The following is a 55,503-nucleotide window of genomic DNA, read 5'->3' on the forward strand; positions in this document are numbered from 1 at the left end:
CTTCCGCCGCTGGCCGGGCGGCGTGCAGTCGAACCCGTTCTACGAAAAGGACGCCGGGCGGCACGCCCCCGACTGGGTGAAGACCGCGAGGATCGCCGGCGGCGGGCGCGGGCAGAGTTCGGACGTCAACGCGTATCCGCTGGTCAACGACGTCCCGACGCTGATATGGGCGGCCAACCTCGCCGCGCTGGAACTGCACGTGCCGCAGTGGACCGTCGGCCCGCGCGGGGCCCGCCGCAATCCCGACCTGCTGGTGTTCGACCTCGACCCGGGCGAGCCGGCGACGATCGTCGAGTGCTGCCGGGTCGCGGAGCGGCTGCGGGACCTCCTGGCGGCGGACGGGCTGCGGCTCTACCCGAAGACCAGCGGCTCCAAGGGCCTGCAGCTGTACGCGCCGGTGAAGACCGCGACACCGGAGGACACCTCGGCCTACGCGAAGGCCGCCGCGAAGAAGCTCGCCGCCGAGACCCCGGACGAGGTCACCGCGGCGATGACGAAGAGCCTGCGGCCGGGCAAGGTGTTCATCGACTGGAGCCAGAACAACCCGCACAAGACGACGGTCGCGCCGTACTCGCTGCGTGGCCGCGCGGAGCCGACCGTGTCCACCCCGGTCACCTGGGACGAGGTCGCGGCCTGCCGTCGCCCGGTCCAGCTGAAGTTCCTCAGCGACGACGTCCTCGACCGGGTCGAGGAGATGGGCGACCTGCTCGAAGACCTCCACGAGAACCCGGTGAAGCTGCCCCGCGCGCGTTGACCGCGACGAGCCGAGGGCTTCGCCGTGAACGGCGAACCGATCGTGCCGGACGAACAAGTAACGTGAACCGCATGAGCCCACGCTGGTACGAAGAAGGTGAGGAGCCCGACTACCGGTTCACCCTGGCCAACGAGCGCACCTTCCTGGCGTGGCTGCGGACCGCGCTGGCGCTCATCGCCGGTGCGGTGGCGCTCATGCAGTTCGTCCCCCAGTTCTCGGTCGCCGGGATGCGTGCCGGCCTGGCCGCGCTGCTCGCCGTCACCGGCACGCTGCTCGCGGCGTTCGCCTACCGCCGTTGGGCCCACGTCCAGCGCGCGATGCGCAACAAGCGTCCGCTGCCGATGACGTGGTTGCCGTTCGTCGCCGGCTGGGCCGCCGCACTCGCCGGGGCTGTCGTGCTTGTCGTGGCGTTGGTGACGGTCCGATGAGGGACGTGGGATTTCGGTGCGGGCGGACCGCTCCGGCCGCGGCTGTCGTGCTCGTTGTCGTCCTGGTCGTGGTCCGATGAGGGAGCCGGGGTTCCTGCCCGAACGGACCGCCTTGGCCGTGGCTGTCGGTCTCGTCGTCGTCCTGGTCGCCGTCCGATGAGGGACCCGGGGCTCCAGCCCGAGCGCACCGCACTGGCCTGGCAGCGCACCGCGCTCGCCGCCGCCGTCGCGGCCGTTCTGCTGCTGCGCAGCGGGCTGGTCCGCGACGCCCCGCTGGAGATCGCCGCCGCGGGGTGCGCCGCCGCGGTCGTGGTGCTGTGGTTCGTCGCCGTGCGGCGCCCGCCGACCACCGGCAGCACCCGCCGCGTCCTGGGCGCGGCGGCCATCGCCGTCGCCGCGGCCGGTGTCCTCACCGCGGTGCAGGTCGTCCTGCTGCCCTGATCGTTCCACTGTGGACGGTTCAGCGCCCGGCCGGTCGGCGCGCACCGGAATGGTCTTCCGGCCCTAGGCCGGGCACCGCGGGTGTTCCTAGCATCGAGCCTGGACGTTCAACGGCGAACGAGGAGGCGTCATGGCGGGCAACAAGGCAGTCACCTATCTGGGACCTGGCAAGGTCGAAGTCGCCACCATCGACTACCCGACCTTCTCGATGAAGGACGGTCCCGGGGTGCACCAGGCCAACGTGGGTCGCGAAACTCACCACGGTGTCATTCTCAAGAACGTGGCGACCAACATTTGCGGCAGCGACCAGCACATGGTGCGCGGCCGCACGACCGCGCCGGAAGGCCTGGTGCTGGGCCACGAGATCACCGGCGAGGTGGTCGAGGTCGGCCGGGACGTGGAGTTCATCAAGGAGGGTGACCTGGTCTCGGTGCCGTTCAACATCGCCTGCGGGCGGTGCCGCAACTGCAAGGAGGGCAAGACCGGGATCTGCCTGAACGTGAACCCGGACCGGCCCGGATCGGCTTACGGCTACGTCGACATGGGCGGCTGGGTCGGCGGGCAGGCCGAGTACGTGATGGTGCCGTACGCGGACTGGAACCTGCTGAAGTTCCCGGATCGCGACCAGGCGATGGAGAAGATCCTCGACCTGGCGATGTTGTCCGACATCTTCCCAACCGGCTTCCACGGCTGCGTCACCGCGGGCGTGGGTGTCGGGTCGACGGTGTACATCGCGGGCGCCGGACCGGTCGGGCTCGCCGCGGCGGCGTCGGCGCGGCTGCTCGGGGCGGCGGTGGTGATCGTCGGTGACCTGAACGCGGACCGGCTGGAGCAGGCGCGCAGTTTCGGCTGCGAGACGGTGGACGTGTCGAAGGGCGATCCGAAGGAGCAGATCGCGGAGATCCTCGGTGTGCCCGAGGTGGACTGCGGTGTCGATGCCGTCGGGTTCGAGGCGCGCGGGCACGGCAGGGAGGCGGCGGACGAGCACCCGGCGACGGTGCTGAACTCGCTGATGGACATCACGGCGGCCGGCGGCGCGCTGGGCATCCCGGGGCTGTACGTGACGGGCGACCCGGGCGCGGCCGACGAAGCCGCGCGGCACGGTTCGCTGTCCATCCGGATCGGCCTGGGCTGGGCCAAGTCGCACGCGTTCACCACCGGGCAGTGCCCCGTGATGCGCTACCACCGGCGCCTGATGATGGCGATCCTGCACGACCGGGTCCACATTGCGAAGGCGGTCAACGCAACACCGATCCCACTGGCCGAAGCCCCGAGGGGCTACCAGGAATTCGACCGCGGCGCGGCACGCAAGTACGTGCTCGACCCGCACGGCCTGCTGACCACGGCGTGAGGGCCGGCCGTGCCGGAGGCAGAAGGCGGCCTCCGGCACGGCCTGGTCGGGGGCCACTCGGAACAGCCACAGGCCGGGCAGCGCTGGACGCGGCCCGTTGACCGGGGCCGCTCGGAGTGCACCCGGGCGGCTGCGCAACTTCGGCGCGCCTGCCGGGAAAGCCGCCCCAGCGGGTGCGGCAACTTTCGGCGCGGCCTGGTTGTCGGGTTGACGGGAACTGCTCGCGGCTGGGCGGCTCCGGCCGCGGCCGGAGTGCTCGATTCGCCGCCGGCCGAGCCGCTGAGCGCGTTCGCCGAGGGCAGGCGGATCGCGGTGCACGGCCCGGAGTTCGACGCCCGGGCGGCCAGCCGGTTGCGTGCCGAAACCCTGCGGCTGACGGGAGTTGCGGCCGGGAAGGTGGTCGCGAAGGGCCTGGAGCCCTGATCCGGCCGGGGCATCACTCCGCGGCCAGCCGTGCAGCGAGGGCGACGAACGCGCCCGCGAAGATCCGCCGCATCCAGGCCTGCACCCGCGGCCGGGACAGCACGCGGTCGCGCATCGCGGCGGCGCCCGCGCCGTAGGCGAGGAACACGACCAGCGTCAGCGCCATGAACACCGCGCTCAGCTCGACCATCGTGAGCAGCGAGTTCGGGTCCCCGGCGTGCACGAACTGCGGCAGGAACGCGAAGAAGAAGATCGTCAGCTTCGGGTTCAGCACGTTCACCAGCACCGCGGACACGATCACCCGCGGGGCCGACCGCGGGGCCGGCGCGCCGGGCGTCTGGTCCTTCTCGCGCAACGCCGACCACGCCAGGTAGAGCAGGTAGGCCACCCCGGCGTACTTGATCACCTGGAACGCGACCGCGCTGGCGTGCAGCAACGCGGCGAGACCGGTGATCGCGGCGACCGCGTGCGGGACGATCCCCAGCGTGCAGCCCACCGCGGCGACGGCGCTCGCCCGCGTGCCGTGGGCCAGGCCCGCGCTCATGGTCAGGAGCGCGCCGGTGCCCGGCGTGGCCACGACGACCAGGGCGGTGAGCAGGAACTCGACGGACATGTCCCCACCCTGGCGCGATACTGGTCCGGTGAACAGGTCCAAAGCCGAGCCGGTCGAGAGGTCCACAACCGGATCGGACTTCCTCCAGCTCGACATCGGGGACGCGCCCCCGGGCGGCCGGTCGGCGTGGCTGTCGGCGCGCCTACGGGACGCGATCGCCGACGGCCGCCTGCCGGTCGGCAGCCGGCTGCCCGCGACGCGGACGCTGGCCGCCGAACTGGGCGTGTCGCGCGGTGTGGTCACCGAGGCGTACCAGCGGCTCGTGGAGGACGGGCACGTCGCCGGGCGCGGCCGGGGCGGAACTGTCGTGGTGGCGGTGCCCGTCACCGCGTCGCCCGCACCGCCGCCCGCGCCGAGTGCGGACGTCGTGTTCGAGCCGCGGCCGGACGTCTTCGACCGGTTGCGTGCCGCCCCGGCCCGCATCGACCTCACCCCCGGCGTGCCGGACCTGGCCGCGTTCCCGCGGGTGGCGTGGCTGCGTGCGGAACGGGTGGTGCTCGGCGACCTGCCGCCGGCCGATTTCGGGTACGGCGATCCGCGGGGCGCCCCGGTGTTCCGGCTGGCCGTGGCGAACTGGCTCGCCCGCAACCGCGGCATCCGGGTCGATGCGGCCGATGTGGTCGTGGTGGCCGGGGTCGCGCAGGCGCTCGGCCTGCTCGCGACGGTGTTCCACGCGCACGGCATCGACGAGGTCGCGGTGGAGGACCCCGGATCGCTGGGCGCGCGGCAGCACCTGCGCAACGCCGGCCTGGCGACCCCGCCGGTGCCAGTGGACGACGACGGCATCCGGGTGGCGGACCTGCGCTCGCCCGCGGTGCTGCTGACGCCCGCGCACCAGTTCCCGACGGGCGTGGTGCTCGGCGGCGAGCGGCGGCGCGAGCTCATGCGCTGGGGTGGCCTGATCGTCGAGGACGACTACGACGCCGAGCACCGCTACGACCGCCCGCCGGTGCCCGCGCTGCGCTCGATGCTGCCGGAGCGGGTCTGCTACGCCGGCAGCATCTCGAAGCTGCTCGCCCCGGCGCTGCGGATCGGGTGGATGCTGGTGCCCGCCCGGTACCAGCGGGATCTGGTGGACGCGAAGCGGTACGCCGACCTGGGCAACGCCGTCCTGCCGCAGCTGGTGCTGGCGCACCTGATGACGTCGGGCGAGCTGGAGCGGCACCTGCGTGTCGTGCGCCGGCGCCACCGGCACCGCCGTGACGCGATGATCGCCGCGGTGCGCCGCCACCTCCCCGGCGCCCGGGTGCACGGCGCCGCGGCGGGCCTGCACCTGATGATCACCTTCGCGGCGCGTGTGTCCGATGTGGACCTGGCGGCGGCGGCGCTGGCCCGCGGGGTGAAGGTGCAGCCGTTGTCGTGGCACCGCCAGCTCCCGGGAGAGCCGGGCCTGGTGCTGGGCTACGCCGCCAGATCAGCGAGCGAGATCGAAGAGGGGGTGCGGATCATCGCGGAGCTGGCGACCCGTCGTGGTTGACGGTGGTCATCACCAGCGTCAAGCTGAACGACGTGGCCCTCGAACAGTTCGCGACGCACCGGGCGATCCACACCGTGCCGGCCGAGGACCCGCGTGCGCTGGGCGCCGCCTGCGCCGGCGACATCCGGGCGGCGTTCGACGCCTACGCGCGGCTGTTCGCCGCGCACGGCATCGGGGCCGAGCAGGTGCGCGCCTGGGGCGCGGCGGCACTCGCGGCGACGCACGAGTGGGCGCCGTCGCTGGCCGCGGAGATCCGCGGCGTGGCCGAGGGCAGCGGCTTGGCGGAGTGGCAGCTGGGCGCGCTGAACGGGCGCACGGAAATCCTCGCCGCGGGCGCGGTGACCGGCGAGGGCGAGTGCTCCACGTCGGTGGTGCTCGCGGACGGATCGCCGCGGACCGTGCAGACGTGGGACTGGCACGACACCCTGCGCGCCGCCATGACCGTCGTGTCGTGGCCGGGCGTGTGCACGTTCACCGAGGCCGGGGTGGTCGGCAAGATCGGCGTGAACTCCGCCGGGCTCGGCGTGCACTTCAACGTGCTGCGGCACGCCTCGGACCACGCGGACATCGGGGTGCCCGTGCACGTGGTGGCCCGGCGGATCCTGGACGAGGCGTCGACCGTCGAGGAAGCCACCGACCTGGCCCGCTCGGCGCGGTTGTCCGTGTCGTCGGTGATCACGGTGGTGACGGCGGACCGGGCGCGGTGCCTGGAGCTGAGCCCGGCCGGGGTCGGGGTGATCGACCCGGCGGACGGGGTTCTGTGGCACGCCAACCACTTCCTCGACGCCGCGCTCGCCCCCGGGGAACGGACGACCGAGGACGTGTCGACGACCTTCGCCCGCGGCTCGTGGCTGCGCGCGCACACCGCGGAACTCGGGGCCGCGGATCTGTCGGCGCGGGCGCGGGCGTTGTGCGCGCACACCGAGGACGGTGCGGCGGTGTGCGCGCATCCCGACATGTCGTTGCCGCCGCACGAGCGGTGGGAGAGCCTGGCGACGATCTCGCTCGACGTCGTGGCGGGACGGCTGCACGTGCACCCCGGCGGCCCGTGCTCGGTGACGCCGGAGAGCTGGCAGACGTTCACGGTCCGGCCCGCCGCGCCCGCCCGATGACCGGGTGCGCCCGCCCACGAAACGGCGAAACCCGGCGCCGGGCGGAATATCTCGTCGCGTGTGGACCGTTGCCGCGAACATGAAGGCAATCGCACTGCAGGAGTACGGCTCGGCGGACGACCTCCGGCTGGTCGACCTCCCGGACCCCAAGGTCGGCCCGGCGGAAGTGCTGGTCAGGGTCAAGGCGGCCGGCGTCAACCCGGTCGACTGGAAGCTCGCGGGCGGCGGGCTGGACGCCCTGATGGAGGTCCGGTTCCCGCTCGTGCCCGGGTGGGACGTGGCGGGTGTGGTCGAGAAGGTCGGGCTGGACGCGGGGGAGTTCGCCGTCGGCGACGAGGTCTTCGGCTACATCCGCAAGGACTGGGTGCAGCAGGGCGCGTACGCGGAACTGGTGACGGCGCACGTCCGCATGCTCGCGAAGAAGCCCCGGTCGCTGGACTGGGCGCAGGCCGCGGGCGTGCCGCTGGCCGGCCAGACCGCGTACCGGTCGCTCAAGCGCGTTGGGCTCCAGGCCGGTGAGACGGTGCTGATCCACGCGGCCGCGGGCGGCGTCGGCTCGTTCGGCACGCAGATCGCGGTCGCCCTGGGCGCGCGGGTGATCGGCACGGCGAGCGAGCGCAACCACGACTACCTGCGCGCGCTGGGTGCCGAGCCGGTCACCTACGGCGAGGGCCTGGCCGAGCGGCTGCGCGAGCTCGGCCCGATCGACGCCGCGGTGGACTTCGTCGGCGGCGACGCGGTGGTGATCTCCCGCGAGTTCGTGAGCGCCGACCGGATCGCCTCGATCGCCGACCCGGAGGTCGGCCCCCACGGCTACGTGTGGGTCCGCCCGGACGGCGCGGAGCTGGCCGAGCTGGCCCGCCTGGCCGACGACGGCAAGCTCACGGTGCACGTCGATCAGGCCCTGCCACTCGCCGAGGCCGCCGAAGCGTGGCGGCTGAGCCAGTCCGGACGCACGCGCGGGAAGATCGTTCTGACCGTCTAGGCGACGAAGACGCAGAACGGGTGCCCGGCCGGATCGGCGTAGACGTAGAGCGGTTCGTCGGGATCGTCGCTGCGGTCGCGCAGCAGCCGGGCGCCCAGCCGCAGCACCCGCTCGTGCTGGGCCGCCAGGTCCGACTTCGTCGGCACCGTCAGGTCGAGGTGCAGCTGCTGCGGCACCGGGCCGTCCGGCCACGTCGCCTCCGGCAGGGCGTCGACCTGCTGGAAGGCCAGCTGCGGGATCCCGTCCGGGGTGCGCAGCACGAGCCAGTCGGCCGGGCCGTCCTCGTCGCCCGGCCGGTACACCAGCCCGAGCAGCTCGCGGTAGAACTCCGCGAGCCGCCGGGCGTCGGTGCAGTCGAGGACGACCTGGCGGAACATCGGCAGGGTCATGCCGATCATCCTGCCGCAGCCCGTCCCCGTCGGCTGGGCGACGCCGGACTACCCTGGTGTGGTGGCCGAACCCGCCCCGCTCCCGCAGCGCCACGGGCTCGACCCGGCCCGGCTGAAGCTGCCCGCCGAGGGGCCGTGGGCCACGATCCGCGACCACCTCGCCGAGCGCCTCACGCGCCTGCCCGAGGGGCGGCTCGACGAGATGCTCGCCGAAGGCCGGATCGTCGGCGCGGACGGGCCGGTCACCGCGGACACGCCGTTCCGGCCGGGCGCGTCCGTGTGGTTCCACCGCGACCTGCCCGACGAGGTGCCCGTGCCGTTCCCGATCGGCGTCGTGCACCGCGACGAGCACCTCGTCGTGGTCGACAAACCGCACTTCCTGGCCACCATCCCGCGCGGGCGGCACGTGCTGGAGACGGCGCTCGTCCGGCTGCGGCGCGACCTCGGACTGCCCGAGCTCAGCCCCGCGCACCGGCTGGACCGCGTCACCGCCGGGCTGCTGATGTTCGTCACGCGGCGCGAACACCGCGGCCGCTACCAGACGCTGTTCCGCGATCGCCGCGTCGCCAAGGAGTACGAGGCGATCGCCCGGCACGATCCCGCCCTCGACCTGCCCGTGGTCGTGCGCAGCCGGATCGTCAAGGACCGCGGGAGCATCACGGCCCGCGAAGAACCCGGCCCGGTCAACGCGGAAACCCGGATCGAACTGCTCGAGCACGCCCGCGGCCTCGGCCGCTACCGGCTGGTCCCGGCGACCGGCCGCACGCACCAGCTGCGGGTGCACATGGCCGGCCTGGGCATCCCGATCCTCGGCGACCGCTTCTACCCCACACTGACCGAAACCGGCCTCGACGACTTCACCCGCCCACTGCAACTGCTGGCGAAGACGCTGGCGTTCCGCGACCCCGTGACGGGGGAAGAACGCCACTTCACCAGCAGGCTCGCGCTGGGCGCCTGGATGTCCTATCCGGACTGGGCGGTCAGGGCGGAGCCGGCCGGCCACATCGGACCGTCGTCGAGCGACGCCTAGTCACTGAACCCGAGGGTGGCGTAGCTGGCCTTGAACTTCTCCGCGCTCTGGAAGAAGCACACGACCTTGCCGTCCAGCGCGTAGGCGGACATCCCGTACCACAGCTTCGGTTCCAGGACCGGCGCGGCGGCCCTGACCACGGGGTGGACGCCCTCGGCATCGTTCTGTCCGACGGCGCCATGTCCGCGATCTTCGCGAGCACGTCCTGCTCGGCCTGCGCCGCCTTGTCCGCCCGGGAGCCGCGACGGGCCGCGGCCTTCAGCTCCTTCGAGTGGTCCTGCATCGCGGTTCGTTCCTCCGCCGTGAAGCCCTCGTGCTTCACGCTCGCACTGCTGCCCATGATGATCTCCTCCGGAATTACCGGCACGCACGTGCAGGACCGACCAGCCTCGGCGCCCAGGGCGCCGCACGGACGGACGAGCTGCTGCAGGCGACGCTCGACCTGGCCACCGAGGCCGGGTACGCGGGCCTGAACATCGAGGCGGTCGCGCTCCGCGCCGGCGTCGGGAAGCACACGATCTACCGGCGCTGGCTGTCGATGGCCGCGATCCTGCTGGACGCGCTCAGCCGGGTGTGGACGACCGACCTGGACTACCACGACGCCGGCGACGTCCGGGCCGACCTGCGCGAGCGGGTCCTGCGGTCGGCGCCCGCGCTCTCCCAGCCGCCGATCGGCCGGTGTACCGCGCGGTGATCGCCGGGGCCCAGTCCGACGCCGAGTTGCGGGCGACCCTGCACGAGCGGTTCCTGGCGACCGTCGAACAGAGCACCTTCGATCGGATCGTCCGGGCCCAGCCTTCCGGGGAACTGGTCGCCGACGCTGATCTGCGCTTCCCGGCCGAGGTTCTCTGCGGCACCCTGTACTACCGCTAGTTGCTGTCCACCAAGCCGATCGACGAGGAGGCCGCGACCAACCTGGTGGACATGTCATGGCCGCCTGCGGAACCGGCTCGCGGTCCTGACGCGGGATCGCCGGCCGAGCAACAGGAACATCGCGCCGGTCAGCAGCAGAAACCCGGGCACCAGCAGCAGGGCGTCGGGGGTGGTGGGGGTAGCGGACCAGCCGGCGGACCGCGCCGCGCCGTCCAGCGTGGTACGCACGACCGTCAGGTAGGTCAGGTGCAGGGCGATGGACGTCCACAACGAACCGGTGGTGATCCGGGCGATCAGCAGCACCGCGCCGAAGATCGGATAGAGGACCGCGTACGAGACCGGATCCGAACCCACCGGGGCGAACGCGGGCGCCGGCACCTCGATGCCCAGCAGCGCACCCACCCACGCGTGAACCACCGATGACCCCGCGCCGGTGAACGTGAACAACACCACCGTGACGAGGAAAGCCACCCACCGGCGCAACGCCTGATCGAGCGTGTCGTAGACGTAGCCGCGGAAGACCAGCTCCTCCGGGAACGCCTCGAGCGCGACGGCGATCAGCGCGTTGACGACGACGAACTCGACGAGTCTCGCCGCGTCGAGCGGTCCCCACGCCAGCCACCCCGCCCACGTGCCGGCACCGAGCAGCGCGGCCGCCGAACCGCCCGTGACCAGCACCCCGAGCCCGAACGACCGCAGGCCCGCCGCGGGGCCGGTGAGGCCGAGCCCGGACATCGGCCGGTGGTCCACCCCGCGGCGGAGTAGCACGATCAGCGACACGGCGAGCACGAGGCAGATCACCGCGGCCAGTGCCTGCCGCGGGACGCCGTCCAGGCCGGTGCGGCTGTGCACCGCTTGCGCGATCGCGCCCGCGGTGCCGAGCGCCACGGCCATCACGCACGTTCCCGCCAGCGCCATCACCAACGCTCGTGCCACGACCCGGGCCCGAGTCGCTCGCTCTGGTGCCCCGTTCGCCCCCGTCCGCGTGCCCACCGTGTCCCCCTCCGCCATCGGTTTTATTTCGGTCGACTGTACAGAAACAAGCCTTCGGGTAGAAATGTCGGATGAGGAGGAGTCGTGCCGAAGATCGTTGACCACGAGCAGCGCCGCTGGGAGCTGGTGCGAGCGGTGTGGCGGGTCATCCGCGAGCGAGGCGTGCAGGGCGCGTCGATCCGCTCGATCGCCCGTGCGGCCGGGTGGTCCCCGAGCTCGGTCCAGTACTACTTCTCCACCCAGGCCGAGCTGTTGCTGTTCGCCCTGCGTGCGATCTCCGAGGAGACCGAACGCCGCCTGACCGAGCTGGAGTCGCCCCCCGACCCCCGCGACCGGGCGCTGACCCAGCTCGAACGACTGCTCCCGATGGACCCGGACTCCTACGTGGCGACCGAGATCTGGGTGGCGTTCCTGTCCCTGGTGCTGGTCGACACCGAAGCCAGAGCCTTGCACGAGGAAGCCCACCACCGGTTGGCCTGCCTGTGCCGCGAACTGCTCGACGGGATGTCCGCGACCGGGCAGCTCGCCCCGGACGTCGATCTCGACCTCGAAGCCGGCCTGCTCCACGCGCTGTTCGACGGCCTCGCCGTGCACGCGGTCACCGTTCCGGACCAGATGCCCGCCACCCGAATCCGGCACCTGCTCGAACGCCACCTCGACCGACTCCGCGGATAAGCACGCGGACGGCGGCAACGGGGTGATGGTTGATCGGAGCAGGCAATCGGCACGAGGTGACGGCTGTGCGCACATGAATCAGCCCCTACCGCGTTCCCGCTGGTAGGGGCTGGCTTCGAGGGGGTGCCCTCGGCAGGATTCGAACCTGCGACACCTGCCTCCGGAGGGCGGTGACCTCCTGGTTATACGGGGTCTACCTGCGGCTTTGTTGTCTCAACTGTCGCACCACGGGCCGTTAGTGCCGCTCGCGTCCTGGTTTCGCACCACGAGCTGCACCACGTGATCCGCTATGCGTCCGGTCGGTCTCAACGAAGGTGAAACCACGCCCCCTGTCTTCGCATCTGAGAGGGATGTGTAACGTCGTTCATCTCTGTCACGAGTAGGCACCCCCGAGGAGTGCGGTGGAGAGGGTTGTCCTGTGGGCCGCGGCACCGGTCGGCGCACATACCGTCGCTGTCGAGGGTGCCGCTCGGATCGCGAATAGAGCCCTCTTCTCCGTCCATGTTCGTACGCAGATCGAACTTGCATCCGTGCCTGATGAAGATCCGCCCGAGCCACCGCTCATACGTGGCGTGACGACGTCAACACACTACGTGGGCATCGTCGTCATGAATGCTCCGGTGGACCGGGCTGAGCCAGCATGTCAGGACCTGATGATGAGAATCCGAAGCATGCAGTGTAAGGGGCGCAACGCAAGCATTGCGATCTATGTGGACGCGAGCATAGCGTCCACGCGGCACCGCGAATTGGGAGTTGAGGTCCCGAAGGAAATGGGCTTGCTTCCGTGGGAGGTCGTCGAGTTCGAACATCCCCTCCATCTACAACAACTCGTCAGCACGGACCTGATCGTGCAATGTGCCGAACGATGGCGGGACAATGATGCGGAGCTTAGCTGATGAATGATTGGGTTCGTGCCCTTGTCGACCCGCAGACGATGGCTCGTCGCGTCCACGTCTCGGCAAACGAGGTCGCCCCGCCTCACCTGTTCGCTGTTCTGGTGATGGGCGACTTCGATGACTTCGTCAGAGTGGCGCCACGGTACGGCTTGCAACTTCCTGACTGGAGTCCCAATTTCCCATTCACTGAAAAGGTAGAGCGAACTCCATTACAAGTCAGCGCCGTCGAAAAAGACGTCTTGTTTGGAATGCTCGGGGTTCTTGTGGGTAGACCGCAGGTTCCTCAGGAGTTAGAAGAGTATGCCCCCTTGGAACCTGGGCTTCAGAACGGCGGAAGGCTTAGGGCGGTGGCGGCTATCGTCCGCGCGCTAAGCCTCGTCGATAACGGCCTCATCGATTCTGCTATTCAAGTGCTGGAATCCGCGGAGGCGGACGTTGATGAACCATATGAATTAGCACTGTTGCGTCTGCATCTGGCGGCAACGATCGAACTTTATTGTCCTGCTGGTGATGTTCGATTCGACCGCGCTGCGGAATTGTGGCCTCTAGTCTCCGGGCAAACCTTGGAAGACGACTCGCCCCCGGTGGGTGGAGTGCCGCTTCACCTAGTTATTCGAGCTCTAGCGCAGCAAGGCGAGCTGACTGCGCAGAGTAGGCAGGGTCGGTGGTTCCTCAGGACCGATGACGAAGACTACCTGTTCCGACGCCTACTGTCGAACTTCGGCAACTTACCCTACGCGGAACTTGGCGATGCGCTACTCAAAGACCAATTCGAAAATGCAACACGTAGATCGCGCAACACGATCACGATTTTTTCCAGCGGATCAGATAAGGCTGCCGATATATTAGGTAGAGGCCTTCTGCGTGCGCGTTGTTCCGCAAATGTTCGTGAAAGCTCCAGCTTAAGGCGCGCCATCGCGCGAAGTCAGATAGTCGATGTTTTTGGCACGAATGACACCGACTCCGCGTCCGCTGCACTCCAGGAGCTTTTTGATACGAGAGATTCTAAAGGGGTCAAACGTGCTGCATCGCTTCTTTGGGTCGATGGGCCTTATCTTGCACTTCAGCGAGTTACCGAGCGAGCGATTTCCCACATGTCCTCGCCTTCGCCTGCAGATAGCCCGGTTCTATCTCCAGTCCTGCTTGAACTCTTGCGATCAGGCCTAGATGTAGTCGACAGCGAATCGCTGCGACATGCTGCGAGATTTGTGGTTGATGCGCTGAGTCGTAGCGACGTTCGCGCAGTGGACCAGATTGAGATGACTGCGCTGGCGGGCATCATAGCCGAGTGTCAGGTTCGCGAAGTTCACGAACTTCTAAGTCGGGCTATTGGAGAAATAACCCGTTCGGCGACAGATGAAGAATCCCATGAAGATCACTATATAGCCGGCTTGATCTCGAAGATAAATTGGAAATGGGTGCCTGAGGAGCAGCGAGGTGAAGTGCTCGCATGGGCGCTCGGGAGCGATTCGTCCGGACGCATGCGAGCGACACGTATCGCTGTGTTGCAGGAACTCGCGGAGGTTGACCTCTCGCGGGTCATCGATCAATTGCGCGCCGATACACGCGATTCGCGCTCGCTTGATGTGGCTGCGGCGCTATGGAATGCTGGCTTTCGTCGTGGTCAGTTGACTTCCGAAGATCTCGAAATAATAGAAGATGTTGCACTTAGGGAACTTCGCGCAATCCAGTCATCGGCCCATCGTGGGTCGTACTCCCTTGGATTTGGTGCTGAACCGGCGGGGATTCTGGTTAGGCTGGCTACATACGGCAAAAGGGAATCAGCTTGGGACGCCTTGGTTGAGTTCTTGACTGATCCTGCTGTATCTCTCAGGGATAAGTCGACGTGCGTGAGCTATATTGCGGGTTCCGATGGAAATTTGCCAGATCATGTGTGTAGGCGTTTGCGTGAGCGCTTGAAGTATATTTCTTCGACGAACCCCTTTGAACAGGAGACTTCGTCTAAGCTTCGCAAAGGTTACCGCGTTGCAGGGGTTGAGGTATCTAGCCGTGAAGAGTTGTTTCTTGCCATCAGCTTGAATGCTCTAAGTGTAAGACAAGTGCTCGCTGTGACCACTGATTTAGCGGCTAGTCACTATAGTCAAGACCGTTTGACAGCTTCCCGGGCAATTCGCTTCAGTCGTTCAAAGTCTTCACGGCAAAGTCTCTTGCCTTTGGCGCTAACGTTGAGTCGTGATGCTGATGTAGATGTCCGAGGCTCGGCGCTCAGGACCCTGACCGTCCTTCGAAGTTCGACAGGATGGCGCGCCGCTGTTATCGATCAAGCGCTGTTCGACGCAACTGAAGAACCCGGTGTGTTGCTCCCACTTCACGCCGCTTATGCGATCCGGGATATCCCAGTGTCAGCACGATCGCCCCTGCTGGAGGAGGCTGTAGCTAAACTAAGGCGTCACTCGAGCTGTAGGATACAAGCGGTCGTCTCATCGCTGGTGGAAAGCGAAGAATCGACGGTTCACGAGTAATCGCTAAACCGAGATTGGAGATAGATGGGGGAAGGGCAGAGAGGCCCAGAGGCGGATGTCGTTGGCGCTGCCCAGGGGCTTGGGGATCGGGCTGCGGTTGATGCTCCCGGGAAGACTGATAGAACTCCCGGATGGCTGTCTTCGTTATTCAATTCGGTGCGGCGAATTGGTGCCGGAGGCGTGCTTCTTTGGGGCGTTCTTACTGTTGTTCCGAACCCCTGGCTCTCACCTCCGCAGTACTGCTCGACCGTCAAGCACGTGGGTGCTGGTGGAAGCTTTCCAAGTCCTATCGACGAGGTTACGACGAGCTGTACGCCCCCCGGAGTTGAGCGGATTACTCCCTTTGTTCTGGGCGCAGTATTATTGTTGCTTCCTGATGCTGCCGAGATTGCGGTGCCTGGCCTGATCAGCTTAAAGCGAAAAGTGCAGGAGCAGGACCAAAGACTTGAGCGGGCCGAGTATCAGCAAGCGCAGTTGCTGCACAGTGTGTCTATGATGGCTGCTCAGGTGAATACAAGTGTCAACGTGGGCGTTGTTCCTGAGGTTCTCTATGGTTTGGCTGCAAAGGCGGGCTCTACGGCTTTAGACGGTAGCGTCGATTCGGCATCAAAGGGTGAGCTCGACGACCGAGAGCCGCTAATTGATGAGCTTCGCGCTAGGGCACAGGAGCTGAGCGATGCCAAGCATCGAGCTAATCGAGTCGCAGTTTCGGCCGAAGCTGATTCTGATGCGGATAAAAAGTTGGTTTTGTGGGCAAAACAGTACCGACGCGAGATTGATGGCCTGACGCAGGAGTTGAACCGCATAACTTCCGCTCCTGATGTCTATGACTCCGAATATCTACGTGCTGTACTTGTTGCGGCTAGGCAAATATTATCTTTGGTGTCCACTGATGATTGAGCCGCCGCTGCTTCTTGACTGGAGAGGCCACATCATTTGCTGTCGTCGGCAGTGGGACTAAAATCGCTCAAGCCCAACGAAAACGCGAACAGTCCTTCATTGTTCCAAGTGTGAAGGAGGTCCGGCTGCGTCATGTACTTGACCTGCTGGCTTGAAAAGCTCCGTAAGCCGCGAACTTCCCAGTTCGCTTCGATGTCGCCGGCGGTGTGTGACCAGAAGTCATGGTGGTTGATCGTCAGCAGACAGGCGAACTCGTAGTTGCCGCTCACGAGATTGAAGCCGAAGCCTCTGCACTCCAGCCATAGACCGCCGTTCGTCAGGAGTGACCGCAAGGGTTTTGAGAGTCGCTCGGGGTGCATGGGGAGGGCGGCACGCTGGGCGCTCACGGTGTTGTCAAGGTCCGCGCGACCGAATAGCTCCTCTTCGAGTTCGCGGATCAGCGTGCTGCGGAGCGACGTGTCACCGTAGACGTCCGTCAGGGGCTGGTGGAAGCCCTTCGGGATCACGGCCAGCTGTCGGGCGGCGTTGACGACGAGCTGTGAACGCTCCTGGACCAGCAAGAGGTGATCAGCGTTACCGTGCGGGACTGCTGGTCGGGCGATTGCACACAGCGCGAGCACGCCGCCGGCGCAGAGCCGTGACGCAGGGTTGACCATCGACGCGAGCGACGGGAGGTACCTGTCTCGGAGGGGCAGTGATCCTGGCTCAATCGGCTTGCCAGCCGCGAGTGCGTCGAGGAGTTCGGTTTCGAGCAGGTCCAGTGTCAGGGCGTACTCAAGGAAGGGAGTCACGTCGACAGCGCCGCGGATCACCCCGTCGCGGATGTCCACGTCGAGCAACCGGTAGGTCTGCTCGTTGGTAAGGCGGATACCCGCGGCTTCTACCTCGGCGAGCCGATCGATGGCGGCTTCGGGGACGGGATCGGCGGTCGGCTTTGCAGCGGTCGGAGCGAGGGCAAGTCCGTCGGTGGTCTCGTTGAGTGGGATGTTGAGGTCGAGCCAGTCCGGTCGCGTGAGGATGCTGGTTTCGCGAGCCTGGCCGCCGAACTGGGCTGTGTAGAGGCTGTAGTCCGGATCGGTGCCGTAGTAGGCGCGGAGCGCGGCAACGACATCGGTCCGGCTCACGCGGGCGCGTCGAGCCTGGCGGATGGGTAGCTCACGGCGTGTCTTGGGCAGGCGGGCCGTCACGCGCCGGGCGCTCGTTCCTGGCTTCCAGTTGAGTCGTTCGTCGAGCCAGGTGCAGGCTGCCTCTACGTCTGGGCTGAGTGTGCCGGGAGTCGAACCGGGGTCGCCGTCTATCAGTGCGCGAAGTTGCTCTGGTGTCTGCCGGAGGAGTCGCGCTAGCTTCGGTCGCAGGTACGGGAGTGGGGCGTAGTCGCCGGCCTCCCAGCGGATGACCGTCGAGCGGTCGACGTTGAGAGCGGAAGCCAGGCTTTCCTGCGTGTACCCGGCTGCCTTGCGCGCCGTTGCCAGCTCCGCCCGTCTCATCACGACCCCTCCCCATGCCAGTCCGGCCACGATAGCAACGATCGGGCGTTTCCGCAGGTAAAGCGCAGGAGTGCAACATTCGTGCACCGAGACTCCGACGTTTCTGCTCTGTCCCGTGCCTTCTTCTCCGGCTTGAGTCGGACGTGTGATGACGCGGTGGGAATCGGCGGGACGAGGTGATGAGCAGGTGGCAGATCCGATTCTGCTCGTGCGGCCGGTCGCGGGTTCGGTTGGTGAGCGCAAGCGCCTGGTGCACGTGGTGGGGCGCTCCGGGAAAAGCGACCGGCCGGGGGTGCTGAGAGCTTTGTGCGGCGCAGAGTTCCACGCGGATGAGCTGGACTTGCTTGACCGCGTGACCGGGATGCCCTGCGAGGACTGCTTGCGACTCGTCCCGTTGCCCCAGCCTCTTGAGCGCAACAAGGTCGCCGGTGAGCCGGCCTTTCGGCCCGAGCCAACGGGCTACGTCTACGAGCAGTTGGCCGACCACCTCGCTCAGCTCATCGAGACCGGCAGGCTCAGGCCGGGTACGCCACTACCCGCAGAACGCAGGCTTGCACAGCAGTACGACGTGTCGCTCGGCACTGCCCGGCACGCTACCCAGCTTCTCCGAGCCAGGGGACTCGTCGTGACAGTGCCCGCGAAGGGCACGTTCGTCGCCGACGCCGTGCCTGAGGGAGGGCATCGGCGAGACCTCGGCGATCAGCCCGAAACGCCGTGATCGCGCAGGCCACGAGCGACCGCCGATCAGCTTCCCTGTAGGGCATCCGCCCTGGTCAGGCCGGGGAAGAGCGCAAGGGAGCGGGGTGGGGAGAACTCCCCACCCCGCTCTCATGTCCCCGCGCCTACCCGGAACCGCCCCGGCGGCTTAGCGCCTCCCCAACGTCTTCCGCACGAACCACCTGCACCCCGCTCGACTTGCGCGGCCCGAAGCCGTACTGGGCGAGCGTCGCCTTGAGGTCCGAGAACGTCCAGCCTTCGTACTCGCGCCGGTTGTGCTCGGCGAGGCGGGCGAGCACAACCCTCGTCGGCACCCGTCGCTCACCACGCATTACCGTCGCCACATCCGCCAGGTGATCGACTGGCACGGCCTCGATCACTGGACGAGCCGTGATCTCGCGGCCGTGCTCGCGCACGATCGCCAAGGCACGCTGAATCACCGGTGTCACCATGTCGACCTCGTCCTCCAAGGGCACGTAGAACGTGCGGATCAGCTCGAAGGCCGCATCGGTCACCCCAACAGCGACGCAGGTTCCGCGGTCGGTCTTCATCCGGAGATCGGTCGCGCGAATGCCCGATCGGTACTTGCCCGCGCCGAGCAGGCCGTCATTGGCGATTTGGTCGGCTACCGAGAACGCCACGCCACAGGAGACGTTCCGGGTGACCTCCCTGGGAATTGAGTCCTTTGTTGGCGATTGCGTCGCCAACAGAAGCACGATCCCGTACTTGCGGCCGCGCTTGATCACCCTGACCGCCAGCTCGGCCGCGCGCTTGCCGAACTTGGGGTGCTGGAACAGTTCGTGGCACTCGTCGATCGCGCACACCAGCGGGTGCAAGCCCAAGCCGGCCTTGTCTGCGAGCTTCCGTGACACCTTGGGCGGTCGACCGGGTTGCTCGCCGAGCACCTTGCCGCGCCGCTCCATCTCCGTCGACAGATCTTCGAGCGAGGCCACAGCGGCTTCGGCCACTGCGTCGTCTATCCCCATGCGGTAGCGGGTTGCTCGCGGCTCAAAGGGGTCGAAGTCCGGCGACTCGCCCATGACGAAGATCCACAGCTCGGCTGTCGGATCGAGCGCCGCACCCAGTAGCAGCGTGCGGAGCGCCGCGGACTTGCCCTGTCCCGGCCGTCCGCCGATCAGCCAGTTCGCCTCGATCAGCGGGGCGTTGACGACCACGCCGCGTTGGGTGAGGCCGAACGGTACGCCGTCGAACACGTCGAGCTGCCCGTCATGTTGGAGCGGCCATTCCCCGGCTCCGCCAGCGAGTGCACCCTTGTCGGCCACCCACAGGTCGAGCACGCCGGCCTCGTCCCCTTCGGTCGGCCAGGTCTCCAGCTTCGCCCGTCCGAGGTTAGCGGCGAGCTTGTCGCGCCGGTCGGCCACCATGTCGGCCGTCGTCCCCAGCGGTAGCCGAACCTGCACGAACGTGCCGTTGCCGTCCCGCCGGGCAGGGATGCTGTAGAGCAGTTCGCCTCCGTTCTTGAGGAAGGCGTTCAGCGGTGCGATGCCCAGGTGCCCGAGTGCCTTCGACACCATGCGTTCGTCGATCCACGAATCCGCGTCGTCGCGGTCGGGCCTGGTGAGCCAGCTCGCGCCCGGCTCCTTGTCGCGGCCTTCCCAAGCCGCCGCGACGATCCAGCCAACCGGACCAACGAGGAGCAGTGCTGAGGCGACGGTCTTCACCACCTTCCAGCTAGTACCTATCAGGTTCAGCAGTTGCGCTAGCCAGGGCCACATGTCCTCGCGCGCCATCCACGAGTCGACGCACCACAACACGAGGCCAACCGGCGCGACGATGGTTGCCAACACGGCGCAGCGGTGCAGGACGATCGCGAGGCGGCCCCAACGTGCCTTCGAGTCCGCGCGGATCAGTTCCTGAGCTTGCCGCCGTGCTTCCGAGTCGCTGGCAACCCTTGCTGCGCGGGCGTCGGCTCGCAGGTCGCCGTACGTCGCCCACGTCCACGCCTTCGCCATCCACCGTCCATGACCGCGCAGGACGAACCAGGCCAGACGCAAGAAGTCCCGAGGCAGCTTCCGGAACCGGTAGGCGGCTACCGCTCGCAGGTGGGCAGTCCCCGGCGCGCCCCACCACTTGGTGAGCGCCGATCGTGGCCCAGAGCCGGGCACTCCGTCGGTGACGATCTCCGCCTCGAACACCTTCGGTTCGAGCGCGCCCCGTTCATGGCGATCGTTCATGACAGGGCCGCCTGTCCTTGAACCTCGGCCCTGAGCGCGGCAGCCACACGAGGCGACAACCCGCGCGAACACCCCGTGGCTTGCCGCACCCACGCGGGCGTCACCTCGACCCCGGGCGACCACGCCTCGCGTGCATCGGACAGGTAATCCGCGAACAGCTTCCGACCCGCGCGCCGCTGAGGCGGGCGACTCTCGCCAACAGTGCGAGGCTTGTACTCGGCAGACACCGTGGCGGCTTCGATCAGCTTCTCGCGCAGGTCGGTCACGGCCTCGGCCGCCGTGAACACCAGCAGCGGCGGCACGGAGTGCAGCACGATCCCCGACCACGAACCTGCCGCGAACGACGACCAGGTGTTCATGACATACGTGGCAGCGAGCGTGAACCACTTCGCACGCCGCACCCACGAGCCCATACGGACCCCATGCTGGGCCGTGACCTGCTCGGCACGCAGGATCGCGATCAGCACGAGGGAGACCGTGGGATCGAGCAGCCAGGCGGCCAGCCACGTCAGTGACCACGCAGGCGCGCCCGCGGCGGCGAAGTGCTGGACGTTGGTCATCGTGAACGCCAACCCGAGGGTGATCCCGGTCCAGCACAACCGGTCCACCTGGACACGGACGCGCTCGATGTCGTGGCCGGCGGGTGGCCGCCCGGAGGCGGCCACCCTGTTCAGCTCGCGATTCATCGACGACCACCCCGAACGTCCACGGTGACGACGGTCAACGCTTTCGTCAGCCCGTGGGCCGCGAACAGCGCCGGGACTCCGAGCACGGCCAACAAGAGCCCGTGGTTGCCCGGTGCGGCAACGATGACGACCCACTGCACGCCCACGATCAGCGCGGCCGTGCACACCACCCTTCCCAAGAGCGACAGCAAGCGGCTTCTCGTTCGCGACGCTTCGAGCGTGCGCCGCCTCTTCCATGAACGGATGCGCCACAGGAGGAACCAGGAAGCCAGAATGCCCAAGGCCACGAGGACTTGCGTTGGCGTGAGGTTCATCGCTGCTCACCTCCGTTCGTCCTAGTGCGACGAGCGCGCCAGATCGGGTACAGGGCCCGGCGGTCGTCTTCGGACAGCGCTCCCCAGACCCCGAGCGTGCACGGGCCGGCGGTGCGCAACTCCAGTTCCAGGCAGGCCAACTGCGCCGTGCATCCGGCGCAGATCACCGCGGCCAGTTCGCGATCGGTCAGGTTGTCGCCCGTCCACGCCGGCGCGTCGCCGGTCGAGTAGAGCCACATGCACGAGCCGTCGCGGCGCACGATGCCCTCGAGCACGTCGTCCGGGACGTTGGCGTAGCGGTCAAGCTCGACTGCGAGAGCCGTGAGGTAGTCCGCGAAATCCTCGAAGTCGTCCGGGTTCACCACGACTCACCTCCGGTGAGCCGGGCAACCTCGCGGGCAGTCCGGCGCTCAGCGGCGATGCGGCTGGGATCGACGACGCCGCCCGTCGCGTCCACCTCCGCGATCAGTCGATCCAGCGCGACTGCCGGGATGACGTACCGAGAGCGAAGCCGGACCGCGGGGAAATCGCCGTCCCGGATGATCCGGTAGAGCGTCGACGGGCCGACGCGGAGAAGCCTGGCTGCCTCCCGGACCGTGTAGAAGGCCGGTCGCGAATCGCGGTTATAAGTGGTTTCTGGAACTGCATTCTGAGGGCGTTCCGTGTCGGTGTTTTCCATGACTTCGATTCAAGGAAAAATCACGGTCGCCAACCATGCACGACCAGTGCAATACAAATGCAGAACCAATGCAGGAGTGATGCAGGTTCCTGTTTTCCGTCGGGTTTGAGGCGGCTTGGAGCTCGTTCGACGACTCGGTCGGAATGAACTACCCAACGCTGACGGCGATGATTTCATCGAAATATCGATGAGGTCAGCGATGGCGCGAGCGTGGCTTGCCTGGCTGGTGCGATGTACCGCTGAAACCCTTGGAGATCCGCTAACGTCGGCGCTGCAGCAGGAGCGCGGAGGAGCACGTGTCGGAGGATTGGGCCGCAGTAGCGAAGGCCATCAACGAGCGGATGAAAGAACTCGGGTGGCAACAGCAGGAATTGGCGGCTCGGTCACACGTATCTTCGGCCATCGTCCGCGAGATCCAGCGGAACACCGTGAACCGGAAGCGGAGTCCGCGCACACTGGAATCCCTTTCGGTGGCCCTCGGCTGGCATCCGCGGCATTTGGAAGCTGTATTGCACGGCGAGCGTCCACCGGCGCGCAAAGAATTGACGGAGCAAGATCTCTCCGGCCGGCTCGATGCCTTGGAACACCGGCTGGACGGCATCACCGAGCAGCTAGCCACGGTCATCCGGCTTCTGAAGACATCGCGACCGTCGGAGGACCGGTAAGGCATGCGGACGGACCCGTGGACCGGCCGGACGGCGTGCGCGCTTCAGAAGGCGTTGCGGCTCAGCAATGAGCTGTTCGCCGAACATCTCGGGATCGGGGTCCGCACTGTCGCGTCATGGCACCAAAAGCCTGACCTGACACCGAAGTCGGAGATGCAACAACTCCTCGACACGGCGTACGAACGAGCATCGGCAACCGTCCGCGCGCGCTTCGCAGAACTTCTCGGTCAGAGCCCGGACGTGCCGGCGGCAGATGCGGAAACGGATGACGGCGCCAGGGAAGCTGCCGAGCTGCGGCTTGCTGGCGATCCATACATTGCACTGGCGCTGGAGTGGCTGGACGGTCACGCAGGCTGGGAGGCGGGCACCAGTCGCCGCAAGGTCGCTGCCGCGCTTGCCAACGTCGACGTGCGGGGTCTGCGCGATCGGGGCGCGCGCCGCGGAGGCGTGAGCCAGGTTGATGTCACGCGCGCGCTGCGCGACTACTACGGGGCCGCCAAGAACGGGTACGGCAGGTACAGCGCGAAGTTCGGGAACGACCAGACCGCCGCGACAACAATCCTGACCCGCGAAGGTTGGCTTGACCTCGGCGCTCCTCTGCTGACCCGTGGCGACGGCCTGAAGCTCGATCAAGCGCCGTCCGGAGCGACCGCGAGCCTGAACGAACAGGCACTCAACGCCGCCATCCAGAGGCTTGCCGAGACCCTGGAACTCGGGACCAAGCTCGTGAACATGCCGCTCTACCGGCTGAGGACTGCGAGTGCCGGGGAGGGTGGTATCGCCGGGACAGTCGGGGTCGCGCCGTTCGTGCACTACGCGCTGACGATGGACCTACTCGAAGGCGAGTTGCTGGATGCGCTCGCGACCGGTGCTGGTCCTGGCCGTCTCCCGCTGCGGGAGCACTACCTACCCGACCTGGACGCGGTAACCCGGCTTGAGGGCCGGCTATGTGCGGGCGGCGTGCTGGCCTTATGCGCCATCGCCCGCCCGGCCGGCCTGCACGGCGACGCGGACTTCCTGATCCTGATCCAGCAGCGATCCGGCAACGTGGTCAACGCGAACCGTCAGCTCGCCGTGATCCCCAAGGGTTTCCATCAGCCGGCCGCTGACCTCAGCGCAGACACGCGGCTCGGCGGGACTCTGCTCCGCGAAATGGAAGAGGAGCTGTTCGGCCGGAACGACGTCGACAACACGCTCGGAGACCAGCGCGTGGCCGACCCCATGCACCCCAGCCGCCAGTCCGAGCCGATGCAGTGGCTACTGGAACGCCCGCTCGGCGAGCGCCTGCGCATGGAGTGCACCGGCTTCGGCCTGAACCTGGTGAGTGGCAACTACGAGTTCCCCAGCCTGATCGTCATCGAGGACGAGGAGTTCTGGCTCCGCTTCGGCGGCCAGATCGAGGCCAACTGGGAAACGTCGAACCTTCGCCGCTACTCGACGCTCGACACCGATCTCCTGGCCGAGTTGCTGGCCGATGTAGCTTGGAGCAACGAAGGACTGTTCGCCGTGCTGCAAGGCTTCCGACGCCTCGCCGAGCTCGGCGGACACCGCGTGAAGCTACCGCCCGTGGAATGGGAGTTGACGTGACCGAACGCTGGCACACCGGCAACGCCGTCGAAGACGGAGCGGACACGCGGGGCTGGATCGTCGGTCACTTCATCGACCCGTCGAAGGGCGTGCGATCGACCAAGGACGTCGAGGTCAAGTGGGCGACGCATCCGAAGGGTGACAAACGGCCGGAGTGGACTGCTGATGACCAGCGCACCACTCTGGTGATGCTGATCAGCGGCCGCTTTCGGGTCGAGTCGACGGAAGGTTCGGTGACTTTTTCACGTCAAGGAGACTACGCGATGTGGGGGCCAGGTGTTGATCACTCGTGGGAGGCGGTCGAAGAGTCGATCGTGCTCACCGTGCGCTGGCCTTCGGCTTAGTATTCTGCCCCGTTTTCGACCGTGGTCGCTTCGTGCTATGCGCCATGTTGACTCGCATGATGTTTCGTTTCATGGCAATTCTTGCTCGATGTTTGCTGTAAGTTTCGACGGCGATGTGGTGAGCCTCTACCGAATGAGGAATTGTAACAATTCCGGCTAGGTTGAGTAGATACAGAAGTACAGTGTCGGCTGTCCTGAAAGCTGCGGGATCGTAGGCGGTCTGCAGCAGGATGTACAAGACATTCAGGGCTGCGATCCCGGAGACTTTCTTCATGAGAAGCGCGATCTGCGTCCGCTCGGCCAAGTGGCGTCTTGTCGATGCTGCGACAAGCCAGGCGCAGGCCGCCGTCCCGAGTGAAAGGGCCGGCACGGCGAGGCTTGTGCCGAAGAGCAGACTGGATTCGGTCCATCCGGCAATGAACGAGAGGGTCAACGTTGCGAGCCACATGAGCGTAAGTGTGGCTTTATGTATCGTGCTCACTTTGAACCGCATTAGGGGATGCGGTTTTCGTAGGCCGACCGACTTTGTCCGCCGCTTCTTGGCCGACGCGTTCACAAGAGATTCCCCCAGATCTTGTACTCTAATGCTTTGGCTTGTCAGCCTGATCTCTTGCTTCCGATATCGACGACGTTGTGAGTCTCCGATGAATCTGACGTCAGATGAACAACCGTGACTCGCCGTCCTCGGCTTGCTGTCACGAGGCCGGCCGTCTTCAGTTCGGCTATAGCGCGGTGTGCTGTCCCGACGCTGACATGATATCGACTTGCCAGATCAGCCACAGGAGGTAATTCCTCTCCCTCCCGGAGAATCCCCGCAGTGATCGCGCCGCGTAGATCTGCGGCAATCTTCTGGTAAGGGTTCGCGGCTTCCGGCTCCAGTGTTGAACGAGCGTTGCCCTGGACGTCGATAGTGATTGGTGCCTGCGGCATTCGCCCGGTCAGCTTTCCGGCTGCCTTCTGGTCCGCCTCGGCGACCCACGCCGAGTAGACCTTGAGCGTGGTCGTGCCGCCTCCGGAGTGGCCGAGGCGGCCGGCGACCGTGCGCACGTCGACGCCGGCCGCGATCAGTTCCGTTGCCGAGTAGTGGCGTAGCTGGTGCAGGTGGGTTTCCAAGCCCAGCGAGCGGGACATGCGGCGATACCGCTGTGTCACCGTACTGGGCTTGAGCCAGGTGGAGTGATCAACCTCGGGAGAGAACAGGCGGCCGTTCTTTGGCAGCGTGACACCCACTGATCGGGCTCCGGACTCGCAGTGCTGGCGGTACGCGCGCAGCAACCCCACAGTCTCGGGGTCGAGCGTGATGCGTCGTTGCTGATGCGTCTTGGTGTCCTTCTCCCATGTCTTGCCGCCGTCCTGGGCGATGCTGGTGTGAATCCGCAGCGTTGCGTTGTCCAGGTCCAGCCAGTCCCAGCGCAGCGCGCACAGCTCGCCCCGCCGAGCGCCGGTGGTCATGGCGAGCCAGACGAGCATTCCCCACGGCAGATCCTTGAACGCTTCGTTGACGATCGCGGTCGCCTCCTCTGGTGAGGGCGGCCGCGGATCAGGAGTTGGACGCTTCGGTGGGTGGGCCTGGTCAAGTGGGTTGACCGTGATCCACTGCCAGCGGATGGCCGTCTTGAGCGCTCCGCTCAGGCACGTGTGAATCTTCCGGATGGAGGCGGGGGAGAGCGGGTCGCACTTGTGGACCCGGCACTTGTCCGTGCACTCATGCTCGCCCTTGACGCGATGGTCGATGGATGGGCGGCCGCCGCAGTGATCCCGGCACGTGCGGAGCGTCTTGTAGAACGAGTCGAACGTCTCGCCGTTCAGCTTGGCGATCGGCAGGTTCCCGAGTAGCGGCTTGATGTGCTTCCGGATCGCGATCTCGTAGCGAGTGCGCGTCGTCACATCTATGTCGATGAACTCCATGTACCGGTCGAGGAGCTGGCTGACCGTCGCGCGCGTCCTGGGGTTGCGGCTCTCGTTGACCTGGTTCACGAACCTGACCAGGACCTTCTCGGCCTCCGCCTCGGCCTTCGGGCCAGCGGGGATCGTCTCGCGGAGGTAGTGCCGCTTGCCGCTGAGGGGGTCGACGCCTGCATAGACCTTGACCCGGAGTGCTCCGCTCGGCAGGGTCTCGATCTCGCCCCGCTGGCGGCGCTGAGTCCGCTTCTTGGCGTCGGTCATGGTGCGAGAGTAGCGGGGTCGCACCACGTACGGCACCACGCAAAGCATGGTCAGAGCGTCTAATAACGCTCTGACCTGGGTGCCCTCGGCAGGATTCGAACCTGCGACACCTGCCTCCGGAGGGCAGTGCTCTATCCCCTGAGCTACGAGGGCCCATCGCTGGGCGACGTGACACAGCCTAGCGCACCGGTGTTTTCGCCCCGTGAGTGGCTACCCCTTTGTGGGGAGCGGCAGGGGTGCCGCTCGGTTAGGCTGCTCGAAGAAGGGTAGCCTTACCTGCTATTGCACACATGCGCATATCACTATATATTCCGGCTGCGGGACAGAGGAGGACACCAGCGCATGGGACACGGCCACGGACACGGGCACCAACCGCCCGGTAGCGCGTCCGCTCGCTATCTGCCCCGGCTCGCCGCGGCGCTCGGGATCGGCATCGCCTTCCTGGTGCTCGAGGCGGTCGTCGGGGTGGTCACCGGGTCGCTGGCGTTGATCTCCGACGCCGGGCACATGCTCACCGACGTCCTCGGGCTCGCGATGGCCCTCACGGCGATCGTCCTGGCGCGGCGGTCCGGGCCGACCTACCGGCGGACCTTCGGGCTCTACCGGGCCGAGGTGCTCGCCGCGCTGGCCAACGCCGTCCTGCTCTTCGGGGTGGCCGGTTACGTGATCTACGAGGCGGTCGAGCGGCTCGCGAACCCGCCCGAGGTGCCCGGCCTGCCCGTGCTGCTCGTGGCGGTCGGTGGTCTCGCCGCGAACGTCGTGGCCTTCGCGCTGCTCCGCGACGGCTCCAAGGAGAGCCTCAACCTGCGTGGCGCGTACCTGGAAGTCCTCGCGGACATGATCGGCTCGATCGGCGTCCTCGTCAGCGGCGTGATCACCCTGACGACCGGCTGGCGCTACGCGGACGCCCTCATCGGTGTCGCGATCGGACTGTTCGTGCTGCCGCGCACGTTCACCCTCGCCCGGCGCGCGCTGCGCATCCTGTTCCAGCACGCCCCTGCCGACGTGGACGTCGAACGGATCTCCGCGGATCTGACGGCGCTGGCCGGCGTGTGCGACGTGCACGACCTGCACGTGTGGACGCTCACCTCGGGCATGGAGGTCGCCTCGGCGCACCTCACGCTGGAGCACGAAGCCGAACCGGCCGAGGTGCTCGCCGCCGCGCAGACGCTCCTCAAGGACGACTACTCGATCGAGCACGCCACCCTGCAGTGCGAACCGCGCGAGTCGGCGGCCCGCTGCCAGGAACTCAGCTGGTGATCACGCGAACGCGGAACTCGCGCACCTGACCGTGGGACTCGCGAACCCGAGCGTGGGACTCGCGAACCCGAGCGTGGGACTCGGTGCGCGGCAACGGCCTGGTGATCGTCGACGCGCTCAGCGAGTCCTGGGGCTACGAGACCGGCGCGGAGGGCAAGTGGGTGTGGGCCGAGTTCGCCCTCCCGCGGTGACCGCTCAGCGGTGCGCGGGCAGGTGCCGCGCGCCGCGCGGGGACCGCCCCTCCGGCCGCGCCGACCAGCGGCACAGCAGCAGGCACACGTCGTCGTCGTGCTCGTCCTCGCCCAGCATCTCGGACAGGATCCGGTCGCCCGCCTCGTCCGTGGGCAGCGCGGCGACGCCGGCGAACGCGCCGGTCAGCCGGTCCAGTCCGTCGTCGAGGACCTCGGCCCGCCGCTCCACCAGACCGTCGGTGTAGAGCAGCAGATCACCGCCCGAGCGTGGGGCTCGCGAACCTGAACGTGGAACTCGCGTACCCGAGCGTGGGACTCGCCCGCTGGAACGTGGGACTCGCGAACCTGAGCGGGGGACTCGCGGCTGGTTACGGGAACGGCAGCGGCTGCGCGCCCCGCGCGGTGAGCATGTCCCGCATCACCGTCATCTCCGCGCCCTGCGACGTCAGGATGCTCTGCGTCAGCGCCTTCACCGCCGGCACGGTCGTGTGATCGTGCGCGTACTGCGCCATCTCCGTACCACCCTGGTGGTGCCGCAGCATCAACTGCAGGAAATAGACGTCCAGCTCGGTCCCGGACCGCGACCGCAGCTTCGCCAGCTCGTCGTTGGTCGCCATGCCGGGCATCGGCGCCCCGGCCGCCGCGGCTGACGACGGCGGCGCCATCGCCATGTGGCCGTGCCCCGCGTCGGAGGTCATCCACGTCATGTACTCGCCGGTGGCCTGCTCCGGCTGACCCCACAGCATCAGCCAGCCCTTCATCCGGCCGACCTGCTCCCGCTGCGTGGACTCGATGTCGAAAGCCAGCTGCTCCAGCTGCGGATCGCTGGTGTGGCCCCGCTCCCAGCTCGCCATCGTCACGGCCTGCAGGTGGTGCACCGACATGTCCTGCGCGAACCCGACCTCGACCGAGCCCGCGCCGGGCGTGGCGGCGGACTCCGGCCGCAGCGCGGTCTGCGTCAGGAACATCCCGAGCACCACGCCGACCAGCAGCACCACGATCACCGACGCGCCGATGACGACCGGCCGGGATCCCGGCCGGTCCGCCACCGGAGCTTCGTCGTCCGCCATCAGGATCAGGACGTCGGGGCGGAGCTGGGCATCCCGGTGTCCTGCTGCGTGCCGGCCGAGCCCTGGTAGTCCATCGGCTTCGCGTCCGGGCCGGGCGGCGTCGGGTCGAACGGCGGCGGGTTGTCCGGGTCGAAGGCGCCCGCGCCCAGCGCGTCGCACGAGGCGCCGACCTCCGGGTAGGTGTTCTGGTTGGTCCGCAGCGCGGTGATGAACTGGTCGATCCGCTCGTCGGTGGCCGAGTCGAGCTTCAGCTGGTGACCCCACGACTGCAGCGAGATCGGCTTGTCCAGCCCGGGGTAGGGCGACATCATCGTGTACGGCTTGCCCTCGACCTTGGACTTGAGCGTGTTCAGCGCGTCACCGGTCACCTGGTCGGGGTTGTAGGCGATCCACACCGCACCGTGCTCGAGCGAGTGCACCATGTTCTCGGTGCGCACCGCGACCGGGTACACCACGCCGTTGCACGCCGCCCAGTAGCCGTCGTGCGGACCGCCGTAGGGCGGTGAGTGGTCGTAGGCCACCCGTTCGGTCGGCAGGACGTGCACGCTGGCCTGGTACTGGCCGGTGACGATGCCCGGGATGCTCAGCGACGGGTCCGGCTTGTCCGCCGTGGGCGCCCAGCTGGCCAGCGCGCGCTTGGGCGCCGACTGGACCAGGTAGTACCCGACCACCACGGCGGCGAGCGCGACCACCGCGACCACCGAGATGATCGTGCCCCAGGGCACACCCTTCTTGGACACCACCGAGCCGCGGGCCGCCTTCACGCTGCCCTTCTTCGGTGCGCCCTTCTTCTTCGTGCCGCTGGCCATGGCTCCCGCGTCTCCCGTCAAGTGGATATACCCGGGTAGAGTTTAGGGACCCCGTGTTCGGTCCCTGTCAACGGCCGAGGTCGTGGCCCTTACACTCGGCTGGTGACTCCCGAGGCCCTAGCTGACCTGGTCCGTACGTCCGCCGCGCAGGTGCTCACCGCCCGTGGCGCCGACCCCGCCGTGCTGCCCGCCACGGTGACCGTCGAGCGCCCGCGCAACCCGGAACACGGAGACTACGCCACCAACCTCGCGCTGCAGGTGGCGAAGAAGGCCGGCCTGGCCCCGCGCGACTTCGCCCAGGAGCTGGCCGACGCGCTCGCCGCCACCGACGGCATCGACTCCGCCGAGATCGCCGGCCCCGGGTTCGTGAACCTCCGGCTGGCCGCCGACGCCCAGGGCGAGCAGATCCGCCAGGTCCTCACCCTCGGCGACGCCTACGGCCGCGGCACCGCCCTGGCCGGCCGCAAGATCAACCTGGAGTTCGTCTCGGCCAACCCGACCGGCCCGGTCCACCTGGGCGGCACGCGCTGGGCCGCGGTGGGCGACGCGCTCGGCCGCGTCCTGCAGGCGCAGGGCGCCGAGGTCACGCGCGAGTACTACTTCAACGACGCCGGCGCGCAGATCGACCGGTTCGTCCGGTCGCTGATCGCCGCCGCGAAGGGCGAGCCCGCGCCGGAGGACGGCTACGCGGGCGCCTACATCAGCGACATCGCCGCCGAGGTGCTGCGCCAGGAGCCCAGCGCGCTGTCGCTGCCCGAGACCGAGCGCCACGAGACCTTCCGCCGCGTGGGCGTCGAGCTGATGTTCGGCGAGATCAAGAAGAGCCTGCACGAGTTCGGCACGGACTTCGACGTCTACTTCCACGAGGACTCGCTCCACCAGTCCGGCGCGGTGGAGAAGGCGGTCGAGGGCCTGAAGGAGAACGGCCGCCTCTACCACGCCGACGGCGCCTGGTGGCTGCGCTCCACCGAGTTCGGCGACGACAAGGACCGCGTGGTCATCAAGAGCGACGGCGCGCCCGCCTACATCGCCGGTGACATCGCCTACCTGCAGGACAAGATCGGCCGCGGCTTCGACCTGTGCATCTACATGCTCGGCGCGGACCACCACGGCTACATAGCCCGGCTCAAGGCCGCCGCGTCCGCGATGGGCCACGACCCGGCCGTCGTCGAGGTGCTGATCGGCCAGCTGGTGAACCTGGTCAGCGAGGGCAAGCCGGTCCGGATGAGCAAGCGCGCCGGCACGGTGATCACCATGGAGGACCTGGTCGAGGCCGTGGGCGTGGACGCCGCCCGCTACGAGCTGACCCGCTACTCGGTCGACTCCAGCATCGACGTCGACCTCGACCTGCTGCGCAAGAGCAGCGACGAGAACCCGGTGTACTACGTGCAGTACGCGCACGCCCGGCTCGCCTCGCTCCAGCGCCACGCCGCCGACCTCGGACTGAAGTTCGACAACGACGCAGACTTCGGGCTGCTCACCCTCGACCGCGAGGGTGACCTCATCCGCACGATCGGGGAGTTCCCGACGGTCGTGCAGCGCGCCGCCGAGCTGCGTGAACCGCACCGCGTGGCGCGCTACCTGGAAAGCCTCGCCGGCGCGTTCCACAAGTTCTACGCCGTCGCGCAGGTCCTGCCCAAGGGCGACGAGGAGGCCACCCCGCTCACCTACGCCCGGCTCGCTCTGTGCGAGGCGGCGCGCCAGGTGTTCGCCAACGGCCTCGCCCTGCTCGGTGTCTCAGCTCCGGAACGGATGTAACCCCTCATGGCTCACCCCGCCGGCCCGCGGCACGCGGAGGTCTACCCGCACGCCGACAACTCCGGTTTCCCCCCGTCCAGTTCCGCCGAGCTCGACCGGCTCTACCCGAAGGTCTGGCCGCGCAACGCCTACCGCGCCCCGGACGGCGTCGTGCGCATCGCCGGCGTCGACGTGCGCGAGCTGGCCGAGACCTACGGCACGCCGCTGTTCGTCGTCGACGAGGCCGATTTCAAGTCGCGCTGCGCCGAGTACGCCGAGGCGTTCGACGACCCGTCGCTGGTGCACTACGCGGCCAAGGCGTTCCTGTGCACCGAGGTGGCCCGCTGGGTCGCCGCGCAGGGCCTGAGCCTGGACGTGGCCAGCGGCGGCGAGCTGGCCGTCGCGCTGCGCGCCGGGTTCCCGGCCGAGCGGATCACCTTCCACGGCAACAACAAGTCGGTCGCCGAGCTGGAGACCGCGGTCGGCGCGGGCGTCGGCACGGTCGTGCTGGATTCCTACTACGAGATCGCGCGGCTGGCCGACGTCGCCGCGCGGCTCGACGTCGAGCAGAAGGTGCTGATCCGCGTCACGGTCGGTGTCGAGGCGCACACGCACGAGTTCATCGCGACCGCCCACGAGGACCAGAAGTTCGGCTTCTCGCTGGCCGCGGGCGACGCCGCGGAGGCGGTGCGCCGGGTGCTCAACGCGCCGTCGCTGCGCCTGGTCGGGCTGCACAGCCACATCGGGTCGCAGATCTTCGACGCGGACGGCTTCGAGGTCGCCGCGCGCCGCGTCATCGGGCTGATGGCCGAGCTGGTCAAGGAGCACGGCGAGCAGCTGCTGGAGCAGCTGTCGCTGGTGGACCTCGGCGGCGGTTTCGGCATCGCCTACACCGACAAGGACAACCCGCCGCCGCCGGCGCAGATGATCACGCAGATCCGCGAGATCGTCCGCAAGGAGTGCGAGTTCGCCGGGCTGCCGGTGCCGCGCATCGCGGGCGAGCCGGGCCGCGCCATCGCCGGTCCGGGCACCGTCACGCTGTACGAGGTGGGCACCATCAAGGACGTGTCGCTGGGGGACAACGAGTCCCGGCGCTACGTCAGCGTGGACGGCGGCATGAGCGACAACATCCGCACGCCGCTCTACGACGCGGTGTACGACGTCCGGCTGGTGTCGCGCGCGAGCGACGACGGGGCCACCGACCAGGTCGGCGCGGCGCTGAGCCGCGTCGTGGGCAAGCACTGCGAGTCCGGCGACATCGTCGTGCGGGACTGCTGGCTGCCCGACACCCTCGCCCCGGGCGACCTGCTCGCCGTCGCCGCGACGGGCGCCTACTGCTACTCCATGGCCAGCAACTACAACCGGCAGCCGCGCCCGGCGGTCGTCGCGGTCCGCAACGGCAGCGCGCGGCTGCTGCTGCGCCGCGAGACGATCGACGACATGCTGCAGCTGGAGGTGTCGTGACTGAAATGTCCACTGTAGACGGCAAGACGGTGCGCGTGGCGCTGCTCGGCTGCGGCACGGTCGGCACCGAGGTCGCGCGCCTGCTCACCGAGCACGCCGACGAGCTGGCCGCCCGCGCCGGGGCTCCGGTCGAGCTGGCCGGCATCGCGGTGCGCCGCCCGGACAAGCACCCCGAGCTGCCGCAGCACCTGCTGACCAACGACGCCGCCGCGCTGGTGGAGTCCGATGTGGACGTCGTGGTCGAGCTGATCGGCGGCATCGACCCGGTGCGCGAATGGCTGCTCACCGCGCTGCGCAAGGGGAAGTCGGTCGTCACCGCGAACAAGGCGCTGCTGGCCGAGTACTCCGCGGAGCTGTTCGAGGCGGCCGACGCCAGCGGCGCCGACCTCTACTTCGAGGCCGCGGTGGCCGGGGCGATCCCGCTGCTGCGCCCGCTGCGCGAGTCGCTGGCCGGTGACCGCATCACCAAGGTGATGGGCATCGTCAACGGCACCACCAACTTCATCCTGTCCGCGATGGACTCCACGGGCGCCGGTTACGCCGAGACCCTGGACGAGGCCAGCCGCCTCGGCTACGCGGAGGCGGACCCGACCGCGGACGTGGACGGCTACGACGCCGCGTCCAAGGCGGCCATCCTCGCCTCGCTGGCCTTCCACACCCGCGTCACCGCGTCCGACGTGCACCGCGAGGGCATCTCGAACGTGTCGGCCTCCGACATCGCGGCGGCGAAGGCACTGGGCCGCACGGTGAAGCTGCTCTCGATCTGCGAACGCGTCGAGGGCGAGGACGGCACCGAGTCGGTGTCGGCGCGCGTGCACCCGGTGATGATCCCGCGCACCCACCCGCTGGCGAACGTGGGCGGCGCGTTCAACGCGGTGTTCGTCGAGGCCGACGCGGCGGGCAGCCTGATGTTCTACGGCCAGGGTGCCGGTGGCGCGCCGACGGCCAGCGCGGTGCTCGGCGACCTGGTCGCGGTGGCCCGCAACCGGGTGGTCGGCGGCCGCGGCCCGCGCGAGTCGGCGCACGCCCAGCTGCCGGTGCGGCCGATGGGCCAGACCCCGACGCGCTACCACGTCAGCCTCGACGTCGCCGACAAGCCGGGTGTCCTCGCCCAGGTCGCGCAGGTGTTCGCGGCGCACGAGGTGAGCATCGCCGCGGTCCGGCAGCGTGACCGGCACGACACGGCCAGCCTGGTCATCGTGACGCACCTCGCACCGGACGCGGCGCTGGAGGCGACCGTCGAGGCCATCGGGAAAATGGACGTCGTCAACGAGGTCGTGAGCGTGATGCGGGTGGAAGGCGAGGATTCATGACTGCGAAGGCCGGCTGGCCCGGGATCATCGAGGCGTACGCCGACCGGGTACCGGTGCCGGCCGGGGCGGAGGTCATCACCCTCGGCGAGGGCAACACGCCGCTGATGCCCGCCCCGCACCTGTCCGAGCTGACCGGCTCGACGGTCTACCTCAAGGTCGAGGGCGCCAACCCCACCGGGTCGTTCAAGGACCGCGGCATGACGGTGGCGATCACCCACGCCAAGGCCAGCGGCCTGCAGGCGGTCATCTGCGCCTCCACCGGCAACACCTCGGCCTCGGCCGCGGCCTACGCCGCGCGCGCCGGCCTGACCTGCGCGGTCCTCATCCCGCAGGGCAAGATCGCGATGGGCAAGCTCGCGCAGGCCATCCTGCACGGCGCCCGCATCCTGCAGATCGACGGCAACTTCGACGACTGCCTGGAGCTGGCCCGCAAGACCGCGATCGACCACCCGGTCACGCTGGTCAACTCGGTCAACCCGGTGCGGCTGATCGGTCAGAAGACCGCCGCCTGGGAGATCTGCGACGTGCTCGGCGAGGCGCCGGACATCCACTGCCTGCCGGTGGGCAACGCGGGCAACATCACCGCCTACTGGGCCGGGTACTCCGAGTACGCCGCCGACGGTGTGGTGAAGAACACCCCGCGCATGTTCGGGTTCCAGGCGGCCGGCGCCGCGCCGCTGGTCAAGGGTGAGCCGGTGCCCGAGCCGGAGACCATCGCGACCGCGATCCGCGTCGGCAGCCCGGCCTCGTGGGAGGGCGCGGTCAAGGCGAAGAACGCCTCCGGCGGCCTGTTCGAGGCGGTGACCGACGAGCAGATCCTCGCCGCGTACCGGCTGCTGGCCAGCAAGGAGGGCGTGTTCGTCGAGCCGGCGTCGGCGACCAGCGTCGCGGGCCTGCTCGCCACCGCCGCCGACGGCCGTCTGCCGAAGGGGTCGACCGTGGTGTGCACCGTCACCGGCCACGGCCTCAAGGACCCGGGCACCGCGCTGGAGGGCAACGTCGAGGTCGAGCCGCTGGCGGTGGACCCGCGGGCGGTGGCCGCCGCGCTGGAGCTGACGTGACCGCGTTGAAGGTGACCGTCCCGGCGTCGAGCGCGAACCTCGGCCCGGGCTTCGACGCGCTCGGGCTGGCGCTCGCGCTGCACGACGTCGTCGAGGTGCAGGTCACCGACGCCGGTCTCAAGGTCGAGGTGTTCGACGCCGGGGCCGGGGGGGTCGAGGACGTGCCGACCGACGAGACGCACCTGGTGGTGCGGGCGCTGCGGCGCGCGTGCGAGCACCTCGGCGTCACGCCGCCGGGGCTGCATCTGCGGTGCTTCAACAAGATTCCGCACGCGCGCGGGCTCGGGTCGTCGGCCGCGGCGGTGGTCTCCGGGATCGCCGCCGGGTACGCCCTGGCGGGCCGGTCCCTGGACGGCGACGCGGTCCAGCTGGCCGCCGAGTTCGAGGGGCACGCGGACAACGCCGCCGCCAGCCTGCTGGGTGGTTTCGTCCTGGCGTGGTGTGAGAAGGGCCGCTTCCACGCCGAACGGCTGACGCCGCACCCGTCGATCCGTCCGGTCGTGGCCGTGCCGTCGGTGAAGTCGTCGACCGAGGCGACGCGCGGGCTGCTGCCGGCGCAGGTGCCGCACCCCGACGCCGCGTTCTCCGCCGGCCGCGCGGCGCTGGCGGTGCACGCCCTGACCAGCGACCCGTCGCTGCTGCTGCCGGCCACCGAGGACCGCCTGCACCAGGACTACCGCGCCCCCGCCTACCCGGCGACCGGGCGCCTGGTGCGCGAGCTGCGGGCCGCCGGGGTCGCGGCGACGGTGTCCGGCGCCGGCCCGACCGTGCTGGCGCTCACGGTCGACGGAATAATTCCGGCCGCCGTGGACGTTGCAGGGTTCGAAGTCATCGAGCTGCCGGTCGACCAGACCGGGGTTCAGGTCACGGGCCGGTAGATTCCGTGCGGAGATTCGCGGCACGCCGGGGGGTGGTTGTTGCACCTCGTGCCCGGTCGGTCTACCCTCGGGGGCGTTCGATCACCGCGCGCAATCCGCACCCGGTGTCGGTCCCGGGGGTTCCATCCCGGATCGTATTCTCTCGTTGAGTCGATAATTCCGCATAGCTGGTGCAGGGATTGACCTAGGCGGGTTTCCGGTAGCTACGGTGACACGAATTCGGCGCGTTCCACCAGGAACACGCGAGAACCCCGTGTGGCGGCCCGGCCGCTGTGACCCGCGTGTCCCGGCCGGGGAAGCCACACCGGGCAGGAGCAGACCGTTCCGCGATCGGACGCGGGCGGTAGTCCGCTGATCCACCTGGAGGCGTGGATCGGTCAGGAAGGACATGTGTGAGCAACACCGATCTTTTGAGCGGCGACGTGGCGGCCGCCGCGACGAACGCTGAGCCAGGGGAGAGCAACGGCACCGCCGCGCCGAAGCGCCGCAGTGGCGGCCTGTCCGGCATGGTGATCGCCGACCTGCGGGAACTCGCCACCCAGCTGGGCATCGGCGACACCAAGGGGATGCGCAAGGGCGACCTGATCGCCGCGATCCGCGAGCGCCAGGGCAAGGCCCCGCGCAAGCGCGCCGCCGACGAGACCCTGCCCCTTGACGGCATCGCCGCGAAGGTGGAGGCTCCTGCCCAGGCCGAGTCTGCCCAGACCGAGTCTGCGCAGACCAAGCCCGCCGAGAAGGCGCCCCGGCAGGCCGAGGCGCCGGCCGAGAAGCCCGCTCCGGTGGTGGAGAAGGCCGACAAGCCCGCTCCGGCCGACAAGCCCGGGAACGGCGCCGAGGCGCCCCAGCAGGCCGAGGACGGCCCGCGGCGCGAGGGCGGCGCCCGCCGTCGCCGTGGCGCGAACCGCGCCGCAGGCAGCCCGGACAACCGCGGCGGCAACGACAACCGCGGCGGCAACGACCAGCGCGAGCAGCGCGGCGGCAACGACCAGCAGCGCGGTGGCGACCAGTCCCAGCAGGGCGGTGGCGACCAGCGCAGGCAGAACAACCGGGACTCCGGCTCCGGTGGCGGCCAGTCCAAGCAGAACGCGGGCGGCGGCCAGAACTCCGGTGGCGGCCAGAACAACGCGGACGACGACGAGGGCGGCCGTCGCGGCCGCCGGTTCCGGGACCGCCGCCGCCGCGGTGGCAACCGGGGTGAGGGCGGCGCGGACACCGAGATCCGCGAGGACGACGTGCTGCTGCCGGTCGCCGGCATCCTCGACGTCCTGGACAACTACGCGTTCGTGCGCACCTCGGGCTACCTGCCCGGGCCGAACGACGTGTACGTGTCGCTGTCGCTGGTCCGCAAGCACGGCCTGCGCCGCGGTGACGCCATCACCGGTGTGGTCAAGCAGCCGCGCGAGGGCGAGCAGCAGCGCCAGAAGTTCAACCCGCTGGTGCGCGTCGACAGCGTCAACGGCCTGGACCCGGAGGAGGCCAAGCGCCGCCCCGAGTTCACCAAGCTGACCCCGCTCTACCCCAACGAGCGGCTGCGCCTGGAGACCGAACCGCACAAGCTGACCACCCGCGTGATCGACCTGGTCATGCCGGTCGGCAAGGGGCAGCGCGCCCTGATCGTGTCGCCGCCGAAGGCGGGCAAGACCACGATCATGCAGGACATCGCGAACGCGATCACCACGAACAACCCCGAGTGCCACCTGATGGTCGTCCTCGTCGACGAGCGTCCGGAAGAGGTCACCGACATGCAGCGGTCGGTGAAGGGCGAGGTCATCGCCTCGACCTTCGACCGCCCGCCGTCGGACCACACCTCGGTGGCCGAGCTGTCCATCGAGCGCGCCAAGCGCCTGGTGGAGATGGGCATGGACGTGGTGGTCCTGCTCGACTCGATCACCCGTCTGGGCCGCGCCTACAACCTGGCGGCCCCGGCGTCCGGCCGGATCCTCTCCGGTGGTGTCGACTCGACCGCGTTGTTCCCGCCGAAGCGCTTCCTCGGCGCGGCGCGCAACATCGAGAACGGCGGCTCGCTGACGATCTTCGCCACGGCGATGGTCGAGACCGGGTCCACCGGTGACACGGTGATCTTCGAGGAATTCAAGGGCACCGGCAACGCCGAGCTCAAGCTCGACCGCAAGATCGCCGAGCGGCGCGTCTTCCCGGCGGTGGACGTCAACCCGTCCGGCACCCGCAAGGAGGAGCTGCTGCTCTCGCCGGACGAGCTGGCGGTCACGCACAAGCTGCACCGGGTCCTGCACGCGCTGGACTCGCAGCAGGCCATCGACCTGCTGCTGTCCCGCCTGCGCAAGACCAAGACCAACATCGAGTTCCTGATGCAGGTCAGCAAGACGGCTCTGGCGTCCGACGACGACTAGTCGTTCGTAGCCGGCGAAACGGCCACCCTCCCCGCCGGGAAGGGTGGCCGTTTTCGCGTCGTCCTAGCGGTGCGGGACCGCCGCCGGGGTCCAGCCGCGGTAGTTGCTGTAGTAGCTGTAGCCGCCTTGGGCCTTGGTGACGTGCCCGATCTTGCCGCCGACGCTGGTCGCGTAGAAGCCGCCGGCGCCGTCGGAGATGCCGACGTGGCCGTAGGGCGAGGCGATGTTCCAGTAGACGAACGCGCCCAGCGGCGGGTTGCGGTCACCGGCGTGCTTGGGGCTGGCGCCGTTCCAGTGCGCGTTGGCCGAGGCCCACACCCCGGTGGTGCCGTAGGCGTTCTCCACGGCCTTCTCGCAGTAGCCCTGGTAGGCGGTGCTGCCGATGCGGGCCTTGAACCAGGCGACCGCGCCGGACGGGGTGCCGTCACCGGCGGCGAGGATCGAAACGTCGCTGCTGGGGGCTTCGGCGAGGGTGGCGGCCTGGCTCGTGAGCGGGACCACCGTGAGCGCGGCGGCCGCGAGGGCGGCGACGGCGACGGATTTGATGCTGCGGGACATCGGCTCCTCCTCACCCGGCGGGTCCGGGTCTCGGGCGAGAGCCTCCCGCGCGCCCGTACAAAACCCGTACACGTCCCGTACCCGGAATATGCGCCGCCCGGGGGCGTTGACCTGCATGTCAGCGCGTCTGGCAGAATCAATCCGCTAACGTCCGGCTCCGGTTCACCCCACGTGTCGAAGAACGCCGCGGGGACCCGGCGGCCACCGAGAGAGGACTCCATGAAGAGCGGTATCCACCCCGAGTACGTGCCCACCACGGTCACCTGTGGTTGCGGCAACACCTTCACCACCCGCAGCACCAAGACCTCCGGTGCCATCACGGTCGAAATCTGCTCGAACTGCCACCCCTTCTACACCGGCAAGCAGAAGATCATGGACACCGGCGGCCGGGTGGCGCGCTTCGAGGCGCGCTACGGCAAGCGGGCCGGCAAGAAGGCCGACGCCAAGTAGCTTCACCACCGGCGCCCACTCCCGACCACCGGGGGTGGGCGCCGCTTTTGTGTCACCGGAACGAGAGGAAGGTGCGGTCGTGGATTCGTCCTCCCTGCACGGGCTGCTCGACGAGTACGCCGAGCTGGAGAAGCAGCTGGCGGATCCGGCCGTGCACGCCGACCAGGGCCGGGCGCGCAAACTCGGCCGCCGCTACGCCGAGCTGAGCCCGATCGTCAAGGTCATCAACGAGCTGGACCAGGCCCGGGACGACCTCGGCACGGCGCGCGAGCTGGCCGACGAGGACTCCACGTTCGCCGCCGAGGCCGAGGAGATCGCCGCGCGCATCCCGCAGCTGGAGTCCCGGCTGACGGAGCTGCTGCTGCCGCGCGACCCGTACGACGGCTCGGACGTGCTGATGGAGATCAAGTCCGGTGAGGGCGGCGAGGAGTCCGCCCTGTTCGCCGGCGACCTGCTGCGCATGTACCTGCGCTACGCGGAGCGGCACGGCTGGAAGGCCGAGGTGCTCGACGCGGTGCACTCCGACCTGGGCGGCTACAAGGACGTCACAGTCGCGGTGAAGAGCAAGGGAACGGATGCCGACGGGGTCTGGGCGCGGCTGAAGTTCGAGGGTGGCGTGCACCGCGTGCAGCGCGTCCCGGCGACCGAGTCACAGGGCCGGATCCACACCTCCGCCGCGGGCGTCCTGATCTACCCGGAGCCGGAGGAGGTCGAGGTCGAGATCGACCCGAACGACCTGCGCATCGACGTGTTCCGGTCGTCCGGCCCCGGCGGGCAGAGCGTCAACACCACCGACTCGGCCGTGCGGGTGACCCACCTGCCCACCGGGATCGTCGTGTCCTGCCAGAACGAGAAGTCGCAGATCCAGAACCGCGCCCGCGCCATCCAGGTGCTGCAGGCGCGGCTGCAGGCCATGGCGGAGGAAGAGGCCGCCGCCAAGGCCGCCGACGCCCGCAAGTCGCAGGTCCGCACGGTCGACCGCTCCGAGCGGGTGCGCACCTACAACTTCCCGGAGAACCGGATCTCCGACCACCGGGTGAACTACAAGGCGTACAACCTGGACCAGGTCCTCGACGGCGACCTCGACGCCGTGCTGGACGCGCTGGCCGCCGCCGACCGCGAGGAGCGGCTGGCCTCGGCCGGTCAGTGACGGAACTCCCGGATCCGGGCGAGCCACTCGTCGCGGGCCTCGGCCTGCATCGAGTGGCCGCTCGCGATCTCCACGTACTCGGCCCCGGGGATTCCCTCGGCGAGGTCGCGCTGCACGTCGATCGGCACCAGGACGTCCTGGCGGGTGCCGATGACGCGTGTCGGCACGGTGACGCGGCCCAGCTCGGCGGTGGTGTCCACCGAGGCCACGAGGTCGACCAGCTCCGCCGTGCCATCCGGCACGACCACGCCGGCCACCGCTTCCTCGAGTTCGCGCGGCGTCAGGGCGTTCAGGAACTGCCCGCCGACCCCGGCGAAGGTCACGTACTTCGCCAGCAGCTCCTCGTTCCCGAGGTCGAGCAGCTCGCGCCACACCGCGAGGGCGAGCCGCATCTGGTTGGACGGCCGGGCGAACCCGGCGGTCAGCACCAGCCCGGTCACCCGCTCCGGGTGACGCGTGACGGCGCGCACCGCGACGGCCGTGCCCAGCGAGTAGCCGAGGATCGTGAAGCGCTCCACGCCGGCGTCCACCGCCGTCTGCACCAGGGCATCGGCCAGTCCGTCCAGCGACGGCCGGTCCGCCACCGGGTAGTCCCGGCCGACCACGGTGTGCGTCTGGGCGAGGTCGTCCAGGATGGGCCCGAAGTTCGCGTGGACGCTGCCGCCGGCGCCGTGGGCGAGCAGCAGGCCGGGACCGGATCCGCGGACGACGGGTGCGAAATGTTCGGTCATGCCGCGACGTTAGGTTTTGACATCGGTGTGAAGGTCAACGTCGAGTGAGCGAGGTCGCATGCGGATCGGGGAGCTGGCCGCCCGGACCGGCGTGAGCCAGCGGTTGCTGCGGTACTACGAGGAGCAGGAGCTGCTCTCCACGAAGCGGGACACCAACGGCTACCGGGTCTACGACGACGACGCGGTGATCACGGTGCGGCAGATCCGCGCCCTGCTGGCCGCGGGGTTGTCGACGTGCGTGATCCGGAAGCTGTTGCCGTGCGCGCGGGGGGAGAAGCCGGAGCTGGAGATGTGCCCCGAAGTGGTGAGCACGCTCCGTGAGCAGCTGGACGCCCTGGACGAGCGCATCGACGATCTGCGGCAGACGCGCGGTGCGCTCGCGGCATACGTCCCCACCGCCGGCTGACGGCTGTGGAAAAGTTGGGAGCGTGAAGCGGCAACCGTTGCGACTGGCGATCCTCGAGGCGATGCGCATCCTGGAGGAGGCGGGCGTGGCGTCTCCGCGCGCCGACGCCGAGCTGATCGCCGCCCACGTGCTGGGTGTCGAGCGCGGTCGCCTGCCGCTGGTGCCGCTCGTCGACCCGCCGGTGGTGGAGGCGATCGGCAAGCTGGTCGCCCAGCGCGCGAAGCGGGTGCCGCTGCAGCACCTCACCGGGTGGGCCGGGTTCGCCGGGATCACGCTGGACGTCGGCCCCGGGGTGTTCATCCCGCGGCCGGAGACGGAGCTGCTGGTCGAGTGGGGGTTGCGGCACATCCACGGGCGCGAGTACCCGGTGGTGGTGGACCTGTGCACCGGGTCGGGGGCGCTGGCGCTGGCGATCGCGCACGAGCGGCCGGACGCGGTGGTGTACGCCGTGGACATCGACCCGAACGCGCTGGCGTGGGCGCGGCACAACGCGGACAAGCAGGCGGCGGCGGGGGACACCCCGATCCGCCTGTACTCCGGGGACGTCGGCGACAACACCATCTTCGCGGAGCTGGACGGCCTGGTGGACCTGGTGGTGTGCAACCCGCCGTACGTCCCCCCGGGCGGCGACCTGCCGCCCGAGGTGGTCGACTTCGACCCGCCGCAAGCGGTCTTCGCCCCCGACGGCGGCCTGGCGGTGGTCCGGCAAGCCGTGGCGACCGCCTGCAGGCTCCTCAAGCCCGGCGGCGGACTGGCCATCGAACACGACGACACACACGGCTCGGCCGCCCCGGCGCTGGTGGCGTCGCGGAAGGTGCTGACGGAGGTCCAGGACCACCGCGACCTCGCCGGACGCCCCCGTTTCGTGACAGCACTACGCGGCTGAACCCCAGCGCGGCCCCCTCCTGACTCGGGTCGTCCTCACTGCGCCACGACGGCCGGAGCGTGACCGCCACCCGCAACCGAGCCGTTACACGCTTCGGAATAGTCTTCACCCCATGAGCGCGGTGTACGACTGCAGCCGTCCGGAGACGCGGGCCGAGGGGCTGGCCGCGGCGGCGAGCGCGGTCCGTTCGGGGCGGCTGGTCGTGCTGCCCACGGACACGGTGTACGGCATCGGGGCGGACGCGTTCGACTCGGCCGCCGTGCGCGCGCTGCTGCGGGCGAAGAACCGCGGTCCCGACCTGCCCGTCGGCGTCCTGGTCGGTTCCTGGTCCACAATAGACGGTCTGGTCCTCGGGGTGCCGCCGCAGGCACGCGCCCTCATCGAGGCATTCTGGCCCGGTGATCTGTCCATTGTGCTCTCGCACGCGCCGAGCCTGCGCTGGGACCTGGGCACCACCCGCGGCACCGTCATGCTGCGGATGCCGCTGCACCCGGTCGCGCTGGAGCTGCTGCGAGAGGTCGGCCCGATGGCCGTCTCCAGCGCCAACGTCGCCGGACGGCCCCCGGCCGCCGACGCGGACGAGGCGCGGGACCAGCTCGGCGAGTCCGTCTCGGTCTACCTCGACGCCGGGCCCAGCCGGGAGGCGCTGCCCTCGTCCGTCGTCGACCTGACCGGGGACGAGCCCGTCCTGCTGCGGGCCGGCGCAGTGAGCGCCGAAGCGGTGAGCGAGGTGCTCGGCGCACCGGTGAAGACCGCGGCCTGATGACCCCCGTAACCACCGCCGGCCTCCCGATCCGGGAGTACATCCTCGTCGGCCTGATCGCCGCGACCCTGACGTTCCTGCTCACCGGCGTCATCCGGCGCCTGGCGATCCGCCTCGGCGCGATCGCCAACCCGCGCGCCCGCGACGTGCACGTCATCCCGATCCCGCGGATGGGTGGCGTCGGCATGTACCTGGGCGTCGTCGGCGGCATGGCGATGGCCCACCAGCTGCCGGTGCTGCGCCGCGCGTTCGACTTCTCCCTCGACCCGGTCGGCGTTCTGATCGGCGGCGGCGTCATCGTGCTCATCGGCGCGCTGGACGACCGCTTCGAGATCGACGCCTGGACCAAGCTCGCCGGCCAGGTCATGTGCGCCGGCATCCTGGTCATCTTCGGCGTGCAGTGGAACGTCTTCTGGGTGCCCTGGGGCGGCAACGGCGACGCGCTCGGCTCGGTCGTCACCCTGGACAACAACCAGGGCGGGCTGCTGATGGTGCTGCTCGTGGTGGTGCTGGTCAACGCGCTGAACTTCGTCGACGGGCTGGACGGCCTGGCCGCCGGGCTGGGCTTCATCGCCGCGGCCGCGACCTGCGCGTTCTCGCTCGGCCTGCTCAACTCGCAGGGCGGCGACGTCGGCGTCTACCCGCCCGCGCTGATCGCCGCCACGCTGGCCGGCGCGTGCCTGGGCTTCCTGCCGCACAACTTCCAGCCCGCGAAGATCTTCATGGGCGACTCCGGCTCGATGATGATCGGCCTGATGCTGGCCGGCGCCACCACCTCGGCCTCCGGGAAGATCAACTACACCCGGTTCGGCGGCTCCGACGCGCTGGCGCTGCTGTCGCCGCTGCTGGTCGTCGTCGCGGTGCTGTTCCTGCCGGTCCTCGACCTGCTGATGGCCGTCATCCGGCGCACCCGGCGCGGCGAGAGCCCGTTCGCGGCGGACAAGATGCACCTGCACCACCGCCTGCTGGAGATCGGCCACTCGCAGCGCCGCGCGGTGCTGCTGATCTACCTGTGGGCGGGCCTGCTCGGCTTCGGCGCGGTCTCGGTGACGCTGTTCGACACGACGGCGGTACTCTGGATTGTCGGCGCGGGCCTCGTCCTCGCCGCGATCGTGTCCGTCATTCCGCGCCTGAGGTCGCGGAACCAGGGAGTGTCATGACCGACAAGACCGAGAACCCGCACGCGCAGTCGGTGCTCAAGCTGGCCGACGCGATGCTGCGCTTCGCGCTGTGGCCGGGGCTGGCCACGGTGGTGATCGGCGTGGTCGTCTCGACGATCCTGTCCGGGGTCCCCGGACTGCTCGGGTCGCTGGTCGGCGGCGCCATCGCGTTCGCGTCGTCCCTGGTCACGCTGTTCATGATGCGCAAGTCGGCCGCGCTGGACCCGTTCATGGTGATGGCGGTGGCGATCGGCGGCTACATCCTCAAGGTGCTGGTCCTGTTCGGCGTCATGACCGCCCTCAAGGGCGTGGACTCCTTCAACCGGTACGCGCTCGCGTTCACCACGCTCGCGGTGATCCTGGTGTGGGCGGCGGCGGAGTTCCTGGCCTTCCGCAAGACCAAGATCCCGACGATCATCCCGGGCTGACCTCCCGCAGGTCAGCGCCGGATTCCGGCGATCACGCGGCGGGTGGGGACTCAATTAGGAGTACGCCCGTACGGTGTCGATTTACCGGCTGGTATCGTCCGGATCGTGGAGGTGGGCTCCGGGCCGCGCTCCCGATGTGGAACCCCGACCGGCAACGTGGCGATCGAGACGGATGGCCCCTGAGCCGGGTGGGCCGATTCTGCCGTCGGAGATCGTAGTACCGAAACCCCCAAGTGGCTGAAAGTACACGCGGTGTTCACTCAGGGGATCCGCCTCCAACCACCCGAAACGTATCGGGTACGTTAAGTCCAGATCGTGACGATTCCCCCGGCGGAGTGAACGCCGGCCGGGAGAACCGGAAGGAGCCCAGTTGGGCGCGCTGGTATTGGCCGAGGGCGACACGTTCGCGCCCCCGGGTGCCGGAGACTTCGACCTGCCGCCGATCTTCCTCGGCGTCACCAAGCCGATGATCCTCGTCGTGCTGTCGGTGATCATCATCGCGGCCTTCTTCCTGCTGACCTCGCGCAAGCTGAAGGTCGTGCCGGGCAAGGCGCAGTTCGCCGCGGAGTACGTCTACGACTTCGCGCGCAACGGGATCGCGCGTGAGCAGATCGGGTCGAAGGACTTCAAGCCGTTCATCCCGCTGGTGCTGACGCTGTTCAGCTTCGTGCTGATCAACAACCTGTTCGGGATCATCCCGATCGTCCAGTTCCCGACGTTCTCGCACATCGGTTTCCCGATCGCGCTGTCGCTGCTGGTGGTCTACCCGGTGTACCACTACGTCGGGTTCAAGCGGCACGGCTTCGTGGGCTACCTCAAGCACGCGACCGTCCCGCCGGGTGCGCCCGGCCCGATCTACATCCTGCTGACGCCGATCGAGTTCCTGCAGAAGTTCGTCCTCAACCCGCTCACGCTGGCGGTCCGGGTGTTCGCCGCGATGTTCGCCGGCCACCTGATCCTGCTGGTGTTCACGCTCGCGGGTGAGTTCCTGCTGCTCCACGCGGGCGGGGTCTTCAAGCCCATCTCGCTGGTCTCGTGGGCGTTCGCCATCCTGATGACCTTCGTGGAAGCGCTGATCCAGGTGATCCAGGCGTATGTGTTCGCCGTTCTCTCGGCGAACTACATCGGCGCCGCGCTCGCCGAAGACCACTAGAAGAAAACGAACCGAAAAGCCCCCGATCCGCGTGGTAGCGGACCGAGTGAAAGGGAAACGCAAGTGAGCAACATCGTTCTTGCCCAGGCCGCCGAGACCGCTGTCAACCTCAACCCGGGTCTCGCCGCCATCGGCTACGGTCTGGGCGCGATCGGCCCGGGCATCGGTGTGGGTCTGATCTGGGCCGCCGTCATCAACGGCACCGCCCGTCAGCCGGAGGCCCAGGGCAAGCTCATGGGTATCGCCTGGACCACCTTCGTGCTTACCGAGGTGCTCGCCCTGATCGGTCTGGTCGTCTACTTCATCGCCTCCGCCGCCTGAGTTAACCGCTCACCGCTGAAGGAGTCGTTGTGGTGAAGACCCAGATCGTGCTGGCTGCGGAAGCGCCGAACCCGGTGCTGCCGCACCTCAGCGAGATCATCCTCGGCCTGGTGGCCTTCCTGATCCTGCTGTGGCTGCTCAAGAAGTTCGCCGTGCCCCGCTTCGAGAAGATGTACGAGGAGCGCACGGCGGCCATCGAGGGTGGCATCGCCAAGGCGGAGAAGGCGCAGGCCGAAGCCGAAGAGGCGCTCGCGAAGTACCAGGCACAGCTCAAGGACGCCTACTCCGAGGCCGCCAAGATCCGCGACGACGCTCGCCTCGAGGCGGAGCGGATCAAGGAGGAGCTGCGGGCCGAGGCCCAGGACGAGGCCGCCCGGATCATCGCCCAGGGCCACGCCGCGCTGCAGGCCCAGAAGGCACAGATCGTCACGGAGCTGCGCAACGAGCTGGGCCGCAACTCGATCGAGCTGGCGAGCCGGATCGTCGGGGAGCACCTCGAGGACGAGGTCCGTCGCCGTGGCACGGTCGACCGGTTCCTCGCCGAGCTCGGCAGCAGCGCCGGTAACGGAGCAGGAAAGTAGCCCAGATGACGCTGACGCTGCACGCCGCGAGCCGCGAAGCGCTCGCCTCCGCCGAGACCCGGCTCGCCGAGGTCACCGGCGAGGCCGGCGCCGACCCGGCCGCTCTCGGCAACGAACTGCTGGCCGTGGTCGACCTGCTCGGCAGGGAGATCGGCCTGCGCCGTGCGGTCGCCGACGCCTCGTCCGACCCGGGCGCCCGCACCCGGCTGGTCCGCTCGGTGCTGGCCGGCAAGGTGTCCGAGCAGACCCTGCGCGTGCTCGACGCCGTGGTCGCGGCACGCTGGTCCAGCCCGCGGGAACTGCTCGACGGGACGGAGTCGCTCGGCCGGCACGCGCTGCTGACCAGTGCGGAAAAGGCCGGGAAGCTGGACGCCGTCGAGGACCAGTTGTTCCGGATCGCCCGTATCGTGGGAAGCAACCCGGAGCTGGAGCAGACGCTGTCCGACCAGACGGCACCCGGTGACGCGAAGCGCAGGCTGCTGCGCGACCTGCTGCAGGGCAAGGTGGACGACATCACCCTGGCCCTGGCCGAGCAGGTCGTCGGCCGGTCGGCGGGTCGCAGCGTCGGGATCAAGCTGGACGAGCTGGTCCAGCTGGCCGCGGAGCGCCGCGAGCGCTCGGTCGCGTACGTCACGAGCGCGAGCGAGCTGTCCGCGGAGCAGCGGGAGCGGCTGGCCGAGCAGCTGCGCCGGATCTACGGGCGGCCGATCGGGCTGCACGTCGAGATCGACGCCCGCCTCGGTGGCGGGCTCGTCGTCCGGGTGGGCGACGAGGTCATCGACGGCAGCACCGCCGGCCGGATCGCCGAGCTGCGCAGGCAGCTGGCCTGACACCACACAAGACTTTGCACACCTGCAGGAACGAGAGAGCGGGAACGACATGGCGGAGCTGACGATCTCCTCGGACGAGATCCGTAGCGCGATCGAGAACTACGTCTCGAGTTACTCACCCGAAGTCAACCGGGAAGAGGTCGGCGTCGTCGTGGACACCGGCGACGGCGTTGCCCACGTCGAGGGTCTGCCCTCGACCATGGCCAACGAGCTGCTGGAGTTCCCCGGCGGCATCCTCGGTGTGGCGCAGAACCTGGAGCCGCGCCGGATCGGTGTCGTCATCCTCGGTAACTACGAGAAGATCGAAGAGGGTCAGGAGGTCAAGCGCACCGGCCAGATCCTCTCGATCCCGGTCGGCGAGGCCTTCCTGGGCCGCGTCATCGACCCGCTCGGCAAGCCGATCGACGGCCTCGGCGACATCGTGGCCGAGGACCGGCGCGCGCTGGAGCTGCAGGCCGCCTCGGTCGTGCAGCGCCAGCCGGTGTCCGAGCCGCTGCAGACCGGCATCACCGCGATCGACGCGATGACCCCGATCGGCCGCGGCCAGCGCCAGCTGATCATCGGTGACCGCAAGACCGGCAAGACCGCGGTCTGCGTCGACACGATCATCAACCAGAAGGCCAACTGGGCGACCGGCGACCCGAACAAGCAGGTCCGCTGCATCTACGTCGCGATCGGCCAGAAGGGCTCCACCATCGCCGGTGTCCGCAAGTCCCTGGAGGACGCGGGCGCGCTGGAGTACACCACCATCGTCGCGGCCCCCGCGTCGGACTCCGCCGGCTTCAAGTGGCTGGCCCCCTACACCGGTTCGGCGCTCGGCCAGCACTGGATGTACCAGGGCAAGCACGTCCTGATCGTGTTCGACGACCTGTCCAAGCAGGCCGACGCCTACCGCGCGCTGTCGCTGCTGCTGCGCCGCCCGCCGGGCCGCGAGGCGTTCCCCGGCGACGTCTTCTACTTGCACTCCCGGCTGCTCGAGCGCTGCGCGAAGCTGTCGGACGAGCTGGGTGGTGGCTCGCTGACCGGTCTGCCGGTCATCGAGACCAAGGCCAACGACATCTCGGCCTACATCCCCACCAACGTCATCTCGATCACCGACGGGCAGTGCTTCTTCCAGTCCGACCTGTTCAACTCGGGTCAGCGCCCCGCGGTCGACGTGACCACCTCGGTTTCCCGGGTCGGTGGTGACGCGCAGATCAAGGCGATGAAGACGGTGTCCGGTTCGCTGCGGATCGACCTGTCCCAGTACCAGGAGCTGCAGGCGTTCGCCGCCTTCGCTTCCGACCTGGACCCGACCTCGCGTGCCCAGCTGGACCGCGGTGCCCGCCTGTACGAGGTGCTCAAGCAGCCCCAGTACTCGCCGATCCCGGTCGAGCAGCAGGTCATCACCGTGTACCTGGGCACCAAGGGTCACTTCGACGACGTGCCGGTGGAGGACGTGGCGCGGTTCAACTCCGAGCTGCTGGAGAACATCCGCCACAAGCACGACGACATCCTCGCCGAGATCCGCGACAAGGGTAAGTGGACCGACGAGCTCGCCGAGCGCGTCGCCGCCGCCACCGCCGAGTTCAAGAAGGGCTTCACCACCTCTTCGGGTGAGCAGCTCGTGAACGAGGCCGAGGCCGAGGCGATGGACGCCGACAAGGTCGGGCAGGAGACCGTCAAGGTCAACAAGCCCGCCCCGACGAAGTGACCGGATAGCTCATGGCGCAACTTCGCGAGCTCCGGGCAAAGATCCGGGCGACGAAATCGATCGGCAAGATCACCAAGGCGATGGAACTGATCGCCACCTCGCGGATCGGCCGTGCCCAGGCACGGGTCGAGGCTTCGCGCCCGTACGCCGAGGAGATCACCAAGGTGCTCTCCGCCCTGGCGAGCGGGGCCGCGAGCCTCGACGACCCGTTCCTCGTCGAGCGGCCCAACCCGAAGCGGGCGGCCGTGCTGGTGGTGACCAGTGACAAGGGCCTGTGCGGTGGTTACAACACCAACGTGCTGCGGGCCACCGAGGAGCTGCTCTCGCTGCTGCGCTCGGAGGGCAAGGAGCCCCAGGTCTACGTCATCGGCGGCAAGGGCCTGAACTACTACCGGTTCCGCAACCGCGAGGTCGTCGACAGCTGGACCGGGTTCTCCGACCAGCCGCACTACGAGAACGCCGCCGCCGCGGGCGAGACGCTGACCAAGGCGTTCCTCGCCGGTGCGGACGACGACGCGAACGGCCCGGGCGAGGACGGCATCCTGGGCGTGGACGAGGTGCACATCGTGTACACCGAGTTCAAGTCGATGCTGACCCAGACCCCGGTCGCCAGGCGGATGGCGCCGCTCGAGGTCGAGTACGTGGAAGACGGCGCGGAGGGCACCGCTCAGTCCGGCGAGATCCTCCCGGCGTACGAGTTCGAGCCCAGCGCGGACCGGCTGCTGTCGGCCCTGCTGCCGAAGTACATCAACACGCGGATCTTTTCGGCTCTGCTCGAGTCGGCCGCTTCCGAGCTGGCCGCCCGGCGCACCGCCATGAAGTCGGCGTCGGACAACGCCAGCGAGCTGGTGGAGACCTACACCCGGCTGGCCAACCAGGCGCGACAGGCCCAGATCACGCAGGAGATCAGCGAAATCGTCGGTGGGGCCGATGCGCTCGCCGCTGTAGGAAGTGATGAGTAGATGACCACCACTGAAACCCGGACCAAGGGCCGGATCGTCTCGGTGACCGGCCCGGTCGTCGACGTGGAGTTCCCGCGCGGCGCCGTGCCCGAGCTGTTCAACGCGCTGAAGGTCGAGGTCGAGTTCGAGCAGCTGCGCAAGACGGTCACCCTCGAGGTCGCGCAGCACCTCGGCGACAACCTCGTTCGCACGATCTCGCTCGCCCCTCAGGACGGTCTCGTCCGCGGCGCCGAGGTGATCAACACCGGCGCGCCGATCTCGGTGCCGGTCGGCGACGAGGTCAAGGGCCACGTCTACAACGCGCTGGGCGACTGCCTCGACCAGCCGGGCTACGGCGCGGACCTGGAGCGCTGGAGCATCCACCGCAAGCCGCCGGCCTTCGACCAGCTCGAGGGCAAGACCCAGATGCTGGAGACCGGCCTCAAGGTCATCGACCTGCTCACCCCGTACGTGCAGGGTGGCAAGATCGGCCTGTTCGGCGGTGCCGGCGTGGGCAAGACGGTGCTGATCAAGGAGATGATCACCCGCGTCGCCAAGAACTTCGGTGGCACCTCGGTGTTCGCCGGCGTCGGCGAGCGCACCCGTGAGGGCACCGACCTGTTCCTGGAGATGAGCGAGGACGGCGTCATCAACGACACCGCGCTCGTCTTCGGCCAGATGGACGAGCCGCCGGGCACCCGTATGCGGGTCGCGCTGTCCGCGCTGACGATGGCGGAGTACTTCCGCGACGTCAAGAACCAGGACGTGCTGCTGTTCATCGACAACATCTTCCGGTTCACCCAGGCCGGTTCCGAGGTCTCGACCCTGCTGGGCCGCATGCCCTCGGCCGTGGGTTACCAGCCGACGCTGGCCGACGAGATGGGTGAGCTGCAGGAGCGGATCACCTCGACCAAGGGCCGTTCGATCACCTCGATGCAGGCGATCTACGTGCCGGCGGACGACTACACCGACCCGGCCCCGGCCACCACGTTCGCCCACCTGGACGCCACCACCGAGCTGTCGCGGTCGGTGTTCCAGAAGGGCATCTTCCCGGCCGTGGACCCGCTGGCCTCCACCTCGACGATCCTCGACCCGGCCATCGTCGGCGAGGACCACTACCGGGTGGCGTCCGAGGTCATCCGGATCCTGCAGAAGTACAAGGAGCTGCAGGACATCATCGCCATCCTCGGTATGGACGAGCTGTCCGAAGAGGACAAGCTGACCGTGCAGCGGGCCCGCCGCATCGAGCGGTTCCTGTCGCAGAACATGCTGGTCGCCGAGACCTTCACCGGCCAGCCGGGCTCGACCGTGCCGCGCGCGGAGACCGTCGAGGCGTTCGACAAGATCACCAAGGGTGAGTTCGACCACTACCCGGAGCAGGCGTTCCTGGGCATCGGTGGCCTCGAGGACCTCGAGAAGAAGTACAAGGAACTCACCGGCAAGTGATGTCGGGACGACGGCGGGGCGGGTGTCCTTTAAGGACTCTCACCCCGCCGTTGTCGTAACCGGTCGCGAACCTATTAGACTGCGCTCATCGGCGCGGGAACGAAGGAGAACCACGTGGCTGAGATGACCGTCGAGCTTGTCGCCGTCGAGCGCCGTCTCTGGTCCGGCCAGGCGACGTTCGTGGTCGCGCAGACCACTGAGGGTGAGATCGGCCTGATGCCGGGTCACGAACCGGTACTCGGTCAGCTCGTCGAGGGTGGGGTCGTCAAGGTGACGACCACGGACGGTGAGACCGTCCGCGCCGCGGTCCACGGTGGCTTCCTGTCCGTGACCGCCGAGCGGGTGAGCGTGCTCGCCGAGACCGCGGAGCTGGCCGACGAGATCGACGTCGAGGCCGCCCGGTCCGCGCTGAGCGCCGAGGACGAGGCGGAGCGCGCCAGAGCGACCGCCCGGCTCCGCGCGGCCGGTCAGTCGGTCTGATCCGGCGACGAGCAGGAGCCGGCCGTGGAAATCACCCTCGTTGTCCTGGTCGTCCTGCTCGGTCTTGCCGTCGTCGCGTTCTGGTACAGCTTCCGCTGGGGGCGGATGCGTCGCCAGGGCGGGGTGAGCGTCGCGTTGCGGTGGGATCCGGACAACGCGCGCGCCGGCTGGCACCTGGGCCTGGGGCGTTACGAGGGTGAGGTGTTCGCCTGGTACCGGGTGTGGAGCCTGCGCACCGGCCCGGACCGGGTGTTCGAACGCGAGACGTTGATGATCGCCGACCGCCGCGATCCGATCGGCACCGAGGCCTACGCGGTGCCCTCGGACGCGACGGTCCTGCGCTGCGAGTCAGCGGTCCAGGAGCCCATCGAGATCGCGATGGGGCCGGACGCGCTGACCGGTTTCCTGTCCTGGCTGGAGTCCGCTCCGCCGGGACGCCAGGTGCCGAGAGCTTCCTGATTCAGCCTGGGGTGAACCGGCGCACCCAGCGGCGTTGCCCCGGCGTTTCGACCGCCCGGGGGTGGTGGTGCTGCCGTGTCCAGGCGACGGCCTCGGCGGGGTCGACGCCGCTCAGAACGGCGAGGCAGGCGATGACCGTGCCGGTCCGCCCGACCCCGCCGGCACAGGCGACCTCGACCGCTTCCCCGGCGCGCGCCCGCTCGTGCAGGGCGCGGATCTCCCGGACGGCGGCGTCCTCGTCGCGGGGCAGCCGGAAGTCCGGCCAGTCCAGCCAGGTGTGCGGCCACCCGAGGCCGGCGTCGTGCTCGCGACGCAGCCGCGCGGAGCCCAGGTAGAGGCCGAATCGGGGCGCGGGGCCGGTGGGCTGGGGGCGGCGCAGGCCGCGCCCGCGGACCCAGGACCCGTCCGGCAGCCGGATGCTTCCCGGCAGCGGTGTGTTGTCGCTCATGGCACGAACCTAGATCGCCGCGCGGGTGGCGGGTATGAGGATGTCCGCATGCTGGCCCGGGGTGAACCGATCAGGCCTCGCCGCCGGGTTTCCACAGCACGTCGCCCTCGGGGTTGGCCAGCCGGGCCAGGATGAAGAGCAGGTCGGACAGCCGGTTGAGGTACTTGACCGCCAGCGTGTTCGTCCGGTCCGGGTCGGCCTCCACCAGCGCCCACCCCGCCCGCTCGGCCCGGCGGCTCACCGTGCGCGCCTGGTGCAGGAACGCCGCGCCCGGGGTGCCGCCCGGCAGGATGAACGACGTCAGCTTCGGCAGGCGCTCGTTGAACGCGTCGCACCAGCCCTCCAGCCGTTCGATGTAGGCCTCGGTGATGCGCAGCGGGGGGAACTCCGGATCGGGCACCACCGGCGAGCACAGGTCCGCCCCGACGTCGAACAGGTCGTTCTGCACGCGGCGCAGCACCACCGCGATCTCCTCGTCGAGACCGCCCATCGCGAGCGCCAGCCCGACCACCGAGTTCGTCTCGTCGACGTCGGCGTAGGCGGCCAGCCGCGGGTCGGTCTTCGGCACGCGCGAGCCGTCCCCGAGCGCGGTCGTGCCGTTGTCGCCGACCCTGGTGTACACGCGGTTGATCCGTACCGGCATACCGAGCACCTTACGACTGCTCGAACAGCCGCATGGCCTCCGGAGCCTCGAAACACACCGCGGAATCGATTCGCGCCCGCAGGTCCCGCACCAGCGCCCGGCCGCCGCGCCAGTCGCCGGGGCGCACGGTGATCGCCCCGCCGTGCGTGCCGAACAGGTGCAGGATCGGCAGCTGCCCGTCGGTGTGCTCGATGCCGACCCCGGCGAGGTCGTCGAAGCGCACGACGGCCGCGGGCGACGGGTTCTGCCCGAAGTACGTGGACAGACCCTCCTCGCCCACCACGAGCCGGTAGCCGCGCGGCGCGGTCGACCCGACCAGCGCCCGCTTCATCTCCCGCCCCGGCGGCGCGGGCAGCGGGCTGCCGGGCAGTTCCGGCAGGTCCCGCGGCACGTGCTGCTCCGGCGCGCACAGCACCAGCCGCCCGGCCAGGTCCCGCGCGGCCGCCGCGACCGCCGCCGGATCGAGCCCGGCCAGCACCCGCTGCTGGTGCTCGGCCGCCGACGGCCACCCGGTCAGCTCGCTCATCGCCGCGTCGAACGCCCGGTAGACGGCGAAGTCCCGCTCGGCGACCTCCTCGGCGAGCCCGGCCCGGTCGACCGCCAGCTCCTCCTCGGTCGGTCCGCCGCGGCCCAGCTCGGCCAGCTCGGTGCGGATCGCGTCGACGACCCGGGCGGCCTGCTTGTCCGGCACGTCGGTGCCGAACCCCAGGACGGCGTGTCGGGCGTCCACCATCTGGTGGTCGAAGGCGATGTCGTAGACCAGGCCCTCGAGGTGCCGCAACCGGTCGGTGAGCCGGTGGATGAGGACCCCGGCCGCGCACGCGGTCTCCGCGGTCCAGTCGACCAGCGCGCAGCCCACCACGCCGTTGGGGATGCTCGTCTGCGCGGGGGTGGGCAGGTCGAACGGCTCGGCGGTCACCGGCTGCCGCGGCGGGCCGTCGGGCAGGGGGAGCGTCAGACCGGCCGGGGGAGGGCCGGACAGCACGAGCGCGGCGTTGCCGCGGTGGAACCAGCGCGCACACCACTCACGCGCCTGCTGCGGACCGGCGTGGACGGCGGCGAGCTGGACGTTGCCGGCCAGGCCGAACGCGCGGTTGCCGAACCACAGCGCGGACGGCAGCCACGCGGTCACGCCGGGACCCTCGTTGCCGCGCTCCTCGG

At 69.0% G+C, this 55,503-nt stretch carries 61 protein-coding genes, 1 tRNA gene and 1 pseudogene (2 of these 63 cut by a window edge); 42 read left to right on the forward strand and 21 right to left on the reverse strand.

The features are described from left to right. From ligD to L1857_RS09145, 5 genes are all read left to right on the forward strand, one after another. Positions 1-754, forward strand: partial view of a non-homologous end-joining DNA ligase gene (gene ligD, locus L1857_RS09125; RefSeq protein ID WP_249464854.1) — the 3' portion only. It extends 167 nt beyond the left edge of the window; the window shows 754 of its 921 coding nt (coding positions 168-921); its start codon lies off the left edge, out of view; it ends in the stop codon at positions 752-754. A 71-nt stretch (positions 755-825) separates the two neighbouring features. Next, complete coding sequence (locus L1857_RS09130) at positions 826-1,182, forward strand: YidH family protein (protein ID WP_094006640.1); 357 nt, start codon at positions 826-828, stop codon at positions 1,180-1,182. Between the two features lie 156 nt (positions 1,183-1,338). Further along, the gene (locus L1857_RS09135) at positions 1,339-1,623 is read left to right on the forward strand and encodes a DUF202 domain-containing protein (protein WP_094006608.1); all 285 of its coding nucleotides are present in this window, start codon (positions 1,339-1,341) and stop codon (positions 1,621-1,623) included. A gap of 130 nt (positions 1,624-1,753) precedes the next feature. Further along, entirely contained in the window at positions 1,754-2,974 is a 1,221-nt protein-coding gene (gene fdhA, locus L1857_RS09140; RefSeq protein ID WP_094006607.1) for a formaldehyde dehydrogenase, glutathione-independent, read from the forward strand. A gap of 207 nt (positions 2,975-3,181) precedes the next feature. Then, positions 3,182-3,397, forward strand: a complete 216-nt coding sequence (locus L1857_RS09145) for a hypothetical protein (RefSeq protein WP_205413329.1) — start codon at positions 3,182-3,184, stop codon at positions 3,395-3,397. Positions 3,398-3,410: 13 nt separating this feature from the next. Here the strand turns inward: L1857_RS09145 and L1857_RS09150 are convergent, their stop codons facing one another. Continuing rightward, positions 3,411-4,010 carry a LysE family translocator gene (locus tag L1857_RS09150; RefSeq protein ID WP_116111917.1) on the reverse strand — a complete coding sequence of 200 codons (600 nt, stop codon included), beginning with the start codon at positions 4,008-4,010 and terminating at the stop codon, positions 3,411-3,413. Positions 4,011-4,038: 28 nt separating this feature from the next. Between L1857_RS09150 and pdxR the strand changes: the two genes are divergently transcribed. The 3 genes from pdxR (at position 4,039) to L1857_RS09165 (ending at position 7,584) form a co-directional block, all read left to right on the forward strand. Then, a complete protein-coding gene (gene pdxR, locus L1857_RS09155) occupies positions 4,039-5,487 on the forward strand; it encodes a MocR-like pyridoxine biosynthesis transcription factor PdxR (RefSeq protein ID WP_094006605.1) in 1,449 nt (482 codons plus the stop codon). Positions 5,488-5,489: 2 nt separating this feature from the next. Beyond that, complete coding sequence (locus L1857_RS09160) at positions 5,490-6,599, forward strand: C45 family autoproteolytic acyltransferase/hydrolase (RefSeq protein ID WP_240323299.1); 1,110 nt, start codon at positions 5,490-5,492, stop codon at positions 6,597-6,599. Positions 6,600-6,678: 79 nt separating this feature from the next. Beyond that, positions 6,679-7,584: an NADP-dependent oxidoreductase gene (locus tag L1857_RS09165; RefSeq protein ID WP_116111921.1), complete on the forward strand. Its 906-nt coding sequence runs from the start codon at positions 6,679-6,681 to the stop codon at positions 7,582-7,584. Here the strand turns inward: L1857_RS09165 and L1857_RS09170 are convergent. Continuing rightward, on the reverse strand, positions 7,581-7,982 hold the full coding sequence (locus L1857_RS09170; RefSeq protein WP_116111924.1) for a VOC family protein: 402 nt from the start codon (positions 7,980-7,982) through the stop codon (positions 7,581-7,583). The genes L1857_RS09165 and L1857_RS09170 overlap by 4 nt on opposite strands. Positions 7,983-8,031: 49 nt before the next feature. On the opposite strand from L1857_RS09170, the gene L1857_RS09175 reads away from it, so the two are divergent. Continuing rightward, positions 8,032-9,003 (forward strand): RluA family pseudouridine synthase, encoded by a 972-nt coding sequence (locus tag L1857_RS09175; protein ID WP_249467407.1) that lies wholly within the window; start codon positions 8,032-8,034, stop codon positions 9,001-9,003. On the opposite strand, the pseudogene L1857_RS09180 reads toward L1857_RS09175, so the two are convergent. Beyond that, positions 9,003-9,343 (reverse strand): annotated as a pseudogene (locus L1857_RS09180) (hypothetical protein); the annotation flags it as partial. The gene L1857_RS09175 and the pseudogene L1857_RS09180 overlap by 1 nt on opposite strands. Between L1857_RS09180 and L1857_RS09185 the strand changes: the two are divergent. Together L1857_RS09185 and L1857_RS09190 are read left to right on the forward strand one after the other, a co-directional pair. Next, entirely contained in the window at positions 9,317-9,697 is a 381-nt protein-coding gene (locus tag L1857_RS09185) for a TetR/AcrR family transcriptional regulator (protein WP_205413331.1), read from the forward strand. The pseudogene L1857_RS09180 and the gene L1857_RS09185 sit on opposite strands and share 27 nt — an antisense overlap. After that, a complete protein-coding gene (locus L1857_RS09190; RefSeq protein WP_198958277.1) occupies positions 9,682-9,876 on the forward strand; it encodes a TetR-like C-terminal domain-containing protein in 195 nt (64 codons plus the stop codon). Before L1857_RS09185 ends, L1857_RS09190 begins: the two co-directional genes overlap by 16 nt. A gap of 54 nt (positions 9,877-9,930) precedes the next feature. Here the strand turns inward: L1857_RS09190 and L1857_RS09195 are convergent, their stop codons facing one another. Beyond that, positions 9,931-10,812: a CPBP family intramembrane glutamic endopeptidase gene (locus L1857_RS09195; protein WP_162831149.1), complete on the reverse strand. Its 882-nt coding sequence runs from the start codon at positions 10,810-10,812 to the stop codon at positions 9,931-9,933. 141 nt (positions 10,813-10,953) lie between these two features. Here L1857_RS09195 and L1857_RS09200 point away from each other — a divergent pair, with 141 nt between their 5' ends. The 4 genes from L1857_RS09200 (at position 10,954) to L1857_RS09215 (ending at position 15,823) form a co-directional block, all read left to right on the forward strand. Next, on the forward strand, positions 10,954-11,544 hold the full coding sequence (locus L1857_RS09200; protein ID WP_116111931.1) for a TetR/AcrR family transcriptional regulator: 591 nt from the start codon (positions 10,954-10,956) through the stop codon (positions 11,542-11,544). 530 nt (positions 11,545-12,074) lie between these two features. Continuing rightward, entirely contained in the window at positions 12,075-12,440 is a 366-nt protein-coding gene (locus tag L1857_RS09205) for a hypothetical protein (RefSeq protein WP_162831150.1), read from the forward strand. Further along, positions 12,440-14,923, forward strand: coding sequence for a hypothetical protein (locus L1857_RS09210; RefSeq protein ID WP_162831151.1), 2,484 nt, complete (start codon positions 12,440-12,442; stop codon positions 14,921-14,923). Before L1857_RS09205 ends, L1857_RS09210 begins: the two co-directional genes overlap by 1 nt. A 258-nt stretch (positions 14,924-15,181) precedes the next feature. Next, a complete protein-coding gene (locus L1857_RS09215) occupies positions 15,182-15,823 on the forward strand; it encodes a hypothetical protein (protein WP_162831152.1) in 642 nt (213 codons plus the stop codon). A 32-nt stretch (positions 15,824-15,855) separates the two neighbouring features. On the opposite strand, the gene L1857_RS09220 is transcribed toward L1857_RS09215, so the two are convergent. Further along, the gene (locus tag L1857_RS09220) at positions 15,856-17,340 is read right to left on the reverse strand and encodes a helix-turn-helix transcriptional regulator (RefSeq protein WP_240323300.1); all 1,485 of its coding nucleotides are present in this window, start codon (positions 17,338-17,340) and stop codon (positions 15,856-15,858) included. A 157-nt stretch (positions 17,341-17,497) separates the two neighbouring features. Here L1857_RS09220 and L1857_RS35555 point away from each other — a divergent pair, with 157 nt between their 5' ends. Further along, positions 17,498-18,028 (forward strand): winged helix-turn-helix domain-containing protein, encoded by a 531-nt coding sequence (locus L1857_RS35555; protein ID WP_346009494.1) that lies wholly within the window; start codon positions 17,498-17,500, stop codon positions 18,026-18,028. Positions 18,029-18,152: 124 nt separating this feature from the next. Here L1857_RS35555 and L1857_RS09230 read toward each other — a convergent pair whose 3' ends face one another. The 5 genes from L1857_RS09230 to L1857_RS09250 are packed head-to-tail and all read right to left on the reverse strand — an operon-like array spanning position 18,153 to position 21,901. Continuing rightward, positions 18,153-20,222 (reverse strand): FtsK/SpoIIIE domain-containing protein, encoded by a 2,070-nt coding sequence (locus L1857_RS09230; RefSeq protein ID WP_116111936.1) that lies wholly within the window; start codon positions 20,220-20,222, stop codon positions 18,153-18,155. Then, positions 20,219-20,908 carry a hypothetical protein gene (locus tag L1857_RS09235; RefSeq protein WP_116111938.1) on the reverse strand — a complete coding sequence of 230 codons (690 nt, stop codon included), beginning with the start codon at positions 20,906-20,908 and terminating at the stop codon, positions 20,219-20,221. The genes L1857_RS09230 and L1857_RS09235 overlap by 4 nt, the downstream gene beginning before the upstream one ends. Beyond that, positions 20,905-21,222 (reverse strand): hypothetical protein, encoded by a 318-nt coding sequence (locus L1857_RS09240; protein WP_116111941.1) that lies wholly within the window; start codon positions 21,220-21,222, stop codon positions 20,905-20,907. Before L1857_RS09240 ends, L1857_RS09235 begins: the two co-directional genes overlap by 4 nt. Next, positions 21,219-21,584 (reverse strand): WhiB family transcriptional regulator, encoded by a 366-nt coding sequence (locus tag L1857_RS09245; protein ID WP_240323301.1) that lies wholly within the window; start codon positions 21,582-21,584, stop codon positions 21,219-21,221. The genes L1857_RS09240 and L1857_RS09245 overlap by 4 nt, the downstream gene beginning before the upstream one ends. After that, entirely contained in the window at positions 21,581-21,901 is a 321-nt protein-coding gene (locus L1857_RS09250) for a helix-turn-helix domain-containing protein (RefSeq protein ID WP_116111944.1), read from the reverse strand. The genes L1857_RS09245 and L1857_RS09250 overlap by 4 nt, the downstream gene beginning before the upstream one ends. Positions 21,902-22,197: 296 nt before the next feature. On the opposite strand from L1857_RS09250, the gene L1857_RS09255 reads away from it, so the two are divergent. Genes L1857_RS09255 through L1857_RS09265 form a run of 3 tightly spaced genes read left to right on the forward strand, consistent with a single transcriptional unit; the run spans position 22,198 to position 24,497 of the window. After that, complete coding sequence (locus tag L1857_RS09255) at positions 22,198-22,566, forward strand: helix-turn-helix domain-containing protein (RefSeq protein WP_116111947.1); 369 nt, start codon at positions 22,198-22,200, stop codon at positions 22,564-22,566. Between the two features lie 3 nt (positions 22,567-22,569). After that, positions 22,570-24,153 (forward strand): transcriptional regulator, encoded by a 1,584-nt coding sequence (locus L1857_RS09260; RefSeq protein ID WP_116111949.1) that lies wholly within the window; start codon positions 22,570-22,572, stop codon positions 24,151-24,153. Beyond that, positions 24,150-24,497, forward strand: coding sequence for a signal peptidase I (locus tag L1857_RS09265; protein ID WP_116111952.1), 348 nt, complete (start codon positions 24,150-24,152; stop codon positions 24,495-24,497). The genes L1857_RS09260 and L1857_RS09265 overlap by 4 nt, the downstream gene beginning before the upstream one ends. Here the strand turns inward: L1857_RS09265 and L1857_RS09270 are convergent. The 3 genes from L1857_RS09270 to L1857_RS09280 all read right to left on the reverse strand — a co-directional run bounded on the left by L1857_RS09270 (position 24,472) and on the right by L1857_RS09280 (position 26,816). Next, positions 24,472-24,945, reverse strand: a complete 474-nt coding sequence (locus L1857_RS09270; RefSeq protein ID WP_162831153.1) for a hypothetical protein — start codon at positions 24,943-24,945, stop codon at positions 24,472-24,474. The genes L1857_RS09265 and L1857_RS09270 overlap by 26 nt on opposite strands. A 149-nt stretch (positions 24,946-25,094) precedes the next feature. Continuing rightward, a complete protein-coding gene (locus L1857_RS09275; RefSeq protein ID WP_162831154.1) occupies positions 25,095-26,663 on the reverse strand; it encodes a tyrosine-type recombinase/integrase in 1,569 nt (522 codons plus the stop codon). An 80-nt stretch (positions 26,664-26,743) separates the two neighbouring features. Further along, positions 26,744-26,816: transfer RNA gene (locus L1857_RS09280), tRNA-Arg, on the reverse strand. Between the two features lie 189 nt (positions 26,817-27,005). Here L1857_RS09280 and L1857_RS09285 point away from each other — a divergent pair. Then, positions 27,006-27,923, forward strand: a complete 918-nt coding sequence (locus L1857_RS09285) for a cation diffusion facilitator family transporter (protein ID WP_116111956.1) — start codon at positions 27,006-27,008, stop codon at positions 27,921-27,923. A gap of 195 nt (positions 27,924-28,118) precedes the next feature. Here L1857_RS09285 and L1857_RS09290 read toward each other — a convergent pair whose 3' ends face one another. The 3 genes from L1857_RS09290 to L1857_RS09300 all read right to left on the reverse strand — a co-directional run bounded on the left by L1857_RS09290 (position 28,119) and on the right by L1857_RS09300 (position 29,993). Continuing rightward, a complete protein-coding gene (locus L1857_RS09290; RefSeq protein ID WP_346731894.1) occupies positions 28,119-28,367 on the reverse strand; it encodes a SpoIIE family protein phosphatase in 249 nt (82 codons plus the stop codon). Positions 28,368-28,482: 115 nt separating this feature from the next. Further along, a complete protein-coding gene (locus L1857_RS09295; protein ID WP_116112663.1) occupies positions 28,483-29,184 on the reverse strand; it encodes a DUF305 domain-containing protein in 702 nt (233 codons plus the stop codon). A gap of 5 nt (positions 29,185-29,189) precedes the next feature. Continuing rightward, positions 29,190-29,993 (reverse strand): thioredoxin-like domain-containing protein, encoded by an 804-nt coding sequence (locus L1857_RS09300; protein WP_162831172.1) that lies wholly within the window; start codon positions 29,991-29,993, stop codon positions 29,190-29,192. 102 nt (positions 29,994-30,095) lie between these two features. On the opposite strand from L1857_RS09300, the gene argS reads away from it, so the two are divergent. From argS to rho, 6 genes are all read left to right on the forward strand, one after another. After that, entirely contained in the window at positions 30,096-31,751 is a 1,656-nt protein-coding gene (gene argS, locus L1857_RS09305; RefSeq protein ID WP_116112666.1) for an arginine--tRNA ligase, read from the forward strand. A gap of 6 nt (positions 31,752-31,757) precedes the next feature. Next, positions 31,758-33,194, forward strand: coding sequence for a diaminopimelate decarboxylase (lysA, locus tag L1857_RS09310; RefSeq protein WP_094006597.1), 1,437 nt, complete (start codon positions 31,758-31,760; stop codon positions 33,192-33,194). A 5-nt stretch (positions 33,195-33,199) separates the two neighbouring features. Continuing rightward, on the forward strand, positions 33,200-34,507 hold the full coding sequence (locus L1857_RS09315) for a homoserine dehydrogenase (RefSeq protein ID WP_116112671.1): 1,308 nt from the start codon (positions 33,200-33,202) through the stop codon (positions 34,505-34,507). Beyond that, a complete protein-coding gene (gene thrC, locus L1857_RS09320; RefSeq protein WP_094006595.1) occupies positions 34,504-35,568 on the forward strand; it encodes a threonine synthase in 1,065 nt (354 codons plus the stop codon). Before L1857_RS09315 ends, thrC begins: the two co-directional genes overlap by 4 nt. Beyond that, positions 35,565-36,446 carry a homoserine kinase gene (thrB, locus tag L1857_RS09325; RefSeq protein ID WP_094006594.1) on the forward strand — a complete coding sequence of 294 codons (882 nt, stop codon included), beginning with the start codon at positions 35,565-35,567 and terminating at the stop codon, positions 36,444-36,446. Before thrC ends, thrB begins: the two co-directional genes overlap by 4 nt. A 392-nt stretch (positions 36,447-36,838) precedes the next feature. Further along, on the forward strand, positions 36,839-38,815 hold the full coding sequence (rho, locus tag L1857_RS09330) for a transcription termination factor Rho (protein ID WP_249464860.1): 1,977 nt from the start codon (positions 36,839-36,841) through the stop codon (positions 38,813-38,815). Between the two features lie 63 nt (positions 38,816-38,878). Here rho and L1857_RS09335 read toward each other — a convergent pair whose 3' ends face one another. Further along, complete coding sequence (locus L1857_RS09335; protein ID WP_094006592.1) at positions 38,879-39,373, reverse strand: CHAP domain-containing protein; 495 nt, start codon at positions 39,371-39,373, stop codon at positions 38,879-38,881. A 219-nt stretch (positions 39,374-39,592) separates the two neighbouring features. Here L1857_RS09335 and rpmE point away from each other — a divergent pair, with 219 nt between their 5' ends. Together rpmE and prfA are read left to right on the forward strand one after the other, a co-directional pair. Beyond that, on the forward strand, positions 39,593-39,823 hold the full coding sequence (gene rpmE / locus L1857_RS09340; RefSeq protein WP_017987296.1) for a 50S ribosomal protein L31: 231 nt from the start codon (positions 39,593-39,595) through the stop codon (positions 39,821-39,823). A gap of 79 nt (positions 39,824-39,902) precedes the next feature. Further along, positions 39,903-40,973, forward strand: coding sequence for a peptide chain release factor 1 (gene prfA / locus L1857_RS09345; protein WP_191247696.1), 1,071 nt, complete (start codon positions 39,903-39,905; stop codon positions 40,971-40,973). Here prfA and L1857_RS09350 read toward each other — a convergent pair. Beyond that, positions 40,967-41,704, reverse strand: a complete 738-nt coding sequence (locus tag L1857_RS09350; RefSeq protein ID WP_116112682.1) for an alpha/beta fold hydrolase — start codon at positions 41,702-41,704, stop codon at positions 40,967-40,969. The two genes, prfA and L1857_RS09350, sit on opposite strands and share 7 nt — an antisense overlap. 58 nt (positions 41,705-41,762) lie before the next feature. On the opposite strand from L1857_RS09350, the gene L1857_RS09355 reads away from it, so the two are divergent. From L1857_RS09355 to L1857_RS09420, 14 genes are all read left to right on the forward strand, one after another. After that, positions 41,763-42,110 carry a MerR family transcriptional regulator gene (locus L1857_RS09355; RefSeq protein ID WP_116112686.1) on the forward strand — a complete coding sequence of 116 codons (348 nt, stop codon included), beginning with the start codon at positions 41,763-41,765 and terminating at the stop codon, positions 42,108-42,110. Between the two features lie 22 nt (positions 42,111-42,132). Next, positions 42,133-42,996 carry a peptide chain release factor N(5)-glutamine methyltransferase gene (gene prmC / locus L1857_RS09360; RefSeq protein ID WP_094006588.1) on the forward strand — a complete coding sequence of 288 codons (864 nt, stop codon included), beginning with the start codon at positions 42,133-42,135 and terminating at the stop codon, positions 42,994-42,996. A 112-nt stretch (positions 42,997-43,108) separates the two neighbouring features. Continuing rightward, positions 43,109-43,759: an L-threonylcarbamoyladenylate synthase gene (locus tag L1857_RS09365; RefSeq protein WP_116112689.1), complete on the forward strand. Its 651-nt coding sequence runs from the start codon at positions 43,109-43,111 to the stop codon at positions 43,757-43,759. After that, positions 43,759-44,919 (forward strand): glycosyltransferase family 4 protein, encoded by a 1,161-nt coding sequence (locus L1857_RS09370; protein WP_094006586.1) that lies wholly within the window; start codon positions 43,759-43,761, stop codon positions 44,917-44,919. The genes L1857_RS09365 and L1857_RS09370 overlap by 1 nt, the downstream gene beginning before the upstream one ends. Beyond that, positions 44,916-45,347, forward strand: coding sequence for a Cg1360 family ATP-synthase-associated protein (locus L1857_RS09375; RefSeq protein WP_116112695.1), 432 nt, complete (start codon positions 44,916-44,918; stop codon positions 45,345-45,347). The genes L1857_RS09370 and L1857_RS09375 overlap by 4 nt, the downstream gene beginning before the upstream one ends. A gap of 370 nt (positions 45,348-45,717) precedes the next feature. After that, positions 45,718-46,500 (forward strand): F0F1 ATP synthase subunit A, encoded by a 783-nt coding sequence (atpB, locus tag L1857_RS09380; protein ID WP_205413346.1) that lies wholly within the window; start codon positions 45,718-45,720, stop codon positions 46,498-46,500. A gap of 63 nt (positions 46,501-46,563) precedes the next feature. Then, positions 46,564-46,821 (forward strand): ATP synthase subunit c family protein, encoded by a 258-nt coding sequence (locus tag L1857_RS09385; RefSeq protein WP_020417788.1) that lies wholly within the window; start codon positions 46,564-46,566, stop codon positions 46,819-46,821. 29 nt (positions 46,822-46,850) lie between these two features. Next, positions 46,851-47,402, forward strand: coding sequence for a F0F1 ATP synthase subunit B (locus L1857_RS09390; protein ID WP_094006583.1), 552 nt, complete (start codon positions 46,851-46,853; stop codon positions 47,400-47,402). An 11-nt stretch (positions 47,403-47,413) separates the two neighbouring features. Next, complete coding sequence (locus L1857_RS09395) at positions 47,414-48,232, forward strand: F0F1 ATP synthase subunit delta (RefSeq protein ID WP_167481472.1); 819 nt, start codon at positions 47,414-47,416, stop codon at positions 48,230-48,232. A gap of 49 nt (positions 48,233-48,281) precedes the next feature. Then, positions 48,282-49,925, forward strand: coding sequence for a F0F1 ATP synthase subunit alpha (atpA, locus tag L1857_RS09400; protein ID WP_094006581.1), 1,644 nt, complete (start codon positions 48,282-48,284; stop codon positions 49,923-49,925). Positions 49,926-49,936: 11 nt separating this feature from the next. Beyond that, positions 49,937-50,887 carry a F0F1 ATP synthase subunit gamma gene (locus L1857_RS09405; RefSeq protein WP_094006580.1) on the forward strand — a complete coding sequence of 317 codons (951 nt, stop codon included), beginning with the start codon at positions 49,937-49,939 and terminating at the stop codon, positions 50,885-50,887. Further along, positions 50,888-52,312 carry a F0F1 ATP synthase subunit beta gene (atpD, locus tag L1857_RS09410; protein WP_094006579.1) on the forward strand — a complete coding sequence of 475 codons (1,425 nt, stop codon included), beginning with the start codon at positions 50,888-50,890 and terminating at the stop codon, positions 52,310-52,312. Positions 52,313-52,426: 114 nt separating this feature from the next. Next, positions 52,427-52,792 (forward strand): F0F1 ATP synthase subunit epsilon, encoded by a 366-nt coding sequence (locus tag L1857_RS09415; protein WP_094006578.1) that lies wholly within the window; start codon positions 52,427-52,429, stop codon positions 52,790-52,792. A 24-nt stretch (positions 52,793-52,816) separates the two neighbouring features. After that, positions 52,817-53,251, forward strand: coding sequence for a DUF2550 domain-containing protein (locus L1857_RS09420; protein WP_094006577.1), 435 nt, complete (start codon positions 52,817-52,819; stop codon positions 53,249-53,251). A gap of 1 nt (position 53,252) precedes the next feature. Here L1857_RS09420 and L1857_RS09425 read toward each other — a convergent pair whose 3' ends face one another. The 3 genes from L1857_RS09425 to L1857_RS09435 form a co-directional block, all read right to left on the reverse strand. Next, on the reverse strand, positions 53,253-53,699 hold the full coding sequence (locus L1857_RS09425) for a protein-tyrosine phosphatase family protein (RefSeq protein ID WP_116112701.1): 447 nt from the start codon (positions 53,697-53,699) through the stop codon (positions 53,253-53,255). 70 nt (positions 53,700-53,769) lie between these two features. Continuing rightward, positions 53,770-54,342, reverse strand: a complete 573-nt coding sequence (locus tag L1857_RS09430) for a cob(I)yrinic acid a,c-diamide adenosyltransferase (protein WP_094006575.1) — start codon at positions 54,340-54,342, stop codon at positions 53,770-53,772. Positions 54,343-54,352: 10 nt separating this feature from the next. Continuing rightward, positions 54,353-55,503, reverse strand: partial view of a M16 family metallopeptidase gene (locus L1857_RS09435; protein ID WP_249464863.1) — the 3' portion only. Its footprint extends 355 nt past the window's final position; 1,151 of the gene's 1,506 nt are visible here — the last part of the coding sequence; its start codon lies beyond the right edge, outside the window; the stop codon is at positions 54,353-54,355.

The sequence above is a fragment of the Amycolatopsis thermalba genome (assembly GCF_023376025.1).
GTDB lineage: Bacteria > Actinomycetota > Actinomycetes > Mycobacteriales > Pseudonocardiaceae > Amycolatopsis_E > Amycolatopsis_E thermalba.

Bases quoted from the DNA above. Each gene is read 5' to 3' on its own strand.
- L1857_RS09130 (WP_094006640.1), top strand. From the start codon at position 826: ATGAGCCCACGCTGGTACGAAGAAGGTGAGGAGCCCGACTACCGGTTC.
- L1857_RS09135 (WP_094006608.1), top strand. From the start codon at position 1,339: ATGAGGGACCCGGGGCTCCAGCCCGAGCGCACCGCACTGGCCTGGCAG.
- fdhA (WP_094006607.1), top strand. From the start codon at position 1,754: ATGGCGGGCAACAAGGCAGTCACCTATCTGGGACCTGGCAAGGTCGAA.
- L1857_RS09150 (WP_116111917.1), bottom strand. From the start codon at position 4,010: ATGTCCGTCGAGTTCCTGCTCACCGCCCTGGTCGTCGTGGCCACGCCG.
- L1857_RS09165 (WP_116111921.1), top strand. From the start codon at position 6,679: ATGAAGGCAATCGCACTGCAGGAGTACGGCTCGGCGGACGACCTCCGG.
- L1857_RS09170 (WP_116111924.1), bottom strand. From the start codon at position 7,982: ATGATCGGCATGACCCTGCCGATGTTCCGCCAGGTCGTCCTCGACTGC.
- L1857_RS09210 (WP_162831151.1), top strand. From the start codon at position 12,440: ATGAATGATTGGGTTCGTGCCCTTGTCGACCCGCAGACGATGGCTCGT.
- L1857_RS09230 (WP_116111936.1), bottom strand. From the start codon at position 20,222: ATGAACGATCGCCATGAACGGGGCGCGCTCGAACCGAAGGTGTTCGAG.
- L1857_RS09235 (WP_116111938.1), bottom strand. From the start codon at position 20,908: ATGAATCGCGAGCTGAACAGGGTGGCCGCCTCCGGGCGGCCACCCGCC.
- L1857_RS09240 (WP_116111941.1), bottom strand. From the start codon at position 21,222: ATGAACCTCACGCCAACGCAAGTCCTCGTGGCCTTGGGCATTCTGGCT.
- L1857_RS09250 (WP_116111944.1), bottom strand. From the start codon at position 21,901: ATGGAAAACACCGACACGGAACGCCCTCAGAATGCAGTTCCAGAAACC.
- L1857_RS09260 (WP_116111949.1), top strand. From the start codon at position 22,570: ATGCGGACGGACCCGTGGACCGGCCGGACGGCGTGCGCGCTTCAGAAG.
- L1857_RS09270 (WP_162831153.1), bottom strand. From the start codon at position 24,945: ATGTGGCTCGCAACGTTGACCCTCTCGTTCATTGCCGGATGGACCGAA.
- L1857_RS09275 (WP_162831154.1), bottom strand. From the start codon at position 26,663: ATGACCGACGCCAAGAAGCGGACTCAGCGCCGCCAGCGGGGCGAGATC.
- L1857_RS09285 (WP_116111956.1), top strand. From the start codon at position 27,006: ATGGGACACGGCCACGGACACGGGCACCAACCGCCCGGTAGCGCGTCC.
- L1857_RS09295 (WP_116112663.1), bottom strand. From the start codon at position 29,184: ATGGCGGACGACGAAGCTCCGGTGGCGGACCGGCCGGGATCCCGGCCG.
- L1857_RS09300 (WP_162831172.1), bottom strand. From the start codon at position 29,993: ATGGCCAGCGGCACGAAGAAGAAGGGCGCACCGAAGAAGGGCAGCGTG.
- lysA (WP_094006597.1), top strand. From the start codon at position 31,758: ATGGCTCACCCCGCCGGCCCGCGGCACGCGGAGGTCTACCCGCACGCC.
- L1857_RS09315 (WP_116112671.1), top strand. From the start codon at position 33,200: ATGTCCACTGTAGACGGCAAGACGGTGCGCGTGGCGCTGCTCGGCTGC.
- thrC (WP_094006595.1), top strand. From the start codon at position 34,504: ATGACTGCGAAGGCCGGCTGGCCCGGGATCATCGAGGCGTACGCCGAC.
- L1857_RS09335 (WP_094006592.1), bottom strand. From the start codon at position 39,373: ATGTCCCGCAGCATCAAATCCGTCGCCGTCGCCGCCCTCGCGGCCGCC.
- rpmE (WP_017987296.1), top strand. From the start codon at position 39,593: ATGAAGAGCGGTATCCACCCCGAGTACGTGCCCACCACGGTCACCTGT.
- L1857_RS09350 (WP_116112682.1), bottom strand. From the start codon at position 41,704: ATGACCGAACATTTCGCACCCGTCGTCCGCGGATCCGGTCCCGGCCTG.
- L1857_RS09355 (WP_116112686.1), top strand. From the start codon at position 41,763: ATGCGGATCGGGGAGCTGGCCGCCCGGACCGGCGTGAGCCAGCGGTTG.
- L1857_RS09365 (WP_116112689.1), top strand. From the start codon at position 43,109: ATGAGCGCGGTGTACGACTGCAGCCGTCCGGAGACGCGGGCCGAGGGG.
- L1857_RS09370 (WP_094006586.1), top strand. From the start codon at position 43,759: ATGACCCCCGTAACCACCGCCGGCCTCCCGATCCGGGAGTACATCCTC.
- L1857_RS09375 (WP_116112695.1), top strand. From the start codon at position 44,916: ATGACCGACAAGACCGAGAACCCGCACGCGCAGTCGGTGCTCAAGCTG.
- atpA (WP_094006581.1), top strand. From the start codon at position 48,282: ATGGCGGAGCTGACGATCTCCTCGGACGAGATCCGTAGCGCGATCGAG.
- L1857_RS09405 (WP_094006580.1), top strand. From the start codon at position 49,937: ATGGCGCAACTTCGCGAGCTCCGGGCAAAGATCCGGGCGACGAAATCG.
- atpD (WP_094006579.1), top strand. From the start codon at position 50,888: ATGACCACCACTGAAACCCGGACCAAGGGCCGGATCGTCTCGGTGACC.
- L1857_RS09425 (WP_116112701.1), bottom strand. From the start codon at position 53,699: ATGAGCGACAACACACCGCTGCCGGGAAGCATCCGGCTGCCGGACGGG.
- L1857_RS09430 (WP_094006575.1), bottom strand. From the start codon at position 54,342: ATGCCGGTACGGATCAACCGCGTGTACACCAGGGTCGGCGACAACGGC.